The following is a 43,118-nucleotide window of genomic DNA, read 5'->3' as shown; positions in this document are numbered from 1 at the left end:
ATGCGGGACTCGGAAACGGGCGCGAGCCGCCTTGATCGCCGAAGGTTGGTTTACGCCGGGTTTACCAACCGCCCATGGCGCGGGAATTTCAGACTGGCCGCCCGATCCGCTTGATCTCCCAGTCCAACTGGACGCCGGTCTTGTTCAGGACGTCGGCGCGCACCGCCTCACCCAGACCCTCGATGTCGGCGGCGGTCGCTTCACCGGGGTTAATCATGAAGTTGGCGTGCAGGTCGCTGAACATGGCGCCGCCGCCGGTTACGGCGTGCAGCCTGCCGCGCCAGCCAGCCTCATCGACCAGCTTCCAGGACGAATGGCCGGGCGGGTTCTTGAAGGTGGAGCCGCCGGTCTTGTCGCGGATCGGCTGGGTCTGTTCGCGGCGGCTGGTGATTTCGTCGATGCGGGCCTGGACCGCCTCGGGCGCGTCCGACGTTCCGCGATAGACGGCCTCGACCCACAGGATGTCGGCGGGCGCCTGGGAATGGCGGTAGGTGTAGCCGAAGTCGGCCAGCGCATAGTCCACGCGCTCGCCCGCCCGGTTCAGGCCCCAGGCCGAGACCAGCACGTCCTTCGTCTCGGCGCCGTAGCAACCCGCGTTCATGGTCAGGGCGCCGCCGATGGTTCCGGGAATGCCCGCATAGAACTCCAGACCCGCCAGACCGGCCTTGGCCGAGGCCTTGGCCACCATGGAGTCGAGCGCGCCCGCGCCCGCCGTGATCGTGTCGCCGTCCGCCGTCACCTGCGCCCACGGCCGTCCGGCCAGGCGGATGACCACCCCCTCGACCCCGCCGTCGCGCACGATGACATTGGAGCCGACGCCCAGCACCGTCACCGAGACGCGGGAATCCAACGCTTTCAGAAAATCGCTCAGATCGCCGGCGTCGGCCGGAATGAACAGGGCGTCCGCCGCCCCGCCGACACGGAACCAGGTGTAGGGACCCAGCGGTTCGTCACGCAGCAGCTTGCCGCGGACGGGGGGCAGATGGTCACGCCAGCTCACGCCAGCGCCTCCAACTGGGCCGGAAGCGCATAGGCCCAGGCGGTGATGTCGCCCGCGCCCAACAGGACGACCAGATCGCCCGACTTGGCCTCGGCCGCGATCACCTCGGCCAGCACGGCCGAACTTTCCAGCGCCTGGACGTGGCGATGGCCGTAACGGCGGACGCCCTCGACCAGGGCGTGTTTGTCGACGCCCTCGATCGGCGCCTCGCCCGCCGGATAGACGTCGGCGACGATGACGCTGTCGGCGTCCGAGAAACAGGTCGAGAAGTCGTCCATCAGGTCGCGCAGACGGGTGTAGCGGTGCGGCTGGACCACGGCGATGACGCGGCCGGCGCCCTCGCCCTCTCCGTCCGGCGACTGGGCCACCTGACGGGCGGCCTTCAGCACGGCGGCGATCTCGACCGGGTGGTGGCCGTAGTCGTCGACCACGCGGACGCCATTGACGACCCCGGTGGTGGTGAAGCGCCGCTTGACCCCGCCGAAACCGGCCAGGCCCTGGCGGATGGCGCTTTCGTCCACGTTCAGCTCGCGGGCCACGGCGATGGCGGCCAAAGCGTTGGAGACATTGTGCCAACCGGCCATGGGCAGGTGCAGGTCCTCGATGCGGATCGGCTCGTCCGACGCGGTCGAACCCCGCCCCTGGATCACCACGTCGAAGCGGCAGCCGTCGGGACCCATGCGGCAGTTGTCGGCGCGGACCATGGCCTGGGGGTTCAGGCCGTAGGTGACCATGCGACGGTTGTCGATCGAGGCGACCAGCCGCTGGACCTCCGGGTGATCCAGACAGACGGCGGCGAAGCCATAGAACGGAATATTCTCGACAAAGTCGACGAAGGCCTTACGCACCCCGTCGAAATCGCCCCAGTGATCCAGATGCTCCGGGTCGATGTTGGTGACGATGGCGACGGTGGATTTCAGGCGCAGGAAGCTGCCGTCCGACTCATCGGCCTCGACCACGATCCAGTCACCGTCGCCGACCTTGGCGTTGGTGCCGTAGGCGTTGATGATGCCGCCGTTGACCACCGTCGGGTCCAGGGCCGCCGCGTCCAGCAGGGCCGCGACCATGGAGGTCGTCGTGGTCTTGCCGTGGGTGCCGCCCACCGCGATCGAGAATTGCAGCCGCATCAGTTCGGCCAACATCTCGGCCCGGCGGACCAGGGGGATGCGGCGTTCGCGGGCGGCGGCCATCTCGGGATTGTCGGCCTTGACGGCGGTCGAATAGACCACGGCCGAGACGCCCTCGCCCACATGGGCGGCGTCATGACCGATGAAGATCTTGGCGCCCAGCTTCTCCAGCCGCTCGGTGTTGGCGCCGGACTTGGCGTCAGAGCCTTGGACCGAATAGCCGATCTTCAGCATGATCTCGGCGATGCCGCTCATGCCGATGCCGCCTATGCCGACGAAATGAACGGGACCGAGGTCGAACGGAACGGGGCGAAGGCGACGGATCATTCGGGCGTCATAGCCGCCTCTCCCCCCGGCTGGAAAGGGCGCACCGTCACGCCGATCAGGCGCCGTGCCATTCGCTCATGACGGCGCCGTCGGCCTGGGTGACGGCCACGCGATCGAGCTGCACCGCGATCACGCAGACCGGACGCTGATCGGGTCCAGACGCCCGGCACCGGAAGGCGCGCCCGCTGGTGGGAAAGCCGACCACGCGGCCTTCCAGCAGAAGGCGATATCCCTGGGCCGGACGCTGGACCGGCTGATCGCCCTCGCCGCGCACCGTATGGGCGTAGGCGCGGCCGTTGCGACGACCGATGCGCGAGGCGTCTTCCTCGAACACGGCGGCGATGCCCAGGGTCTGGACCGTGGCGGCCGGGGGCGCGCCCTGAAGGGGATCGGCGGTCAGCGCGGGGCAGTTTTCGCCCGTCAACCATGGACGCGGCGCCCAAAAGCCCTCGACCTGCTCCCACCGGGCGGCGGCGTTGGGTTCGGCCATCAAGGCAGACTGGGTCCAGTCGCCGGGCGTCAGGCTGAGCTGGATGGTGCGTCGATCCGGTCCCCATCCGGCGCGCGGCAGGCCGTCGGGACGATCCCCCGCGCCGCCTTCAGACAACGGCCCGCAGGCGAAGGGAATGCGGATGGAGAAGGTCCGGCCGACCAGGGGATCGGTCCCTTCGACCCGCGCGCCAGACGCATAGTGATCGGCCGCCGCGTTCGCGGCGGCGATCAACTCGGCGCGAGCCAGGGTCGGAGCCGGCGCTGGCGCGGCGGGGGTCGTCGTCGTCGGTTCGGGCGGCCTGGGTTCCGACGCCGGCTCCGCGCCGGGCTTGCACTGGACCAGCATGAGAGCGGCCAGGGCCATGGTCGCCACGGCGGCGCGCTTGGGACGGGTGGCGTCGGTGCGTTCCCCAATCATGCGTTCAGACATAACACGACGGCGACTCGCAAGGCCAGCGAAGGTCCCCGCGCTTGACCCAAGGCGGCCGAACGGCTCACGAAGGCGGACATGACTTTTGACCAGATAGCCGCCCTGGTTGTCCTGGTGGTCGTGGTGGGCGTTCTGATCCACGGCCGCATGCGGGCCGACGTCGTCGCCCTGAGCGGGGCCGCCGTGCTGATGATGCTGGGCGTGGTGCGGCCGGTGGAGGTCCAGGGCGCCTTCGCCAGCCCGGCGCTGATCGCCCTGGGCGGCCTGTTCGTCATCGCCTACGCCATCGAGCTGTCGGGCCTGTTGGGCCTGTTGATCCGCGAGGCGACCAAGCTGGCGGCTCGGTTCGGGTCCAGCGGCATCTGGGCGGTGCTGGGGGTTTGCGGCGGGCTGGGCGGGTTCCTGAACAATACGCCGGTCGTCGTTCTGGCCGCGCCCCTGGTGCGCGACGTGGCCAAGTCGCTGAAGCTGTCGCCCAAGCGGTTCCTGATGCCGCTCAGCCATCTGACGGTGCTGGGCGGATTGCTGACGCTGATCGGCACTTCGACCAACCTTCTGGTCAACGACATGGCGCGCAACGCCGGCCAGCCGGTGTTCAGCCTGTTCGAGATCACCCCGGTGGGCCTGTGCCTGGCGATCACGGGAGGATTGTGGCTGTTTTTGGTGTCGTCGCGTCAGCTCGGCGCCGGCGTCGCGGCCGATGAAGCCGAACAACGCCGCCTGGCCGAGGAACAGGAACGCGCCGAGGCCCGCGCACGCGAAAACCGCCGCCGCAAATTCTGGTTCCGCCTGCCGCGGCTGGGCGAGACCCGCAATCAGGAAGACGGCTCGGGCGACGCCCAGCTCGGGCATGTGGAGCTGTTCCAGGCGGCGGACCGCCCCTTCGACCCGCGCCGCTCAGCCATCGCCTTGACGGTGTTCGTCCTGGTCATCGCCGTGGCCGGGCTGGGCTGGGCGCCCATCGCCTCCAGCGCCTTTGCCGGGGCGGTGGCCCTGATCCTGCTGCGGGTCCTGACGCCGGAAGAGGCCTATGCCGGTCTGCGCCCCGAGATATTGCTGCTGATCGCGGGCATGGTGGTGATCGGCATCGCCTTCGAGGTCACCGGCCTGGCCCAGGCGGGCGCGGACGTGCTGATCACCGTCATGCGCCCCTTTGGTCCGTTGACGGCGCTGATCGTGCTGTACGGCGTGACCCTGTTCGCGACCGAACTGTTGTCCAACGCCACCGTCGCGGTGCTGGTGACGCCGATCGCGGTGGCCCTGGCCGGGTCCCTGGGCGTCGATCCCCGGCCCTTCCTGGTGGCGGTGATGATGGCCGCCTCGGCCGCCTTCGCCACGCCGTTCGGCTATCAGACCAATGTGCTGGTCTATCAGATGGCGGGCTATTCCTACATGGACTTCGTCAAGGTGGGCCTGCCGCTGAACCTGATCACCTGGGCCGCGGCCATGGTCGCCATTCCGATCTTCTTCCCCTTCTGAGGTCATTCGACGATGCGATCGCCCGACCGGCTCCAAAGCCATCCGCCGATGCTGCTGGCCGGCCTGCGGCGGACCTATGGCTTCGGCGACGCGCCGGTGGGCATTCCCGCCGCTTGGGCCGAGTTCGTCCGGTCCCTGCCCCTGCCGGGCCAGGTCGGCGACGTCACCTATGGCGCGGTCTGCGCCGCCGACATGGCCGCCCAGACGTTTGAATACATGTGCGCCGCCCAGGTCGACGGCTTCGACGCCCTGGACCCGGACCAGGGCCGAATGCGCGTGCCCCAGGCCCACTATGCGGTGTTCGTCCACGCCGGGCCGATCCACGACATCCGCACGACCATCGCCGCCGCCCACGACTGGCTGGCGAACAACGGGCGATGGGCGGACGGCCAGACCCCGGAGTTCGAACGCTATGGTCCCGATTTCGATCCGGCGGGCGGCGGCGTCGAAATGTGGGTTCCGATCCAGCCCGCATAACCCGGCCTTAACCACAAGGATTCACCGTGTCGGCTCTGTAGAGCTTGCGGGGCCGCGCCATGTCCGATCTGAAGACCGACGTCATCCATCGCGGCGACTGCATCGAGGTGCTGCGCGCGCTGCCCGACGCCTCGGTGGACATGGTCTTCGCCGACCCGCCCTATAATCTGCAACTGGGCGGCGACCTGTTGCGGCCCGACAATTCCAAGGTCGACGCCGTCGACGACGACTGGGACAAGTTCGGCAGCTTCGCCGAATACGACGCCTTCACCCGCGCCTGGCTGAGCGAATGCCGCCGCGTGCTGAAGCCGGAAGGTTCGATCTGGGTGATCGGCAGCTATCACAACGTCTTCCGCCTGGGTTCGGCGATCCAGGACCTGGGGTTCTGGGTGCTGAACGACATCATCTGGCGCAAGTCGAACCCGATGCCGAACTTCAAGGGCACGCGCTTCACCAACGCCCACGAGACCCTGATCTGGGCCGCGCGCAGCCGCGAGCAGAAGCGCTACACCTTCAACTACGACGCCCTGAAGGCCTTCAACGAAGACACACAGATGCGGTCCGACTGGACCCTGGCCCTGTGCACCGGCGAAGAGCGGATCAAGGACGCCGACGGCAAGAAGGCCCATCCGACCCAGAAGCCTGAGGCCTTGCTGCACCGGGTGCTGCTGGCGGCCACGCGGCCCGGCGACGTGGTGCTGGACCCCTTCTTCGGCACCGGCACGACGGGGGCGGCGGCCAAGCGGCTGGGCCGTCACTTCATCGGCATCGAGCGCGACGAAGGCTACGCCAAGGTCGCCGAAAAGCGGATCAAGGCCGTGGTTCCCGCCGCGCCCGAGGATCTGACGGTCATGGGGTCCAAGCGGGCCGAACCCAAGGTGCCGTTCGGAGCGCTGGTCGAGGCCGGGCTGTTGCGGCCCGGCGACCGGCTGTACTGCCCCAAGGGCGAGCGCGAGGCGCGCGTACGGGCCGACGGCTCGCTGGTGCACGGGGCCATGACCGGCTCGATCCACAAACTGGGCGCCCTGCTGGAGAACGCCCCGGCCTGCAACGGCTGGACCTATTGGCGCTTCAAGTCGGACCAGGGGTTCAAGTCGATCGACGCCCTGCGCGAACAGATCCGCGCCGGGATGCAGTAGGCCGGTTCAGCCCAGGCCCCGATCCAGCGCCTTTCTGAACACCGTCGGCAGGGCGCGGCGGGCGTCATCCACATCGGTCCAGATCAGGTCGGGCGCATGCACGTGCGCGGTATGGACGCGCAGGCTCAGCGCGAAATGGGTGAAGACGTGCTCCACCGACCCGGCGTCGCGCCAGTCGGCGGCCACGGGCGGCGCGGCGTCGGCGGCCGCGACCGACCAGTCCGAGGTCGGCAGGCCCAACATCCCGCCCAACAGACCTTTGTCCGGGCGGCGGACCAGGCCGATGCGGCCCTGGGCGTCGCTCATGACCCAGGCGACGCCGTGGCGGCGGGGGCGGTCGGCCGTCTTAACCTTCAACGGATAGCGGGCGGGATCGCCGGTCCTGAAGGCCGCGCAGAAGGCCGAGACCGGACAACGCCCGCACGACGGCGACTTGGGACGGCAGATCACGGCGCCCAGGTCCATCAGGGCCTGCGCCCAGTCGCCCGGCCGATCATCGGCGACCAGCGACGCGGCCAGGCGGCGCAGTTCGGGCCGGGCGGCGGGCAGCGGCGTCTCGACCGCGAACAGCCGCGCCATGACCCGTTCGACATTGCCGTCCACCACATTGGACGCCCGGCCGAAGGCGATGGCGGCGACAGCGGCGGCGGTATAGGCGCCCACCCCCGGCAGGGCCAGCAGACCCGCCTCGGTGTCGGGAAAGACCCCGCCGTTATCGGCCGCCACGGCGCGGGCGGCCTTCAGCATGTTGCGGGCGCGGGCGTAGTAGCCCAGGCCCGCCCAGGCGGCCATGACATCCGCGTCCGGCGCGGCGGCCAGGTCGGCGACCGTCGGCCAGCGGCCGGTGAAGGCGTGAAAATAGGGCGCGGCGTGCGCCGTGGTGGTCTGTTGCAGCATCACCTCGGACAGCCAGACCCGATAGGGTTCCGTCCGGCGGCCGGACCCCGGCGGCGACCGCCACGGCAGGCCGCGCGCCTCGGCGTCGTACCAGGTCAACAATGCGGCGCGGAGGGCGGGAACGTCCATGCCCCCTCCCCCTACCCCGTCGTCGGGTCTAGAAGGAAGCCATGCGCCGCACCCTGCCCACCGAAGCCGAGGTCCGCGAGATCCTGTCGCGCCGCAAGACGCGCCCGGCGCCGCGCCCGGCGCCCAAGGCCGGGCGGCATCTGCAAGGGCTGGTGAAGGGGCTGGACGAAAAGTTCGGGCGCGGCGCCGGGGCGCTGGAGCCGCGCTGGCGCGAGATCGTCGGCGACCAGCTCGCCCGCGTCACCCGCCCGCAGAAGCTGATCAAGGGCCGCGGCGGAAGCGGCGGGGTGCTGGAGCTGCGCGTGGCGGGACCCGCGGCCCTGCTGGTCCAGCATCAGTCGGCGGAAATCCTGAGCCGGGTGAACCTGTTCCTGGGCGCCGGGTCGGTCGACAAGCTGAGGATCGCCCAGGGACCGGTGAAACCGTCGGCCGAGGCGGCGTCCAAGCCGCGCCGCCCGTCCAAGCCCCCGCCCCTGCCCGCCGAGACCGAGGCCGAGCTGGCCCGCGCCGTCGAACCGGCGCCCGAGGGGCTGAAGGCGGCGTTGCAGAAGCTGGGGCGGGCGGTGCTGGGTGAAAGCCGCGACCACTCGCGACGTTGACAAAAAGTCGCCGCACCTGTTCTCGACTGTTGAAACCTTGAGCGCGCGCGTCCGTGGGGGAATCGCGCGATGATCCACGAAACCCGAGGAAGACCCATGACCCGATACGCTTCGATGAGCCGCCGCGCGGCGATGACGGCCGCGGCCCTGGCGACGATGGCGGCTCTGGCCGGCTGCGGCGGCGGCAAGAACGCCGTGGCGGAAGGCGACATGGCCCTGGGCGCCGCCGAGGGCGCCAAGGTCACGGTGGTCGAATACGCCTCGGTCACCTGCCCGCACTGCGCCGCCTGGCAGGAGCAAGTCTGGCCGGCGTTCAAGACCCGCTATGTCGACACCAACAAGGTCCGCTACGTCTTCCGCGAACTGCCGACCCCGCCGGTCGAGGTGGCCACGGCCGGCTTCCTGCTGGCGCGCTGCGCGGGCGAGGACAAATATTTCGACGTGGTGCACCAGTTGATGGGCAGCCAGCAGGAGATGGCCGCCGGCGGTCCCCGCGCCTGGCTGCTGCGCACCGCCAACGCGGTGGGCATGAACGAGCAGCAGTTTGAACAGTGCGTCACCGATCCCAAGGCCATCGAAGCCTTTGAAGGCCGCATCCGCGCCGCCCAGAACGCGGGCGTGACCGGCACGCCGAAATTCTTCGTCAACGGCGTCGAGATCATCACGCCGGGCGGCGAAGGCGCCTCGATGGAAGACCTGTCGCGCGCCATTGAAGCCGAACTGGCGAAATAGTCGGATGAAGCGGCTGGCGCGGGTCCTGCTGGCGGCCGCGGTCCTGATCGGGACCGCCGCGGCCGTGCGCCAGGACGCCGCGCCCGTGCCGCCCGTCCACGCCAACGACCGGGTGCTGGGTCAACGCTCAGCCCCGGTGACGGTGATCGAATACGCCAGCTTCACCTGCCACGTCTGCGGCGACTGGCATGAGTTGGTCTGGCCCGAGTTCAAGCGCCGCTTCGTCGATACGGGGCGGGTGAAGTTCGTGTTCCGCAACATGCCGACGGCGCCGATCGAACTGTCCGGTCCGGCGGCGGCCCTGGCCCGGTGCGCGGCGCCCGAGAAATTCTTCGACACGGCCCACGCCCTGTTCGCCGGTCAGGCGGCCCTGCTGCGCGGCGGCGACCAGGGCGAATGGTACGCGGCCGGCGTGGCCGCCAGCGGACGCACCCGCGCCCAGATCGACGCCTGCGTCGCCCGCCCCGAGATCAAGACCTTCATCGAGGCCGAGGTGGCGGCGGGCGCCGCGACCGGCATCACCGGCACCCCGGCCTTCTTCGTCAACGGCCGCATGGTCCGCGACCGCTCGCTGGGCGGGCTGGAAATCGCCATCCGCACGGCGGAAGGCGGCTAGGCCGGAACGATGCAGTTCCAGCGCCTGAGGCTCGTCGGCTTCAAATCCTTCGTCGACCCGACCGAGGTGCAGATCGAGCCGGGCCTGACGGGCGTGGTCGGTCCCAACGGCTGCGGCAAGTCGAACGTGCTGGAGGGCCTGCGTTGGGTCATGGGCGCCAATTCAGCCAAGGCCATGCGCGGCCAGGGCATGGACGACGTGATCTTCGCCGGGGCCGCGGGCCGCCCGCAGCGCAGCCACGCCGAAGTCCAACTGACCATCGACAACGCCCAGAGGCGCGCGCCCCAGCCCTTCACCGACGCGGCGGTGCTGGAGGTGTCGCGGCGCATCGACCGAGGTCAAGGCTCGACCTATCGCATCAACGGCAAGGAGGTGCGGGCGCGCGACGTGCAACTGCTGTTCGCCGACGCCTCGACCGGCGCCAACTCTCCGGCCCTGGTGCGGCAGGGGCAGATTTCGGAGCTGATCGCCGCCAAGCCGCAGAACCGCCGCCGCATCCTGGAAGAAGCGGGCGGGGTCGCGGGCCTGCACACCCGGCGGCACGAGGCTGAATTGCGGCTGCGCGCGGCCGAGACCAACCTGGACCGGCTGGACGACATCGGGCGCGAGCTGGAGACCACCCTGACCCGGCTGAAGCGCGAGGCGCGCCAGGCCGAGAAATACAAGAAGATCTCGGCCGAGATCCGGGCCTTGCAGGCGGCCCTGCTCTATGTGCGCTGGAACGACGCGCGGGTGGCGGCCGAAACCGCGGCTGAGGAGCTGAAGGCGGCGGATCGCGCCGTGGCCGAGACGGCAGGGGCGTCCGCGGCGGCCCAGACGGCGGCGCTGAAGGCGCAGGAGGCCCTGAAACCGGCGCGGGAAGAGGATGCGGTGGCCGGCGCCCTGCTGCATCGGGCCAGTCTGGAGCGCGACCGGCTGGACATGGCCGAACAGGCGGCGCGGGCCGAGATCGAACGACTGGCCGCCGAGACCGCGCGCATCGCCGCCGACATCGAGCGCGAAACCGGCATGGCGACGGACGCCGAGGGGGAACTGGCGCGGGTCGCGACCGCCCTGGAGGCCCTGGCCGCCGAGATCGCCGCCGCACCCGAACGCGGGCCGGAACTGGAAGCCGCCCTGGCCGCCGCCGAGGACGCGCGCCGCGCCGCCGACGCCGAGGTCGAACGGGTGGCGGGCGCCGTGGCCGCCGTCGAGGCGCGGGTCTCGGCCGAGAACGCCCGCAAGCGCGACGCCGAGGCGCGTGTGACGCGGGCCGAACAGACCCAGACCGCCGCCCAACGCGAGCGCGAGGCCCTGGGACCGCTGGAGACGCCCGAGATCGCGGCGGCCCAAGAGGCGCTGACGACCGCCCAGGCCCAGCTCGCCGCCGCGCGCGCCGCCGTCGAGACCGCCGAGACCGACCGGGGCGACAAGGCGCGGGCCGAGGCCGAGGCGCGCCAGACCGCGCGGGCCGCCGAAGACCGGTTGGGCCGATTGCAGACCGAGGCGCGCGGCCTGGCCCAACTGCTGGTCACGGCGCGGCGCGAACACGCCCCGGCCCTGGACAGCGTCCGCGCCGACAAGGGCTATGAGGCCGCCCTGGCCGCCGCCCTGGGCGACGATCTGGACGCGGCGCTGGACGCCAAGGCCGCCGCCTATTGGGCCGGAGCCGCCGTGCCGACGCCGGACTGGCCCGCGGGCGTCGCCCCCCTGTCGACCCATGTAGCGGCGCCCGGCCAGTTGGCCGCGCGGTTGGCGCTGTGCGGGGTGGCGGCGCGGGACCAGGCGGCGCAACTGGCCGGGACCCTGCCGGTCGGGGCGCGGCTGGTGACGGTTCAGGGCGACCTCTATCGCTGGGACGGTTTCGTGCAGCGGGCCGAGGCGCCGCGCCCGGCCGCCGTGCGCCTGGCCCAGCGCACCCGGCTGTCGGAGCTGGAGTCCGAAATCGACGCGGGCAAGCCCGCGCTGGAGACAGCTCAGGCGGCGATGAAGGCGGCGGGCGAGGCCCTGCGCGCCGCCGACGAGATGGTGAAGACCGCCCGCGCCGCGCCCTTCCCGCTGGACAAGGCGGCCGCCGCCGCGCGTGACCGGCTGGAGGCCCTGACCCGCGACCAGGCGAGGAAGGAGGCCCGCGCCCAGGCCCTGGACGAGACCTTGACCCGCCTGACCGCCGAACTGGAGGCCGCCCAGACGGCCCTGGTCGAGGCGTCCGGGACCGAGGCGCCGTCCGAGACGCTGGACGCCCTGCGCGCCGAACTGGCCCAGGCGCGTCAGACCGCCGAGACCGCCCGCGCCGCCGCCGCCGCCGCCCGCGCCGAACGCGACGCCGAGGCGCGCGAAGGGGTCGCCCGCACCTCGCGGCTCGAAGGCCTGACGCGCGAACGCGACGGCTGGGCCAACCGGGCCAAGGACGCCCGCGCTCGCGTCACGACGCTGGACAAGGACGCGGAAAAGACCGCTCAGCAAAAGACCCTGGCCGAGACCGCGCCCGCCGGTTTCGCCGAGCAGCGCGGCAAGCTGCTGGATACGCTGACCGCCGCCGAGACCCGCCGCTCGGCCGCCGCCGACGCCTTGTCGGTGGTCGAAGCCGAGGCCGCCGAGGCTGACCGCACCGGCCGCGCCGCCGAGACCGCCGCCAGCCAGGCGCGTGAGGCCCGCGCCGGTCTGTCCGCCCGCGCCGAGGCCGCCGCCGACCGCCTGTTGGACTCCTCGAACCAGGTGCGCGAGACGGCGCAGATGTCGCCCGAGGAACTGGGCCAGAAGCTGAACGACGACGCCATCGCCCGCCCGCCGGACGCCGCCGGGGCCGAGAGCCTGCTGTATGGGCTGGAGCGCGAGCGCGACGCCCTGGGCGCCGTCAACCTGCGCGCCGAGGAGGAGGCCGTCGAATACGGCGACCGCCTGAACGCCATGCGCGAGGAGCGCAGCGACCTGACATCGGCCATCGCCAAGCTGCGCGACGGCATCGACGAGTTGAACGCCGAAGGCCGCGAACGGCTGATCGCCGCCTTCGACATCATCAACGACAACTTCAAGGCCCTGTTCGAGGCCCTGTTCGGCGGCGGCCAGGCCGAGCTGAAACTGGTCGAATCCGACGATCCGCTGGAGGCCGGGCTGGAGATCTACGCCTGCCCGCCGGGCAAGCGGCTGTCGGTCATGAGCCTGATGTCGGGCGGCGAGCAGGCCCTGACGGCGGCGGCCCTGATCTTCGCCGTCTTCCTGGCCAACCCTGCGCCCGTCTGCGTGCTGGACGAGGTGGACGCCCCGTTGGACGACGCCAACGTCGACCGCTTCTGCCGAATGCTGGACGAGATGCGCAAACGCACCGACACTCGCTTCATCGTCATCACCCACAATCCGGTGACCATGAGCCGGATGGATCGTCTGTATGGCGTGACCATGCCCGAGCGCGGCGTGTCGCAACTGGTCAGCGTCGATCTGAGCCAGGCCGAGCGGATGGTGGCGGCGTGATCGCCGTCGTCCTGGCCGCCGCCGCCCTGCTGCAGGCCCCGCCGCACCTGGTCCTGACCGGCGTCGGACGCTGGGCCATGTTCGCCGACGCCGCCTCGATCACGCGCGAGGGCGACGGGGCGCGGATGCGGGCCTTTCAGGTCGCCGAGACGGACTTTACGGCGGGCGGCCAGGCCTATTGGGGCGGCTGGTCGTGGTGGCGGTTCGATTGCGCGGCCGGAACCGCCGACCGCCTGGACTTCGCCTCGGTCGCCGTCGGCGGACAGGAAGGCCCGGCCATGCCGATAGACAACCGGCCCCAGCCCCTCGCGCGCGGCGGCGACGCGGCCGAGCTGGCCGCCGTGGCCTGTGCGACAGAGCCGCCGCGGGCGGCCGATGCGGTCACCGTGGAGGCGGCCGTGACCCTGGGCCGGGCGCACCTGGCGGACTAGGCGGCCGTCGCCTCGACCAGATCGGCCAGGCGGCGCGCGGCGTCAGGAATAGCGGCGGTGCGGGCGGCGGCGGACATGGCGGCCAGGCGCGACGGATCGGCCAGCAGGGGCTGGACGACATCGGCCAGGCGTTCCGGCGTCAGGGCGTCCTCGGCGATGACCACGGCGGCGCCCGCCCCGCTCAGGGCGGCGGCGTTCAGCGTCTGATGATCGTCGGTGGCGATCTTCAGCGGGATCAGCACCGACGGCAGGGCCGCCACCGCCAGTTCGGAACAGGTCGAGGCGCCCGCCCGGCCGATGACCAGATGCGCGCTCGACAACAGGGCCGCCATGTCACGGAAGAAGGGCGCGGTCTCGGCCTCGATCCCGGCCTCCAGATAGGTCTGGCGCGCGGCCTCCAGCACATCGGGCCGGGTCTGCTGGCGCACCTTCAGGCGCCCGCGCAGATCGGCGGGCAGGCGGGCCAGGGCGGCCGGGACGCCTTCGGACAACAGGCGCGCGCCCTGGCTGCCGCCAGTGACCAGGATCTCGATCGGCCCATTCGGCGTCGGCGGCGCATAGGCCCGGTTCATCAGGGCGGCGATCTCGGCGCGAACCGGACTGCCGACGAGTTGGGCGCGGGCGGCCACGGCCGGGCTGGCGCGGCCCAGGGTCGGAAAGGACGAGGCGACCGCCTTGACCCGCGGCGCCAGCATCCGGTTGGTGCGGCCCAGCACCGCATTCTGCTCATGAATCACGGTGGGCAGGCCGTCGATCAGGGCGGCGGTCAGGGCCGGCGCCGACGGATAGCCGCCAAAGCCGACGACCACCGCCGCGTCCAGACGACGAAAGGCGCGGCGCGCCTGGATCACGCCCTTGCCGATGGCCACGCCCGCCTTCAACAGGCCGAGAGGACCCGAGCCGGTGGCGGCGTCCAGAGCCAGTCGTTCCTCGGCCGGGAAGCTCTGGGCGTAGCGTTCGCCGCGATGATCGGTCGCCAGCACGATGCGCCAGCCGCGCGCGGCCATTTCCCGCGCCAGGGCCTCGGCCGGAAACATATGGCCGCCGGTGCCCCCGGCGGCGACGACGCAGACTTTGGCGGTCATTCAGGCTCCCGTGAATTCTTCTGCTCCGTCATCCTCGGGCTTGACCCGAGGATCAAGCGAAGAAGCGGGCTGTCGGACGAACATCGCGCGCAACCGTCGGCCCGACAGGTCGTCGCGGTCTCTGATCCCCGGGTCAGGCCCGGGGACGACGGCAGAGTCACGGCAACAGGCGCCGACGCGGGATCAGGCTGGCGCCCGGCTCATAGGCACCCGGACGACGGCGCGTCAGGGCCAGGGCGAAGCCCATGGTCAGACCCATGGCCGCCATGGACGATCCGCCATAGCTGATGAAGGGCAGGGTCATGCCCTTGGTCGGGATCAGGTTCAGGTTGACCGCCACATTGATGCAGGCCTGAAGCCCGATCAGCATGAACAGGCCCGCCGCCGCCGTCTGCTCGAACGGATCGTTCAGCCGCATGGCCTTCTTCATCCCCCGGATGACGATGAAGGCGTAAAGACCGATCATGGCCAGCGACAGCACCAGGCCGAACTCCTCGGCGCCGACCGAATAGATGAAGTCGGTGTGCAGATCGGGAACCGAGCGCTTCATCACCCCCTCGCCCACGCCGCGCCCGACCAGGCCTCCGGCGCGAATGGCCTCGGACGCCCGGTCGATCTGGAAGGTGGCGTCGGCGTCGGCCGAGCCGTGGGCGGCCAGGCGGTCGCGAAAGTGGCTGAAGCTCATGAAGATGGCGATCAGGCCCGCCGCACCGACGCCCGCCAGGGCCATGACCCACTTCAACGGCACCCCGGCCATGAAGAAGACGGCCATGAAGGTGGTGGTGATCAACAGGGTCTGGCCGATGTCCGGCTGGATCAACAGCAGGGCGACGGTCAGGCCCCAGGCCAGAAAGGCGATGGAGACGCCGGGCACGCCCTGCCCCTTCTGCGATTCCGCGAACATCCAGGCGGCGAAGACGATCAGGCAGGGCTTGGCGAACTCGGACGGTTGCAGGCTGAACGGTCCCAGGTTCACCCAGCGCGCGGCGCCCTTCACCGTGTCGCCGATGAAGGGCAGCAGCATCATCACGAAAACGGCCCCCAGCAGGCCCAGCACGGCGATGCGCCGAACCCCGCGCGGCGACAGCAGGGAGGTCAGCAACATGATCGTCACCCCGCCCGTGGCGAAGACGATCATCCGCCAGGAATAGTGGAAGGGATCGCTGATCGATTCATCGGCCAGGATGGCGGCCGGGCTGGAGGCGAAGCTGAGCGCCACGCCCAGGCCGACCAGGGTCAGGGCGGCGGCCAACAGGCCGCGATCGACCGTCCAGAACCATTTGGCGATCAGGCTCTGATCGTTGCGCGAAAAGGGATGGGACCAGCCGGGCGCGCTCATGCGGCGGTCTCCGGCTCGGCGCCGAGCGCCAGGACGGCGGCGCGGAAGGCTTCGCCCCGCGCCTCGAAATCCGGGTACTGGTCGAAACTGGCGGCGGCGGGGCTGAGCAGGACCACCTGGTCGCGGCCCGTCGCGGCGGCGGCCTGGGCGGCGGCCTGGGCGGCGTCGCGCACGGCGGCCGCCATGTCGCCGCTGATGCGGTGCGGCGTGTCGCCCCCGGACGCGGCTTGCAGGGCGGCGGCGAAGGGTCCGGCCGCCTCGCCGATCAAAAAGGCCTCGGTCACGCGTGGGAACAGGTCGGCCAGATCGTCGATGCCGCCCGCCTTGGCCCGCCCCCCCGCGATCCAGAAGACCCGGTCATAACTGGACAGGGCCTGACGCGCGGCGTCGGCGTTGGTGGCCTTGGAGTCATTGACGAACCGCACCCGGCCCAGCCGCCCGACCGGCTCCATGCGATGGGCCAGGCCTGGGAAGGAAAGCAGGCCGGTGACGGTTCGTTCGTGAGGGACACCAAGGGCGCGGGCCGCCGCATAGGCGAAGGCGGCGTTCTGAGCGTTGTGATTGCCGGGCAGGGAGCGAGCTTTCGTCAGGTCGGCAAGGAAAAGCCCATCCGCCGTCAGTTCCCCGTCGCACGCCTCCATTGAGATGAAGTGTCCGTCGTGGAATGCCTGTTCCCATGCGGCTCCGCGACGACCAACCTGGTCAACGGGAGTACCTCCACGTTTGCCCCCGCCAACAACAAGGACCCTTGTAGTGACGGTTGTGGTCCAACCAGTTCGCGGCAAGCCATAGGCGATTGGCTTGATCCACTGGTCATCGGTTCCCACGAGTGCGGTCTTACCTGCTCCGTGCGCCTTAAATATTCGAGCCTTGGCCGCGACATAGCCGTCCATGCCGCCGTGCCGGTCCAGATGGTCCGGGGTGATGTTGGTCAGGATGGCGACGTCCGGCGCGAAACGGGTCGTCAGGTCCAACTGATAGCTGGACACCTCGACCACATAGACGGCGCCGGGCGTCGGTGCGGGCAGGGCCAGGACGCCGATGCCGATATTGCCGCCGACGTGGACCGTCAGGCCCGCCTGTTTCAGCACCCAGCCGATCAGGGCCGTGGTGGTGGACTTGCCGTTGGTGCCGGTGATGGCGATCACGCGCGGCCGTTCGCCGTCGGGCAGGGCCGCGATGGCCCGCGCGAACAGTTCGATGTCGCCGATCACCTCGACGCCCGCAGCCTTAGCCTTGCCGACGGTCCAGTGCGGCTTGGGATGGGTCAGGGGCGCACCGGGCGACAGGACCAGGGCGGCGAAGCTGGACCAGTCGGCGACGGTCAGGTCCTCGACGGCGAAACCCTCGGCCTCGGCCTGCATCCGCGACGAGACGCTGTCGTCCCACAGGATGGGCTGGGCGCCTCCGGCCTTCAGCGCGCGCGCGGCCGTGATCCCCGACCGGCCCAGGCCGAAGACCGCGACGCGGCGCCCCTCGAAGCCGGATACCGGGATCATCTGAGTTTCAGCGTCGACAGGCCGATCAAGGCCAGCATGGCGGCCACGATCCAGAAGCGGATGACCACGGTCGATTCCGGCCAGCCCAGCTTCTCGAAATGGTGGTGGATCGGCGCCATCAGGAAGATGCGTTTGCCGGTGGCCTTGAAGTAGGCGACCTGGATCATGACCGAGGCGGCCTCGATCACGAACAGGCCGCCGATGATGCCCAGCACCAGTTCATGCTTGGTCGCCACGGCGACGGCGCCCAGCGCCCCGCCCAAAGCCAGCGAGCCGGTGTCGCCCATGAAGATCTTGGCCGGCGGGGCGTTGTACCAGAGAAAGCCCGTCCCCCCGCCGATGATCGCCGCCAGGAAGATCGCCAACTCGCCCGCGCCGGGCACATGGTGGACGCCCAGATAGTCCGCGAAGATGAAGTTGCCGACCAGATAGGCGATGATGCCGAAGGCCGCCGAGGCCATCATCACCGGCACGATGGCCAGGCCGTCCAGTCCGTCGGTCAGGTTCACCGCGTTCGAGAAGCCGACGATGGTGAAGGCCGCGAAGGCCACATAGAACCAGCCGACGTTCAACAGCACGTTCTTGAAGAACGGGAAGGCGATCGAGGTCTCCAGGTTCGGCGAGGTCGGCGAAATGGTCATCCAGACCACAGTCATGATCCCGGCGATGACGGCGATGACGGTCTGGGCGGCCAGTTTCTGTTTCGAGGTCAGGCCGGCCGAGGTCTGTTTCGTCACCTTGGCGTAGTCGTCGACGAAACCCAGCACGCCGAAGGCCGCCGTCACGAAGCTGACGATCCAGATGTAGGGATTGGTCAGGTCGCCCCACAGCAGCACCGCCACCGCTATGCCCGCCAGGATCATCAGCCCGCCCATGGTCGGGGTGCCGACCTTGGACAGGTGCGACACCGGCCCGTCGTCGCGGATCGGCTGGCCCTTGCCCTGTTTGACCCGCATCCAGGCGATGAAACGGCTGCCCATGGCGACCGCCACGATCATGGCCGTCAGCATGGCCAGGGCGACCCGCACCGTCTGGTACTGGACCAGGTTCAGCAGGGGATAATCCTGCGCGACGTCGGCGTAATAGAGATAGAGCAGATAGAACATTCAGACGCTCCCCATCGCGTCGTTCAGGCCATGACGGCGTTCGAGATCGGCCAGGGCGGCGGCGATCAGCGAGGCCTTGGACCCGTTCGATCCCTTGACCATGACGATGTCGTTCGGCTGGACCAGATCATCGGCGATCTCGGCCAGGTCGGCGGCCGCCTCGCGCCATTCGCCGCGCCGTTCGGGCGCCAGGGCGTCGTACAGCCAGCGCATCTGCGGCCCGGCGGCGTGTACGGTGTCGATGCCCGCCGCCTCGATGATCTCGGCCAGACCCGCGTGCAGCGTCCGGGCTTGGTCGCCCAGCTCCAGCATGTCGGTCAGGACCACGACGCGACGGCCGCCCGACGGCGGCGTCTTGGCGCCCAGGCTCTGGAAACCGGCGCGCATCGACAGCGGATTGGCGTTGTAGCTCTCGTCGATCAGGGTGAAGCCGCCGCCGGGAACGGCCACCCGGCGCGTCTGGCCCCGACCGGCCAGGGGCTGGAAATCCGACAGGGCGGCCAGGGCCGTCTCCACCGACACGTCCAGCGCCTCCAGCATCAGGATCACCGCCAGACTGTTCAGACCCCAGTGGAAGCCCGACTGCCGCAGGGTGAAGACATGGGTCCGGCCCCGGATCTCGGCGGTGACGCGCGCACCTTCGGGTCCCGGCGCGAAGTCGATCAAACGGGCGTCGTGACCGATCTCCGATCCGAAGGTCGAGATGCGCCCCCCCGCCTTCAGCGCGGCGGAACGCAGCACGTCGCGCCAGGGGTTGTCGCCGTTGACCACGGCCACGCCGCCGGGTCCCAGTCCCTCGAAGATCGCCGCCTTCTCACGCGCGATGCCGGTTTCGCCGTCCGAGAAGCCCTCGATATGCACCGGGCCGACGGTGGTGACGCAGGCGGCGTGCGGCTGGACCATCCGCGACAAGGGCGCGATCTCGCCGGGCGCGTTCATGCCGATCTCGAACACCGCACGCTCGACCGACGGATGCATCCGAGCCAGGGTCAGGGGCACGCCGATGTGGTTGTTGTAGCTCTTGATCGAGGCGTGGGCGGGACCGGCCAGGTCGAGACCCGCCTTGATCGCCTGGGTCACGCTGGTCTTGCCGACGCTGCCGGTGACGGCGCCGCGACGGACCTGGGGCGCACGGTCGCGAGCGGCGGCGCCCAGGGCTTCCAGCGCCGTCTGGGTGTCGTCCACGACGATGCACGGTCCGCCGTCGACCGGACGTTCGACCAGCGCCCCGACCGCGCCCGCCGCGAAGGCTCCGGCGGCGAAGTCATGGCCGTCGCGCGCACCTTTCAGGGCGATGAACAGGTCGCCGGGACCGATCTCGCGGCTGTTGTAGGTGACGCCGTTCGCCTCGAACGAAGCCCCTTCGATCCGTCCGCCGACGGCCATGGCGATTTCGGGGGCCGTCCACAGCGGGCGATGACGGTCAGGCATAGGCGTTCAGGGTCTCTGCGGCGACGGCGGCGTCGTCGAAGGGATGAGTCGTTCCGCCGACGATCTGGCCCTGTTCATGCCCTTTTCCGGCGATCACGACCACATCCCCGTCACGCATCATCGCGATGGCCGCTTCGATGGCCGCGCGTCGGTCGCCGATCTCCAGGGCGTCGGGGCAGCCCGCCCTGACCTCGGCGCGGATGGCGGCTGCGTCTTCCGAGCGGGGATTGTCGTCGGTGACGATGGCCACGTCGGCCAGACGCCCCGCCGCCGCGCCCATCAGCGGACGTTTGGCCCGGTCGCGGTCACCGCCCGCGCCGAAGACGACGATCAGCCGTCCCGTCGCGTGGGGGCGCAGGGCGGCCAGCACCGTCTCCAGCCCGTCAGGCGTATGGGCGTAGTCGACATAGACCTCGCCGCGTCCTCCGCCGGGAATGCGTTGCAGCCGCCCAGCCGCGCCCTCGATCTTCTCCATGGCGCCCAGCACCGAGGCGGCGTCGGCGCCCGCCGCGATGCACAGCCCCGCCGCGACCAGGGCGTTGGAGGCCTGGAAGGCCCCGGCCAGCGGCAACAGCACCTCGTGCAACTCGCCCCGGCAATCCAGGATCAGACGCTGGCCCTCGGGCACGGCGCGGCGCTCGATCAGGGTCAGGTCCCGGCCCCGCTCGCCCACGCCCATGACCCCGACCCCGGCCATGATCGAGGCCGAGGCGAAGGCGTTGAAGGCGTCGGAATCGGCGTTCAGCACCGCCGTCCGCCCACGCGGCAGCAGGGTGTCGAACAGCCTCAGCTTGGCCGCGCGATAGGCGGTCATATCGCCGTGATAGTCGAGGTGGTCCTGGGTCAGGTTGGTGAAGCCCGCGGCCTTCAGCGCCACCCCGTCCAGCCGCCGCTGGTCCACCCCGTGCGACGAGGCCTCCAGCGCCAGGTGGGTCACCCCCTGCCCCGCCAGTTCGGCCAGCAGGCGCGCGGCGTCGGCGGCGTCGGGGCTGGTCAGGCCGGGACCGGTCAGGGCCTGGGCCGCGCCCCTGCCCTGATAGACCACGCCCAGCGTGCCCATGCTGGCCGCCTTCAGGCCCATGGCGGCCCAGATCTGGCGGCAGAAGGCGGCGACCGAGGTCTTGCCGTTGGTGCCCGTCACGGCGACGCAGGTGGCGGGCTGGGCGCCGTAGAAGCTGCGCGCGGCGATGGCGTAGGCGCGGCGCACATCGTTGGAGGTGACCAGCACCGGCGCCGCTCCCGACGGGGTATCGGCGGGCGCCAGAACGGCGGCGGCGCCCTGGGCCAGGGCCTGGGGGATGAAGGCGCGGCCGTCGGACTGAGTTCCTGGCAGGGCCACGAACAGGGCGCCCGGCACCACCTTGCGGCTGTCCGAGGTCAGGCCGGTGATCACCGGATCGGCGCTGACGTCGCGACGCAGGAGGTCGGACAGTTTGAGAGCGCTCCCATGCTTCGCGCTCACAGGGCGCCCTCCGCCCGTTCGTCGGCCTGAGGCACGGCCTCGCCGGTGACGGTGCGCCAGCGGTCGGCGCGGCGCTGGACGCCCAGGAAGGGGGCGATGCGGTCGGCGATGCGGCCCACGGCGGGCGCCGCCACGAAACCGCCGGTGCGCGGATAGGTGGCCGGCTCGTCGACCAGGATGAAGATGGCATAGCGGCGCGCCGTCACCGGCCCGTCCGACGGGAAGACGGCGGCGAAGGAGCCGACCGCGTGGCTGGCGTCATAACGGCCGCCGACCAGTTTGTTGGCCGAGCCGGTCTTGCCGCCGACGCGCAGGCCCGGCGCCTCGGCCCGGCCGCCCGATCCGCGCACCACATTGCGGCGCATCAGGTCCAGCATGGTCAGTGACGTCTCCTGCGACACCACCTGGCGGATCTCGGGGTGACGCGCGCCGCCCTTGCGCAGGCTCAGCGGCACATAGCGCCCGCCGTTGGTCAGGGCGCCGTAGGCGGCGACCAGTTGGGCCGGGGTGATCATGATGCCGTAGCCGAACGACAGCGACGCCAGGGTCGAATCGTCCCACCGGCCCGGACGGCGCGGACGGGCGCTTTCCTTCAGCTCGATCGGCGCGGCGTCCAGCAGGCCCAGCCGCTGGAAATAGTTGCGCATCACGTCCGGTCCCATCTCGATGGCCAGGCGCGAGGTGCCGATGTTGGACGAATGGAGATAGACCTCCTCCAGCGTCATCACCTTGTTCTGGGCGTGGAAGTCGGTGATGCGGCGATTGCCGACCATCAGGGCGGCCGAGGCGTCGAACAGGGTGTCCATGTCGGCCCGACCGGTGTCCAGGCCCGCCGCCACGGTGAAGGATTTGAACACCGAGCCCATTTCGTAGTGGGCCGAGGTGAAGCGGTTCAGGGTCGCGCCCTCGACCGCCGCGCCGCGCTGGTCGCGGTCGAAGGTCGGCCAGGAGGCCATGCCCAGGACCTCGCCGGTGTGCACGTCGGTGACCACGCCGACCGCGCCCTTGGCCCCGGTCTCCAGGGCGGCGGCGGCCAGTTCGTTCTCCAGCACACCCTGCACGCGGATGTCGATGGACAGGGGATAGTCCACGCCCGCCTGACCGGCGGCGCGGATGTCGGCGTTGAAGGCCAGTTCGGCGCCCGAGACGCCCTGGCCGCCGGTGTCGGCGTCGCCGATCAGATGCTCGGCCGAGGCGCCCAGCGGATAGACGCGGCGATCCTCAGGCTCGAAGGTGATCCCGCCCAGGGCCAGGTCGTGCACGGCGGCCTTTTCGGCCGGAGTCAGGCCGGGCATGACGATCAGGCGGCGCTCGCCGTTCAGCACCTTGTTCAGCCGCGACCAGGACACGCGCGGCAGGACGCGCTTGATCTGGCGCGCGGCGGCGCCGCGGTCCCAGACCTCCGTCGGGTCGATATAGAGACCGTAGTGGGTGATGTTGGTCGCCAGCAGCGCCCCGTTGCGGTCCACCAGATCAGCGCGAACCAAGGCGCCCGGATTGGCGGCGTCGCCGAACCGGCCCCGATCAGCCAGAAGGGCCGCATAGGCCGCGCCCAGGGCCAGGCAGACGAACACCGCCACGAAGGCGCTCATGATCAGGAAGATGCGGACGCGGGTGTCTTCCTCGGGCCGGGCGTCGGCGCGGGCGCGCTCGAAGGCGTGCTCCAGCCGCCAGATCAGTTCGGCGATCCAGCGCCAGCCGGGCGCGATGCGGCGCGGCGCGGAATGGGACGCGGGCGGCCAGGCGTGGGGGTCGTGCACGCTCATTGCACGGCCTCTCGTTCGGCGGGCGCCGGGGCGGCTTCGGACGCGGCCGGAACCGTCGGCTCGACGATGACCGGCTTGGGATCAGGCTGGGGCGCCAGCTCGGTCAAGGCCGCCTCTCCGGCCTGACGGCGCGAATCCAGCGGGGCCAGACCGATGCCCCGCGACAAGGCCTCCAGACGGCCGGGCTGCTCCAGCCGCGTGACCTCGGCCCGCAGCAGACGCACACGCTGACGGTTCTCGGCGATCTGACGCTCCAGGTCGCCGATCTGGGCGCTCTCGCGGGCGGCCCCGGCCTTGGCGATATAGACCGACAGGATCATCAGGCCGACACAGGCCACGCCGATGATCTCGATCCAGCGGACGCCGCGGATCTTCCAGTCGAACAGGCGCTGAATCGGGTTCAGGGCGCTCATGCCGCCATCCCCCAGGCGGGCGCGTCGGTGCGCACCGCAGCGCGCAGACGGGCCGAACGGGCGCGGGGATTGGCGGCGCGTTCGATCTCGCCGGCCTCGCGCGCACCCTTGAACTGCAGGGTGAAGCTGGGCTTGCGGCTGTCGATGGCGACGGGCGCGTGACGCGAGCCGCCGGGCGTGTTGCCGGTCCGCTCGGTCAGGAACTGTTTGACGATGCGGTCTTCCAGCGAATGGAAGGTCACCACCGCCAGCCGCCCGCCGGGCGCCAGGGTCGCCTCGGCCGCCGCCAGTCCGGCGGTCAGTTCGCCCAGTTCGTCGTTCACGGCGATGCGCAGGGCCTGGAACACCCGCGTGGCCGGATGGATCGGCGCGCCGCGACGGCCGCCGACGGCCTTTTCGATGGTTTCAGCCAAATCCAGCGTGCGGGTGAAGGGCGCCTCGGCCCGGCGACGCAGGATGACGCTGGCGATGCGGCCGGACTGACGCTCCTCGCCATAGAGCTTGAAGATGTGGGCCAGCGGCCCATGGTCCCAACCGTTGACGATGTCAGCCGCGCTCTCGCCGTCCGACGACATCCGCATATCCAGCGGCCCGTCGCGCAGGAAGGAAAAGCCGCGCTCGGCCTGGTCCAACTGCATCGAGGAAACGCCGATGTCGAAGACCGCGCCGTCCAGCTTGGCCTCACCCGTACCGGCGAAGGCGGCCGACAGGCCCGAGAAGGGCGTGCGCACCAGTTGGAAGCGGCCGGGAAAGTCGGCGGCCACGGCCTCGGCGTGGGGCTGGACGCTGGGGTCGCGGTCCAGGGCGACGACCTTGGCGCCGGTCGCCAATATGGCGCGGGTGTAGCCGCCCGCGCCGAAGGTGGCGTCGATCATGACGTCGCCGGGCGCGGGGTTCAGGGCCTGGATGACTTCCGCCAGCAGGACGGGGGCGTGGGGCGCGCTCATTGCCCCTCCGTCTTCAATTGGGCCGCCAGACGCAGGGCGCCGAGCTGGGCCATGCCGGCCTTGGCCGCCTGACGCTGTTCGGCGCGGCGGGCGGCCCACTTGTCGCGGCTCCAGATCTGGAAGCGGTCGCCCAAGCCGACGATCATGACGGTGTCGGCCAGCCCCGCCTCGACGCACAGCGCCTCGGGCAGGGTGATGCGGCCGCCGCCGTCGAAGGCCAGCCGCGTCTGTTCACCCAGCACCTGCCACTCCAGCGCCGAGCGCTGCTCCGAGCCGAACGGCAGGGCGCGGATCATCTCCAGATAGGTGTTCAGCAGATGATCGCCGCCCGCCTCCAGGCAGTCGGCCTCGATCGAGGGAAAGCAGAAGATGCGGGCGTCGGCGCCGTTGTCGGCGGTGCGGAACTCCTGGGGGATCAGGAGCCGGCGCTTGCCGTCCAGTTGTTTCTCGAAGGTCGAGAAGAACACGCCCGCCCCAGTCGGACCCTGCGGCCCGCTCCCTCAATCCTCCGTCGCGAATGTGCGACGCCAACCCCAAATCATGATCTGGGATAGCATGGGATCAAATGGGTCTCAATGGGATTGGTTGACGCAATTTAACCATGACTGATCTGTGTCGCAGGGGTCACGGCGGCGCCAAAACAAGAACAGATGCGGAACATAGAAGTATTCACAGCCTGTGGATCGACCATGCGCCCCCGCATCGCCCAAGGGGTTAATGCGGCGCGCGGCTGTGGATGAGCGAGGGTAGAATGCCAGACGGCCTGTAAGCCGGGTTCTGTTCCGTCTCGAAAGACGGCGACGATCATTCCTCTGGGCCGACCCTTGCGGAGCGGCTCTCGCGACCAACCCGGGCGCCTCGGGCGGTGAACCCTGCGAACCGAAGCCCGCGCGACGCCCCTATTCGGTCTTGCTCCAGGCGGGGCTTGCCATGCCGGTCCCGTCGCCGGTCCCGCGGTAGGCTCTTACCCTACCCTTTCACCCTTACCCTGCTTCGCCAGAGGCTTCGCGGGGCGGTTTGCTTTCTGTGGCGCTATCCCTCGGGTCGCCCCGGGCGGAAGTTATCCGCCGCCTTTTCACCGTGGAGCCCGGACTTTCCTCGACGGGCGCGAAGCCCGCCGCGACCGCCCGGCCGTCTGGCGGGGCGACAGATGGGCCGGTCGCCGACCCGCGTCAAGCACGGCGTCAGGCGCTGTCAGTAGGCCCGCACCGCCGTTGGATTAGGATGACGGCATGATCATCCTGTTCGCCGCCCTGATGCTCATCGTCCAAAGTCCGCCCGACGAGGCGCGGATGCAACGGATCGGCCCGCACGTGCCCGCCTGCATCCGCGGCGAGGCCGCGCCGAACGAACTGATCGAGACCTGCGCCGAACGCCTGGCCGTGCGCGCCGAGGCCAAGGCCGTTCAAGACCGGATTCTGGAGGCCCGCCGCGCCACGGAGCGGGCCGAGGCCGTGCGCCTGTGGGGCGAACCGTGCGACGACATGGACGAGATGACGGGAAACTGCCCCGCCGACCGACGCATGGCCAGCCACGCCAAGGCCTGTATCGAGGCGCGCCCCGAGGGGCAGGGGCTTCGCGATTGCGTCGCCCACCGGGAGGCCAGCGGAACGCGCTACGACACCTGGGTTCAACGGGCCGAAGAGGCGAAGGCCAGGGCTGCGACGCCGGAACCGCAAGCTGAACCCGAACCCGCCCCGCCGCCCCGGCCGCGTTGTCGCCGCGAGACGACGCGCAGCCCGGACGGAGCCTCGGTCTCGACCACCCTGATCTGCGGCGACGGCGGCGAAACGGAACGGGCCGCACGTGAGGCCTTGGATCGGCTGATGCGGCCGCAGCGTTAAAGGACGCCCGTCACGCTCTCGGCGCTGGCCAGTTGCAACAGGCCGACCAGGCGGGCGCGGGTCTCGCCGTCGGCCACGCCGTCGATGGTCGAAGGCCGCCAGTGGCGCTGAAAGGCAACAACCGTCGCCTGCGTCTCTTCATCATAGGCGCCGCCGGGCTTCAGGCCGTAACCCAGGCGGTGCAGGCCCGAGCGCAGCACGATCACCCCCAGGCCCTCGTCGCCCGGCGACAGGGGCGCGCCCAGGGCCGCGATCCGCTCGGGAGCCGGGTCGAACCACAGGCCGTGCCCCGCCCCCGCCAGCCGTTTCCACGGGAACAGCTCGCCCGGGTCCTGCTTGCGGTCGGGCGCCAGGTCGGAATGGCCGATGATGCGGGCGTCGGGGATGGTCCAGCGGCCGCGGATGTCGGCGATCAGGTCGATGACGGCGCCGATCTGGACGTCCGGGAAGTCACAATAGCCGAATTCGTGGCCCGGATTGACGATCTCGATGCCGATGGAGGCGGCGTTGCAGTCGGTCTCGCCCTGCCAGGCGCCGCGACCCGCGTGCCAGGCGCGGCGCTCCTCGGCCACCAGGCGCAGGATCGAGCCGTCCTCGTTGACGACATAGTGGGCCGAGACCTTGGCCTCGGGATCGCGCAGGCGGGCGACGGCCTCATGGCCGGTCTTCATGCCGGTGTAGTGCAGCACCAACATGTCCGGCGGCGCGCGGCGTTGGTCGAAATTGGGCGACGGGGCGTCGAGGATGTTCAGAGCCATCGGCTCAGCGGGCCGAGCGGTCCCAGCCGTAGGCGACCCAGGTGCCGCCGACCTTGTGCGCCTCGATGATGTCGGGGTCGCCGGCGCGGCGGTTGGGCCGGCCGTTGCGACGCGCGCGCATGGCCAGGCCGGCGAAGAAGACGACCACGCCCGCGCACAGGGCGAACACGGCCACGGCGGCAGCCGTGAAGATCGCCAGCACGGCCCCGAAGACCAGGGCCGCGGCCGAGGCGATCAGTCCGGCCAGCCAGACGAACGGCGCCAGCAGGCCCGAAGGCCGACGGCGGGCGGCGATGCCGATCCGGGCGAAACCGTCAGACTGGGTCATCGAACATCCTCAAACGGGCGTCGGGGGAGAACGCCTCGCGGTCAATGTCGGTGCTTCCACCTGAACGGTCAATGGACGGCCCCTTCACAGGCGAGTGTGTCGCAGGGAATCGGCACGCCCCTCTCCCTCCCCCTGCGAGGGAGAGAGAATATGCGTCCTATCCCAACGGCTGGTCGGCCAGCACCGTGGCGCCGGATTGCCGGGCGCGGTCGGCCTGAATCCGGCGCATCGTCGCCTGGGCCGCCGGATCGTTCATGACGCCGCCCAGCATGACCAGGGCGTGCGCCGCCTCAGACTGGACGCCGAAGGCTTCCGACAGGGCCTCCCACGGCGACAGGGCCTTGGGATAGCGTTTGAAGCGAACCGACTCGTTTTCCGGGATGCGGGCCAGGGCGCGGGCGCGGTCGACGGCCTCGTTCAGGCCGCCCAGGTGATCGACCAGGCCCAGGGCCTTGGCCTGGGCGCCGGTCCAGACGCGGCCGCGCGCGATCTCGCGCACACGGGCGGCCGGGATGCGGCGGCCGGTCGAGACGCGCGTGACGAACTCGTCATAGGTGCGGTCCATCGAGGCGGCGTAGGCGCGACGTTGTTCCGGGGTCCAGGTTTCGCTGGGCGAGAAGGCGTCGGCGTATGGGCCGCCGATCGACAGGCCGCGCATGTCGACGCCGAACCGGCCGAGCGCATCGGCCAGCACGAACTTGCCGCCGAACACGCCGATCGAGCCGGTCAGGGTCGAAGGCTGGGCCACGATCTCATTGGCTTCGGAGCTGATCCAATAGCCGCCCGACGCCGCATAGGCGCCCATGGACACCACCACCGGCTTGCCCGCCGCCTTGGCCGCGCGCACGGCGGCCAGGATCTGTTCGGACGCCTCGGGCGAGCCGCCCGGCGAGGAGACGCGGAAGACGATGGCCTTCACGTCCTTGTCCTCGATCGCCTCATAGATGGCCGCCGCCGTGTCGTCGGAGCGGATGGATGAGCCGGAGCCGAACGGATCGGCGTCGATGCCCCGACCGGTCATGATGCCGCCCTCGCCGCCGACGATGGCGATGGCGCTGCGGCCCGAGCCGGCACGCTCGCCCTTGGCCGAAGCGTAGTCGCCGAACGTCACGATGTCGGCGTTGCGGCCGGCGCGCCGTTTGGCCTCGGCCTCGGCCTCCTCGACCTGGCCGACCTTGTCGATCAGCTTGTGTTGCAGGGCCTGGGCGGCGCTGTAGGGACCGGCTTCGATCACGGTCTTCAGAGCGGCCGGAGTCGTCCGGCGGTCCTGGGCGATATTGGCCAGGGCGCTGTTGTAGATGGAGGTCATCCAGGCCGTCATCGCCTCGCGGTGCGGCTCGGTGAAATCGCTGTGGGTGTAGACGTTGACGGCGTTCTTATACTCATAGCGCTGCTCGAACTCGGCGCGCACGCCGTAGCGGTCGAAGGCCCGGCCCAGGAAGACCTCGTCGGCGGCGAAGCCGGTGGCCTGGAAATTGGCCGTGTTCTGCATCCACAGTTCAGACGCCGAGGCGCCGACCATATAGCTGGACATCACCGCGCCCACGGGCTGGAAACCCTGCGAATGGGCGATGACCGGCTTGCCCGAGGCGCGGAAGCGGCGGATGGCCTGGCGCACCTCGTCGGCGGCGGCCGGGGTCATGCCGGCTTCCGGCAGGCGGACCAGCAGCACCTTGACGTGATTGTCCTGTTCCGCCTGGGCCAGCGTATCCACGACCTGGATCACCGACAGGCCCGAGCCGCCGAAACCGGCGAAGGGGTTTTGAACCGCCTGGTCGGTCAGGCCGCCGCGCAGGTCCAGCTCCAGCACCGCGTTGGAGGGCGTCGAAGGCTTCGACGAGGCTCCGGCGGCGGCCATGATCAGCACGAAGGGCACCACGATCACGAACAGCACCAGGCCGGCGAACACGCCCAGCAGCGTCAGGAAAAACTGTTTCATCTGAGGAGGATTAGGTCCAGGCGACGGCCGAAGGCGGCCATGTCCGACCCTATATGCGCAGGCGTAACCGTCAAATGAAGGTCGCGTCATGCGCGAACCCCCTGCGTCGTTGCAGCGCAGCATGACGATTGATGCGGCGCCCCGAAATCCCTATATCCCGGCGGCGAGCGGGGCGCGTTCCGGCCCCGCGTCATGGAAACGGATCGCACCGTTCATGCTGGTCACCCTGATGAAGGCCAAGCTGCACCGCGCGACGGTGACCCAGGCCGATCTCGATTACGAAGGCTCGATCGCCATCGATTCCGAGCTGTTGGACGCCGCCGGCATCTATCCGCACGAGCAGGTGGATGTGCTGAACATCACCACCGGCGCGCGCTTCACCACCTATGCCATCGAGGCCCCGCGCGGATCGCGTGTGATCGGCGTCAACGGAGCCGCCGCCCGTCTGGTGCAGAAGAACGACAAGGTGATCATCGTCACCTATGCCCAGATGGAGGACGAGACGGCGCGCCAGTGGTCGCCCTCGGTCGTGCTGCTGGACGACGACAACCGGATCAAGCGCGCGGCCTGACGCCCGCGACATCCCCACGCCTTTCGACGGCGGCGCCCGACCCGAGCGCCGCCGTTTTCAATTCCCCTTACGGAATCCAGACGTGCCCATCGCCCTGCCCCGGCGGAGGCGGCGGAGGCGGAGGCGGAGCCGGGGGCGCGGGCGGCGGGGGCGGCGGTCCCGGCGGCGGCGGAGGCGCAGGAGGCGCGGGCGGGGCCGGAGGCGCGGGCGGCGCCGGGCAGTCGCGAGCGGCGCCGGGCGAGCAGGTGTAGCGATAGACCGAAACCGTGCGGTCCTGCCGCGCGGCGGGCGGCGCCGTCTGAGCGGCGGATGCATCGACGTTCAGCAGAAGCGCGGCCGTCAGGAAAAAGGCGTTGAACATGAGTTCCGTCCGAAGGTTCGCGTCCGCGTCGGGTGCGGACCCGGCCATCTGCGGACCCCGAAATCCGGTGTTCAAGCGATGGACGCCGCCATCATGAAACGATCATCGAGGGCGGCGGAGGCGGCGCGGGGGGCGGTGGTGGAGGCGCGGGCGGCGGCGGCGGCGGCGGCGGAGCGGGCGGCGTCGGGGGCGCGGGCGGCGCGGCGGGACCGACGGGGCGATAGACATAGGCCGCCTCCCACGCCGTGGCGTCGGACGGCGTCTTCGTCGCGGATCGGGTTTCCAGGACCGACGGCTCGAACGTCGTCAGACGAGGCGCCGCGGACGTGTTCAGGATCGGGACCGCGACGACCTCGGGCGCGGCTTGGTTTGCGGCTTGCGTCGCGACGGCCTGGGGGACCTCCACCCTGATGAAACGGACGACCGGTTCGGCGCTGGGCGGATTGAGCGCCAGGATCAGCGCGACCGAGGCGGCCAGCGCCGTCCCGCTCCAGGCCAGGGCCGGATGGCTGACGACGCCGCGCCAGCGCCGGGCGGCGACGGTCGCGGCCGGTTCGGCGCGGACCAGCCGATAGCCGACCTGGCGGACGGTCTCCACGTCGGCGCCGCAGCCGTCGCATTCGGCCAGACGGCGGCGCAACTGATAGACGGCGCGGGCCATGACGCCATCGACGAGGTTCAGCCCGTCCCACACCTCGGCCAACAGGGTCTCGCGGGTCGTCACCGCGTCCGGCCGCCGCATCAGGCAGACCAGCAGGCGCATGACCTTCGGCTCCAGGGCCACGACCCGGCCGCCTTTGCGCAGTCGATTGCGCAACGGCTCGACCGTCCAGCCGCCCAGCCGCAAGGGCGCCGTGTCCGCATCACGCATCGGGTTGAGAGCCATGGCGTCCTCCCTGTCGAGACGTCAGGTGACCGCCGGATCAGGGCATTAAGGTGGCGTCAGCCCCCGGCGTCCAACAGGGCGCGGATCGGCGCCCAGGTGCGGCGATGGGCCGGGCACGGGCCAAGGGTCTGGAGCGCGTTGTGATGGATTGGGGCGTTATAGCCCTTGTGACCGGCGAAGCCGTAGCCGGGATAGACGGCGTCCAGTTCGATCATCAGCCGATCCCGCGCCGTCTTGGCCAGGATGGACGCCGCCGCGATCGACAGCGACAAGCCGTCGCCGCCGACCACTGGGCGCACCGCACACGGCAGTTTGAAACGGTAGTTGCCGTCGACCAGGGCCGTGACGGGCGTGACCGCCAGCGCCTCGACCGCCCGGCGCATGGCCAGGCCCGTGGCGTGCAGGATGTTCAGCTCGTCGATCTCTTCGACCGAGGCGAAGCCGACGCCCCAGGCGACGGCGCGGGCCTTGATCTCGATCTCCAGCGCCTCGCGCCGGACGGCGCTCAGGGCCTTGGAATCGTTCAGGCCCGCCGGAATGTCGTCGGGGTTCAGGATCACCGCCGCGGCCGAGACCGGCCCGGCCCAGGGTCCCCTGCCCGCCTCGTCCACGCCGCATACGGGACCACCGTCGGCGTCCAGCGCCGCCCGTTCCAGGGCGAAGGTCGGCGGGGTCTTGGGCGACTTGGCGCGTCCGGCCATCAGACGTCGCCCATGGCGCGAACGGGGTCGTGACGCAGACAGGTCGCGACATGGTCGTTGACCATGCCGGTGGCCTGCATGAAGGCATAGACGATCACCGGGCCGCAGAAGTTGAAGCCGCGCGCCTTCAGCGCCTTGGCCATGGCGACCGATTCCGGCGTCTGGGCCGGGACGTCGGCCAGGGTCGGCCGCGCGCCCTGAAGGGGCCTTCCATCGACGAACGACCACAGCCAGGCCGAGAAGTCCTCGCCGTTCTGCTGCATCTCCAGGAAGATTTTCGCGCCCCTGATGGCGCTGTCGATCTTGGCGCGCGAGCGGATGACGCCGGGGTCCGCCAGCAGCCGCGCGCGGTCGGCGTCGCCATAGGCCGCGACCTTGACCGGATCGAAGCCGTCGAAGGCGGCGCGCAGGCTGTCGCGTTTGCGCAATATGGTGATCCAGGCCAGGCCCGCCTGGAACCCGTCCAGCACCAGCTTCTCCCACAGGGCGCGCGGATCGTATTCGGGCACGCCCCACTCCTCGTCGTGATAGGCGACGTACAGCGGCTCGGTTCCGCACCAGGCGCAGCGGTGGATCGTGACGGATTCGCTCATGCCCGCAGCATCGCCTCGCGCCGCCGGGTCCCGCAAGCGCGGCGGCCGTCATGTCTGGAAAGTCGTGGCCGACCGGTGGTCTCTGGCATTAGGGTCGCGACCAAGACTGGAGAGAGAACGACGATGCGCCGCGTGATCTGGGTCCTGATCGCCCTTCTGGGCCTGGCCACGCCCGTCATGGCCCAGGCGCCGTCGCCGCGCCCCGTCTCGCTGGAAGCCGTCGCCGCAGCCGTCGACACGGGTGATCTGGAGGGTCTGCGCGCGGCCTCGGCTGACCAGACGCTGATCGATCGACTGCGCGCCAGCGATTCCGAAACCCTGATCGCCTTCCAACTGGCCCTGGCCCAGGCCTATGCCGAGGCGGGTCTGAGGGACGAGGCGGTCGCGGCCTATGAACAGGCGTTGATGTCGCTGATGATGTTCCGGGGCCAGGGGCACCTCTCGATGGCCGAGCCGCTGGAGGCCGTCGCCGCCTTGCAGACCGAACCGGCCAAGCGGGCGCAATGGCTGAAGGCGGCGTTCGACATCCGCGAACGGGTCTGGGGCCAGACCAATCCGAACCTGGCCGCCTATCGCCAGGCCCTGAACACGGCGCGCGCCGAGGTCGGCCTGGAGCCGATCGTTCCGACGCCCGGCACCCGCGCGGGGGATCCGAATTTCGATCTGATCGACGTCTATTACGCCACCCATCGCACGGCGACGGGCGCGGCCGCGCCTTCGGACGCCTATGGCGCGCAACGTGGGCCGATGACGTTCGGCGTCGCCGAGGTCAGCGTGCCGCGCGACCGGGCGCCGGGGTCCATCCCCCGCCCCTCGGTCTGGACCTTCGAGTTCCGGCCCGACCCGAACAAGCACATGATCCTGAACTCGGTGACGCCGATCACCGACCGCGACAGCTTCTTCCGGCGGGTCTCCGAGGTGGTGGATGCGAGCGAGCGCAAGGAGGCCTTCGTCTTCGTGCACGGCTACAACACCAGCTTCGAGGGGGCGGCCGTCCGCGCGGCGCAACTGGCCGTCGACATGCACCTGGACGGGGCGGCCATCCTCTATGCCTGGCCGTCACGGGCGTCCCTGTTGGGCTATGCCGCCGACACGCGGACGGTCGCGGACGAGGCGCTGTTGGAAGACGTCGCCGCCTTTCTGACCCAGGTCGCCAATGAGACGGGCGCCAATCGCGTGCACCTGGTGGCCCATTCGATGGGCAATCGCGTGCTGATGCGGGCCTTGGATCGGATCGCGGCGCGCAACACCGACGGCAAGCCCCTGTTCAACGAAGTGGTGCTGGCCGCCGCCGACGTGGGGGTGGACGAGTTCCAGGCCACCCTGCCCCGCATCCTGCCCACGGGCGAGCGGTTCACCCTGTACGCCTCCAGCCGCGACCGGGCGCTTCAGGTGTCGGAACAGGTCAACGCCATGCGCCGCGCCGGCGACGCGCGCAGCGTCATGATCCAGCCGGGCCTTCAGACCGTGGACACCACGGCGGCGTCGGGCGGCCTGTTGGGCCACGACGATTTCGCGGGCAGCGCCCTGGCCGACTTCCGCGCCGTGATGTGGCTGTCGCTGGCGCCCGAGCGGCGCTGCGTGCTGGAGACGGCCCAGACGGACGGCGGCCGCTACTGGGCCTTCGGCGGCGGCGACTGCCCGGAACAGGAGTTCGAGGAGGCGACCGAACTGGTGCGCTCCACCGGCGCCATCGACCGCGCCCTGGCCAAGCTGGACGACGACATCTCCAAGGCGGCCGTCGCGGCGCGCGCCTCGCTGATCCGCAAGCGTGAGCGGCTTCAGTCGATCTTCGGCGCGGTCACGCCGACCAGTTCGGGCGCCGCACGCTGATCGGGCGACCGTCAGCCGTCAGGGCGCCCTCCAGCCGATCCAGCCGCATCAAGGCGATGGCCGCGCCGTCCTGGCCGGTCAGCACCTCTCCGGCGCGCAGTTCGCCGTTCAGCACCTCGGTCCCCGGCGCGGGCGGGGGGCCGTCGAAGGCGATGGGCAGCATGCGGTTCTTGATGACGCCGCGCCGCTTCATGCGCGAGGTCGTCTCCTGGCCGACGAAACAGCCCTTGTGGAAGTCGATGCCGTTCAACAGGTCGAAGTCCGCCTCGATCGGATAGTGGCGATCATGGCCGCCGTCCGCCGCCGGATCGGGCGCGCCGACGGCCAGACGGTGGGTTTGATAGTCCGCCTCGACCGCATCCGTGACCGGACCCTCGCCCAGACGGCGGCCGCCCAGCGCGGCCAGACGCGGATCGGGCGCGAACCCGTCCGCGGCTCCCGGCCATGACGCCAGGACCGGCCGGTCGTCCTCAGTGATCTCGACCTGGGCGCGAAGCTTGTAGAGCGACAGCCGCCGCATCAGATCAGCGCGCCGGTCGGCGGCGACATCCAGCACGACCGCGTCCACCTCTCCCCACAGGAACAGGTCGAACAGCAGCCGCCCCGGCGGCGACAACAGGGCGGCAAACCGCGCCTGCCCCTGACCTAGGGTCTCTACGTCCTGAGTCAGCAGGGTGTGCAGGAAGCTGCGGGCGTCGGGTCCGGCGACGCGGACCAGGGCGCGCGAGGAAAGGCGGGCGACGGGCATGGCGGCAACATAGGGCGCTTCGCCCACGCCGCCAGTGCGAGTGCGACGCTCTCTAGGCGCCGAGATAGGCCCGCAACGGCGTCAGGTCGTAACCGGCGGCCGAGGCGGCGGCCACGATCTCGTCCGACGGGCGGCTGCCGGCGACGGCCAAGGCCCACAGATAGGTGGTGCGCGTGCCGGTTCGGCAAAAGCCGAGGATCGGTCCCGGCAGTTCGTCCAGGGCCGCGCGCATGGCGTCCGCCTCGACCTCGCTCAGGGCGCCCGGCCGCACCGGAATGTGACGGAAGGCCAGACCCGCCGCCTCGGCGGCCTGGCGCATCTGATCGGCCGAGGGTTGGCCCGACTCCTCGCCGTCGGGGCGGTTGGAGACGAGGGCGCCATAGCCGCGCGTCGCCGCCTCGGCGACTTCGGCCAAGGCGATCTGGGGCGTGGCGTGCAGGCGGTCGTCGAGAATGCGGATGTCCATGCGGGATCTCCTTGTGCCGATCTGGGCTTAGTCGCGTGCGCTCCCCACCTCAAGACGCAGCGCATCCAGGCCCAGGGCCACGGCGCCCAGCGGCCCGGCGCGGTCGCCCAGGGCCGGTTGAACCAGATAGGCGTCGATGTCGCGGCCGATCCGGTCGGCAACGGCGTATCCGCCCAGGCTGTCCATCACCGCGCGGCGCAGTCGGGGCAGCAAATGCGGCTGGCCCAGCCCCACGCCGCCGCCGACCAGGATGCGCTGGGGCGACACGGTGAAGATCAGGTTGTGACACAGGCCGGCCAGGGCCTGGACCGCCCCGTCCCAGGCCGGATGATCGGGCGCCAGGGTCTGGGCGGGCGCACCGGCGCGCGCGGCGATAGCGGGACCGGACGCCAGCCCCTCGACGCAATCGCCGTGAAACGGACAGACGCCGGGAAAGGCATCGTCGGCGCGTCTGGACACGCGCAGATGGCCGGCCTCGCAATGGCCCAGGCCTCGGATCGGGCGCCCGGCCGTGATCGCGCCTACGCCGACCCCCGTGCCGACGGTGATGTAGGCGAAGTTCGACAGGCCGCGCGCCGCGCCCCAGCGCCCTTCGGCCAGGGCCGCGCCGTTGACGTCGGTGTCCAGGCCGACTGGGACATCGAACCCGCGCGCCATGGTCAGCAGATCCGCCCCCTGCCATCCCGGCTTGGGCGTAGCGACGACGCGGCCGTGGTCCGGCGAGGCGGGATCAAGCTCCAGCGGGCCGAAGCTTCCCAGGCCGATAGCCTCAAAGCCGTGACGGCGGCGCATCTCGGCCAGCCATCCGGCGACGGCGGCCAGGGTGGCGTCGACGGTCGTGGTGTCGATGCGCGTCTGCTCGACCCCGTCGCCGGGACCGCGCGCCAACAGGCAGACGACCTTGGTCCCGCCCAATTCGACGCCCGCGATCAGAGGTGATTCCGTCATGCCCGCCCTTGTCGACCGCCCGGCTCCGCCGTCCGCCCGACACCCTTAAACACGCCCGGCGTTCGGCCGAAGCGATGAAATTCCGCATGCCGCCTCATCCCCGCCCCAGTTGGGAATATACGAGCGAAATCAAGTACCGGCCGAGTGTTGGCCGATCAGTAAGCGTCAGTTGATTTGAGTATGAACGGCGGACAACCGGCCCGTCAGCTTGGGTTCGCCAGGCCCCTGCCATTTCCCCGCTCGACGCCGAATAGCGGCGTTCTTGAGGGGGCGTGGCCATGAAGGTCGCAATCATCGCGGGCACTCGGCCCGAAGTCATCAAACTGGCGCCCGTGCAGGCGGCGCTGAAGGCGCACAGCCGGTTCCAGCCGATCTGGATCTCGACCGAACAGCAGGGCGAGCTGAACCGCCAGGCCCTGGCCGACCTGGGCGTCATGCCCGACGTCCGCCTGGCCCCGCCGTCGCACGACCGGTCGGTCGGCGGACGTTTCGCCCAGATCATGGATCGGCTGGACGAGGCCTTCGCGCGCATCGAACCCGACATGGTGCTGGTCCAGGGCGACACCTCCAGCACCGGCGCGGGGGCCATGGCCGCCTTCGGTCGGCGCATCCCGGTCGGCCATGTCGAGGCGGGTCTGAGGACCTTCGACCTGGACCGCCCCTTCCCCGAGGAGGCCTGGCGCTGCGTCGTCGGCCAACTGGCCACGGTGCATTTCGCCCCCACCCTGGCGGCGGCCGACAATCTGCGGCGCGCGGGCGTGGCGTCCGACCGCATCCACGTCACCGGCAACACCGGCATCGACACCGTGCGGCTGATCGGCGACCGCACCGCGCCCGAGCCTCTGACCAACGGCCTGCGCCGCATCCTGGTCACCCTGCACCGTCGCGAAAACTGGGAGACCGGGCTGGAAGACGTGCTGCGCGCGCTGCTGACCTTGCGGGATCGGCTGCCGGATGTGGAGATCGTCTTCGTGGCCCACGCGAATCCCATGCTGCGCGAACGGGTTTTCGCCTACCTTGGCGATCAGCCCCGCATTCGGATCATCGGCCCGTTGGACTATCCCGCCTTCATCGCCCAGTTGAAAAGCGCCAGCCTGGTGTTGTCGGACTCCGGCGGCGTGCAGGAAGAGGCGCCCGTGTTCGGCGCTCCGGTCCTGGTGCTGCGCGAATCCACCGAGCGGATGGAGGCCGTCGAGGCCGGGGTGGCCAAACTGGTCGGGGTCGACCCCAGGGCGATTGTGAAAGAGACTATCCGCCTGATGACCGACGAAGCCCAACGGATGGAGATGGTGCGCGCCGTCAGCCCCTTCGGCGACGGTCAGGCCTCTGGCCGGATCGCGCACATTCTCGAAAGCGTTCTGATCCCCGAACGCGACGATCTGCTGATCCAAGCGGCGGTGTGACGCCATGATCGCGGGGGCGGCCATTCGGATGCAGGCGGCGGCGGTCGAGACTTCGGCATGGCTGGCCGCCCACCCCGTGACCGGCGACGAGGTCCACGCCTGGGTCCTGAGCTATTGGGGCTTCTTGCAGGTCGCGGTCATGGTGTCGGCGGTGCTGATCCTGATCTCGTCGATGGACGACATGATCATCGACCTGGCCTATTGGTACCGTCAGATCGTGGGCTTCTTCACCTTCTGGCGGCGGCCGCCGAAACAGGCCTGGCTGGAGAGATATCCTCAAAAGCGGATCGCCATCATGGTGCCCGCCTGGCAGGAATCCGACGTCATCGCCAACATGGTGGCGAACACCTTCAAGACCTTCGACTATGAACGCTTCCACCTGTTCGTCGGGGTGTACGCCAACGACCCGGACACCCGGCGCGAGGTCGAGAAGGTGCGCCGCCTGTTCCCCAACGTGCACCGCGCCGAGGTGCCGCACGACGGGCCGACCTCCAAGGCCGACTGTCTGAACTGGATCGTCCAGAACATCCTTCTGCATGAAAAGCGCACCGGCGAGACCTTCGACGTCTTCCTGATGCATGACGCCGAGGACGTGGTGCATCCGTTCGGCCTGAAGACCGTCAACTGGTTCATCGACGACGCGGCCATGATCCAGATGCCGGTGCTGTCGATGGACCGCAAATGGACCAAGCTGGTCGCCTGCCACTACATGGACGAGTTCGCCGAGTTCCACACCAAGGACCTGCCGGTGCGTTCGGCCCTGTCGCGCATGACGCCCTCGGCCGGGGTGGCCACGGCCTTCCACCGGCTGGCGATGCTGGCCTTGGTCGAAGAAAAGGACGGCCAGCCGTTCAACACCGACAGCCTGACCGAGGACTATGACGTCGCCCACCGCCTGAGCGCACTGGGCTATCCGTCGCAGTTCGTGCGTTATCACGCCCGCGTGCCGCGCCAGCGCAAGGCCTGGTTCCGCAAGGGCGAGGTCACCTATCGCCGCCGCGAACTGGTGGCCACCAAGGAGTTCTTCCCCGACAAATTCGCCACCAGCGTGCGCCAGAAGGCGCGCTGGATGCTGGGCATCTCGCTGATGGGCTGGCAGCAGTTGGGCTGGTTCGGCAGCGCTGTGAACCGCTATTATCTGTTCCGCGACAGGAAGGCCCTGTTCACCGCCCCCACCGGCATGTTCGGCTATGTCATCGTGGCCCAGGTGCTGGGGATGTGGGGCATATCGCTGATCTGGCCCCAGGCGCTGGAGCTGCCGCCGATCATCGAGAAACAGTGGGTCTGGGTCGTCGTCGGCATCAACTTCCTGTTCCTGGTCAACCGCATCCTGCACCGGGCCTGGTTCACCCTGATCAATCACGGGCTGAAGCACGTCTGGCTGACCCCGGTCAGGATCGTGACCTCGAACCTGATCTCGTTCGGCGCCTTCTGGCGGGCCATGCGGCAGTATCTGACCCATCTGATCACCCGGCGGCCGATCGCCTGGGACAAGACCCAGCACGCCTATCCGTCGCTGCAAGAGCTGCAACAGGGCGGCGGGCGGCTGGGCGACACCCTCAGGTTCTGGAACCATGTGTCCGAGACCGATCTGGCCCGCGCCCTGAGCGAACAGAAGAACCGCTATCGGCCGCTGGGCCTGATGCTGCTGGACCTGGACGCCATCGAGGACGAATTCCTAGCCGAGGCCTTCGCCGAACGCGGCGAGACCTACGCCTCGATGTTCGATCCCTTCCAGATCGACCGGTCGGTGCTGGCGCTGTTGACCCCGCAAGAGGCCGCGACCTTCGGCGCCGTGCCGTTGCGGCGGACCAACGGCTCGGTCGACGTGGCCCTGGCCGAACCCCTGCCGTCCGCCCGGCGCGGCGAGCTGGAGCGCATCCTGGGCCGCCAGGGCGTGAAGAACGTGCGCTTCCTGTTCGCTCCGCTCAGCGACATCGCCTTCGCCATCCGTTTCGCCTGGTCGCCGGAACCCTTCGCCGAGGTGCGTCAACAGGTGGCGCGGCTGCGCGCCTCGGGCGGGATGGACGCCTCACAGGAAGCCATGCTGTGGCGTTCGGTTCGGGCCGGATACGCGCGGCTGGGCGACCTGTTGGTGCGTCAGGGCGTGCTGAGCCACGCCGATCTGCAGTCGGCCCTGTCGGCGGCGCGCGCCAACGGCAAGCCCTTGGGCGAGGCGCTGATCACCTCGCAATGGGTCAGCCGCGACCAGGTCGAGGCGACCCTGGCGGAACAGAAGAACGCCCAGTGGGTCAACGACGCCCTGCTGGCCGCCCTGAAATCTCCCGTTGGCGATCGCGAACCGGCGGCGCACGATTGAGACCATGACCATGACCCCTCGCCCCACCCGCCTGATCCTCGCCGCCGTCGCGGCCCTGGCCCTGCCCGCGTTGACGCCCGCCGTCGCCGCGGCCCAGGACCCCGCCGCCGTCCAGGCCGCCCAGGACGGCTATGACCGGCTGGGGCGCGGCGACGCCGTCGGCGCCGCCCAGTCCGCCCAGCGCGCCGTAAGCCTGGCGCCCGCGCATCTCGACTACCGCCTGTTGTGGGCCGACGCCCTGTTGCGCGCCGACCGGCCCGCCGAGGCCCTGGCGGCCCTGGAGCCGGTGCAGACCCTGCGCGACTATCGCGTCCAGAGCCGGATCGCCGAGGCCGCGACCCGCGCCCAGCGGCCCGACGCGGCTGCGCAGGCCTTCGCCCTGTCGTCCGAACTGGCGCCGGACGCGGCCGCCCGCGCCTATGCCGCCCGCGCCCAGATCCAGGCCCTGATGAACGCCGGACGGCGCGAAGAGGCCGCCCACGCCCTGGACGCCGCCTGGACGTCGGGTCTTCTGCCGGGCGACGATCCGTTGAACGCGGCCATGGCGGCCGTGGCCGTCGGCGACGACGAACGCGCGCTGCAGGCCTTCGCCCTGGCCGAGGCGCGCACGCCCCTGACCGGCGCCGATGCGCTGAACGCCGGTTACGCCGCCAAGCGCGCGGGACGCGACGACGACGCCGTGCGCTGGTTCCGCCACGGCCTGGCCGGCCTGCCGACCGACGAAGACCTCAGCCCGCAACGCCGCCACGAGATCGGCCGTGAGATCGAGACCCTGGAGCGGCGCGGCGGGTTCAACGCCAGCGTCGAATACGGCCCGGCCTCGACCGTCACGGCCGCCAGCCCCGGCGGCGAAGAGGTGCTGCAAGCCGGGGCCGAGGCCTATTGGCGTCTGGGCGGCTACAACAACGGGCGTCCCGTGGACGCCTTCGTGCGCGCCTATGGCACCCTGGACGCCCCGGCGGGCCAGGCGACCGGAGGCGACAGCGTCCAGGGCTGGGCGGGCCTGCGCTGGAAACCGTTCGGCGAGACCAATCTGGTGCTCGAAGCCAGTCGGATGTTCGCCATCGGCGACGCCGCGCGCGACGACACCATGCTGCGCGCCGCCTGGTCGGACGAGGCGGGCGGCGATCTGCGCTTTGATCGGGACAGTTGGACGTCGTGGCGGTTGTACGCCGACGTGGCGCGCCTGCTGGAGGCCGAACAGACCCTGGCCGTGGCCGAGGCCCAGGCCGGGCGGACCTGGCGGGTCGGACAACGCGACCTGGCTACCCTGGGCGTCGGCGTCGCGGCCTGGCATGACAGCACGCTGAATCACGACACGGCCGCCGGGGCCGGGCCGCGCATCGGCTGGCGCCGCTGGTTCAACGCCCGCGAAGGCGCCGCGCCCGGCTCCTATGTCGATTTCAACCTCGGCTACGATTTCGACCTGTCCGGCGACCGGGGCGGACTGAGGGCGCGGCTGGCGGTCGTTTACTGATCGTCGGGCCAAGGATGCGGACTTGAACCCGGACGCACATTCGGGAAAGTCGCGACATGCGCAAACGCATCTTGCATGTCGTCACCAACGTCGCCCACTACGCCGACCCGTCCGAGCCGACAGGTCTGTGGCTGTCGGAGTTGACGCACGCGCACGACCTGTTCGCCGCCAGGGGATTCGCGCAACGCATCGTCAGCCCCAAGGGCGGCCTGTCGCCGTTGGAGCCACGCGCCCTGAAATGGCCGCTTCTGGACGCCTCGGCCCGGGCCTGGCTGGACGATCCGCATCGCATGGCCCTGCTGGCCGCCACCGCTCGACCCGATGAGATCGATCCGGCCGACTATGACGCGATCTATTTCACCGGCGGCCATGCGGTGATGTGGGACTTTCCCGACGACGAGGATTTGCAACGGATCACGCGCGTCGTCTGGGAACGGGGCGGCATCGTCTCGGCCGTCTGCCACGGCTATTGCGGCCTGTTGAACACCCGGCTTTCGGATGGAGCGTCGCTGGTCGCCGGCAAGCGGATCACCGGTTTTTCCTGGACGGAAGAGGTGTTGGCGGGCGTCGCTTCGCGGATGCCCTACAACGCCGAGGCGCAGATGAAGTCACGCGGCGCGCTCTACCGAAAGGCGCCCCTGCCGTTCGTCTCTCACGTCGTCGTCGATGGTCGTCTGGTGACCGGTCAGAACCCCGGATCAGCCAAGGCGACGGCCGCCGCGGTGGCGGCGCGGCTCTGAACCCGGCCGTGACCGCTAAGGCGACGGGAACGCACGGCCCGTCCCGGCCGCCGCCCAGGCCTCGGCCCGCGCGAAGTCGTCGGGCGTATTGATGTTGAAGAAGGGGTCGGGGACCGCATCGGCCCAGACGACGTCGGCCGCGCCGACCGCGTCGGCCAGGCCGTGCAGCGAAAGCCGGCCCTCGGCGGCCCGACGACGAAGGGTCTCCAGCGCCGAAGGCCGCCATAGGGCGCAGATCGGATGACGGCGCCCGCCGCTGGACGCCATCGCCGCCGAAATGCCCGGGACCAGGGCCGCACCCAGCCGCCGCGGCACGTCCTGCGGCAGGAACGGCATGTCGCACGGCAGGGTCAGGATCGCCTCAGCCCCCATTTCCCGCCCCCAGGCCAGGGCCGCCGCCAAACCGCCCAACGGGCCGGGAACGGCGGGATCGTCATGGATCACGGTCATGCCCGCCGAGGCGGCCTGATCCGGCGAACGGAGCACCAGAACGGTCGGCGCACCCCACGACCGCGCCCTGGCCGCCGCATGATCCAGCAGGGTCGCCCCCGCGAAGTCTCGCATCGGCTTGCCGCCGCCCAGACGCACGCCCTGGCCCCCGGCCAGAACGGCGGTCGCGAACGGGATCATGATCGACGGCCGCCGCCCCGACGCGGCGGCGCGGGCGGAGACGAGAAGAACAGCCGCCTGGCGTCCGCGCGCGACTCGACCGTGGTTTCCAGGTTCCGCAGCAGACCGTCGCGATTGACGTGAATCCAGCCGTGCAGGGCCAGCGGCTGACGCCGTCTCCAGACATCCAGCACCAGGGGGTTGTCCGCCAGGGCGCGCA

General features: G+C 70.4%; 41 protein-coding genes and 1 other RNA gene (1 of these 42 cut by a window edge). 15 read left to right on the top strand and 27 right to left on the bottom strand.

What is annotated here, in order from left to right; all coding sequences use genetic code 11:
* Nucleotides 1-88: 88 nt before the first annotated feature.
* The 3 genes from murB to V7D63_RS03435 are packed head-to-tail and all read right to left on the bottom strand — an operon-like array spanning nucleotide 89 to nucleotide 3,364.
* Nucleotides 89-1,000 (bottom strand): UDP-N-acetylmuramate dehydrogenase, encoded by a 912-nt coding sequence (gene murB, locus V7D63_RS03445; RefSeq protein ID WP_333590855.1) that lies wholly within the window; start codon nucleotides 998-1,000, stop codon nucleotides 89-91.
* Complete coding sequence (gene murC / locus V7D63_RS03440) at nucleotides 997-2,454, bottom strand: UDP-N-acetylmuramate--L-alanine ligase (protein WP_333590854.1); 1,458 nt, start codon at nucleotides 2,452-2,454, stop codon at nucleotides 997-999. The genes murB and murC overlap by 4 nt, the downstream gene beginning before the upstream one ends.
* A 55-nt stretch (nucleotides 2,455-2,509) precedes the next feature.
* A complete protein-coding gene (locus V7D63_RS03435) occupies nucleotides 2,510-3,364 on the bottom strand; it encodes a hypothetical protein (protein ID WP_333590853.1) in 855 nt (284 codons plus the stop codon).
* Nucleotides 3,365-3,454: 90 nt separating this feature from the next.
* Between V7D63_RS03435 and V7D63_RS03430 the strand changes: the two genes are divergently transcribed.
* Genes V7D63_RS03430 through V7D63_RS03420 form a run of 3 tightly spaced genes read left to right on the top strand, consistent with a single transcriptional unit; the run spans nucleotide 3,455 to nucleotide 6,471 of the window.
* Nucleotides 3,455-4,855, top strand: a complete 1,401-nt coding sequence (locus tag V7D63_RS03430) for an SLC13 family permease (protein ID WP_333590852.1) — start codon at nucleotides 3,455-3,457, stop codon at nucleotides 4,853-4,855.
* Nucleotides 4,856-4,867: 12 nt separating this feature from the next.
* Nucleotides 4,868-5,332 (top strand): GyrI-like domain-containing protein, encoded by a 465-nt coding sequence (locus tag V7D63_RS03425; RefSeq protein ID WP_333590851.1) that lies wholly within the window; start codon nucleotides 4,868-4,870, stop codon nucleotides 5,330-5,332.
* A 59-nt stretch (nucleotides 5,333-5,391) separates the two neighbouring features.
* Nucleotides 5,392-6,471, top strand: a complete 1,080-nt coding sequence (locus tag V7D63_RS03420) for a site-specific DNA-methyltransferase (RefSeq protein ID WP_333590850.1) — start codon at nucleotides 5,392-5,394, stop codon at nucleotides 6,469-6,471.
* A 6-nt stretch (nucleotides 6,472-6,477) separates the two neighbouring features.
* Here V7D63_RS03420 and mutY read toward each other — a convergent pair whose 3' ends face one another.
* Nucleotides 6,478-7,497 (bottom strand): A/G-specific adenine glycosylase, encoded by a 1,020-nt coding sequence (gene mutY, locus V7D63_RS03415; protein ID WP_333590849.1) that lies wholly within the window; start codon nucleotides 7,495-7,497, stop codon nucleotides 6,478-6,480.
* A 41-nt stretch (nucleotides 7,498-7,538) separates the two neighbouring features.
* On the opposite strand from mutY, the gene V7D63_RS03410 reads away from it, so the two are divergent.
* From V7D63_RS03410 to V7D63_RS03390, 5 genes are all read left to right on the top strand, one after another.
* Nucleotides 7,539-8,096, top strand: a complete 558-nt coding sequence (locus V7D63_RS03410) for a DUF721 domain-containing protein (RefSeq protein WP_333590848.1) — start codon at nucleotides 7,539-7,541, stop codon at nucleotides 8,094-8,096.
* A 96-nt stretch (nucleotides 8,097-8,192) separates the two neighbouring features.
* The gene (locus V7D63_RS03405; protein WP_333590847.1) at nucleotides 8,193-8,828 is read left to right on the top strand and encodes a DsbA family protein; all 636 of its coding nucleotides are present in this window, start codon (nucleotides 8,193-8,195) and stop codon (nucleotides 8,826-8,828) included.
* A 4-nt stretch (nucleotides 8,829-8,832) separates the two neighbouring features.
* Nucleotides 8,833-9,444 (top strand): thioredoxin domain-containing protein, encoded by a 612-nt coding sequence (locus tag V7D63_RS03400; protein WP_333590846.1) that lies wholly within the window; start codon nucleotides 8,833-8,835, stop codon nucleotides 9,442-9,444.
* Nucleotides 9,445-9,453: 9 nt separating this feature from the next.
* Nucleotides 9,454-12,894: a chromosome segregation protein SMC gene (gene smc / locus V7D63_RS03395; protein WP_333590845.1), complete on the top strand. Its 3,441-nt coding sequence runs from the start codon at nucleotides 9,454-9,456 to the stop codon at nucleotides 12,892-12,894.
* Nucleotides 12,891-13,325 carry a hypothetical protein gene (locus V7D63_RS03390; RefSeq protein ID WP_333590844.1) on the top strand — a complete coding sequence of 145 codons (435 nt, stop codon included), beginning with the start codon at nucleotides 12,891-12,893 and terminating at the stop codon, nucleotides 13,323-13,325. Before smc ends, V7D63_RS03390 begins: the two co-directional genes overlap by 4 nt.
* Here the strand turns inward: V7D63_RS03390 and murG are convergent.
* The 11 genes from murG to rnpB form a co-directional block, all read right to left on the bottom strand.
* Entirely contained in the window at nucleotides 13,322-14,410 is a 1,089-nt protein-coding gene (gene murG / locus V7D63_RS03385; RefSeq protein WP_333590843.1) for an undecaprenyldiphospho-muramoylpentapeptide beta-N-acetylglucosaminyltransferase, read from the bottom strand. The genes V7D63_RS03390 and murG overlap by 4 nt on opposite strands.
* A 157-nt stretch (nucleotides 14,411-14,567) precedes the next feature.
* On the bottom strand, nucleotides 14,568-15,749 hold the full coding sequence (locus tag V7D63_RS03380; RefSeq protein ID WP_333590842.1) for an FtsW/RodA/SpoVE family cell cycle protein: 1,182 nt from the start codon (nucleotides 15,747-15,749) through the stop codon (nucleotides 14,568-14,570).
* Nucleotides 15,746-17,248: a UDP-N-acetylmuramoyl-L-alanine--D-glutamate ligase gene (gene murD, locus V7D63_RS03375; protein ID WP_333590841.1), complete on the bottom strand. Its 1,503-nt coding sequence runs from the start codon at nucleotides 17,246-17,248 to the stop codon at nucleotides 15,746-15,748. Before murD ends, V7D63_RS03380 begins: the two co-directional genes overlap by 4 nt.
* On the bottom strand, nucleotides 17,245-18,354 hold the full coding sequence (gene mraY / locus V7D63_RS03370) for a phospho-N-acetylmuramoyl-pentapeptide-transferase (RefSeq protein ID WP_333590840.1): 1,110 nt from the start codon (nucleotides 18,352-18,354) through the stop codon (nucleotides 17,245-17,247). Before mraY ends, murD begins: the two co-directional genes overlap by 4 nt.
* Complete coding sequence (locus V7D63_RS03365; RefSeq protein ID WP_333590839.1) at nucleotides 18,355-19,785, bottom strand: UDP-N-acetylmuramoyl-tripeptide--D-alanyl-D-alanine ligase; 1,431 nt, start codon at nucleotides 19,783-19,785, stop codon at nucleotides 18,355-18,357.
* Nucleotides 19,778-21,247 carry a UDP-N-acetylmuramoyl-L-alanyl-D-glutamate--2,6-diaminopimelate ligase gene (locus V7D63_RS03360; RefSeq protein ID WP_333590838.1) on the bottom strand — a complete coding sequence of 490 codons (1,470 nt, stop codon included), beginning with the start codon at nucleotides 21,245-21,247 and terminating at the stop codon, nucleotides 19,778-19,780. The genes V7D63_RS03365 and V7D63_RS03360 overlap by 8 nt, the downstream gene beginning before the upstream one ends.
* On the bottom strand, nucleotides 21,244-23,013 hold the full coding sequence (locus V7D63_RS03355; RefSeq protein WP_333590837.1) for a peptidoglycan D,D-transpeptidase FtsI family protein: 1,770 nt from the start codon (nucleotides 23,011-23,013) through the stop codon (nucleotides 21,244-21,246). Before V7D63_RS03355 ends, V7D63_RS03360 begins: the two co-directional genes overlap by 4 nt.
* Entirely contained in the window at nucleotides 23,010-23,426 is a 417-nt protein-coding gene (ftsL, locus tag V7D63_RS03350) for a cell division protein FtsL (protein WP_333590836.1), read from the bottom strand. The genes V7D63_RS03355 and ftsL overlap by 4 nt, the downstream gene beginning before the upstream one ends.
* Nucleotides 23,423-24,373, bottom strand: coding sequence for a 16S rRNA (cytosine(1402)-N(4))-methyltransferase RsmH (gene rsmH, locus V7D63_RS03345; protein ID WP_333590835.1), 951 nt, complete (start codon nucleotides 24,371-24,373; stop codon nucleotides 23,423-23,425). The genes ftsL and rsmH overlap by 4 nt, the downstream gene beginning before the upstream one ends.
* Nucleotides 24,370-24,840, bottom strand: a complete 471-nt coding sequence (locus V7D63_RS03340; protein WP_333590834.1) for a division/cell wall cluster transcriptional repressor MraZ — start codon at nucleotides 24,838-24,840, stop codon at nucleotides 24,370-24,372. The genes rsmH and V7D63_RS03340 overlap by 4 nt, the downstream gene beginning before the upstream one ends.
* Nucleotides 24,841-25,123: 283 nt before the next feature.
* Nucleotides 25,124-25,512: RNase P RNA component class A (gene rnpB / locus V7D63_RS03335), an RNA gene on the bottom strand.
* A gap of 93 nt (nucleotides 25,513-25,605) precedes the next feature.
* On the opposite strand from rnpB, the gene V7D63_RS03330 reads away from it, so the two are divergent.
* A complete protein-coding gene (locus tag V7D63_RS03330; protein WP_333590833.1) occupies nucleotides 25,606-26,217 on the top strand; it encodes a hypothetical protein in 612 nt (203 codons plus the stop codon).
* Here the strand turns inward: V7D63_RS03330 and V7D63_RS03325 are convergent.
* The 3 genes from V7D63_RS03325 to sppA all read right to left on the bottom strand — a co-directional run bounded on the left by V7D63_RS03325 (nucleotide 26,214) and on the right by sppA (nucleotide 29,242).
* Nucleotides 26,214-26,975 (bottom strand): N-acetylmuramoyl-L-alanine amidase, encoded by a 762-nt coding sequence (locus V7D63_RS03325; RefSeq protein ID WP_333590832.1) that lies wholly within the window; start codon nucleotides 26,973-26,975, stop codon nucleotides 26,214-26,216. The two genes, V7D63_RS03330 and V7D63_RS03325, sit on opposite strands and share 4 nt — an antisense overlap.
* Before the next feature lie 4 nt (nucleotides 26,976-26,979).
* Nucleotides 26,980-27,303 carry a hypothetical protein gene (locus V7D63_RS03320; protein WP_333590831.1) on the bottom strand — a complete coding sequence of 108 codons (324 nt, stop codon included), beginning with the start codon at nucleotides 27,301-27,303 and terminating at the stop codon, nucleotides 26,980-26,982.
* Between the two features lie 157 nt (nucleotides 27,304-27,460).
* Nucleotides 27,461-29,242, bottom strand: a complete 1,782-nt coding sequence (gene sppA / locus V7D63_RS03315; protein WP_333590830.1) for a signal peptide peptidase SppA — start codon at nucleotides 29,240-29,242, stop codon at nucleotides 27,461-27,463.
* 214 nt (nucleotides 29,243-29,456) lie between these two features.
* On the opposite strand from sppA, the gene panD reads away from it, so the two are divergent.
* Nucleotides 29,457-29,813: an aspartate 1-decarboxylase gene (gene panD, locus V7D63_RS03310; RefSeq protein ID WP_333590858.1), complete on the top strand. Its 357-nt coding sequence runs from the start codon at nucleotides 29,457-29,459 to the stop codon at nucleotides 29,811-29,813.
* Between the two features lie 67 nt (nucleotides 29,814-29,880).
* On the opposite strand, the gene V7D63_RS03305 is transcribed toward panD, so the two are convergent.
* The 4 genes from V7D63_RS03305 to V7D63_RS03290 form a co-directional block, all read right to left on the bottom strand.
* On the bottom strand, nucleotides 29,881-30,174 hold the full coding sequence (locus tag V7D63_RS03305) for a hypothetical protein (RefSeq protein WP_333590829.1): 294 nt from the start codon (nucleotides 30,172-30,174) through the stop codon (nucleotides 29,881-29,883).
* A gap of 91 nt (nucleotides 30,175-30,265) precedes the next feature.
* Nucleotides 30,266-31,060 (bottom strand): winged helix-turn-helix domain-containing protein, encoded by a 795-nt coding sequence (locus V7D63_RS03300; RefSeq protein WP_333590828.1) that lies wholly within the window; start codon nucleotides 31,058-31,060, stop codon nucleotides 30,266-30,268.
* A gap of 56 nt (nucleotides 31,061-31,116) precedes the next feature.
* Nucleotides 31,117-31,761 carry a ribonuclease HII gene (locus tag V7D63_RS03295; RefSeq protein WP_333590827.1) on the bottom strand — a complete coding sequence of 215 codons (645 nt, stop codon included), beginning with the start codon at nucleotides 31,759-31,761 and terminating at the stop codon, nucleotides 31,117-31,119.
* The gene (locus tag V7D63_RS03290) at nucleotides 31,761-32,354 is read right to left on the bottom strand and encodes a DNA-3-methyladenine glycosylase I (protein WP_333590826.1); all 594 of its coding nucleotides are present in this window, start codon (nucleotides 32,352-32,354) and stop codon (nucleotides 31,761-31,763) included. Before V7D63_RS03290 ends, V7D63_RS03295 begins: the two co-directional genes overlap by 1 nt.
* A gap of 123 nt (nucleotides 32,355-32,477) precedes the next feature.
* Between V7D63_RS03290 and V7D63_RS03285 the strand changes: the two genes are divergently transcribed.
* Nucleotides 32,478-34,187 (top strand): alpha/beta hydrolase, encoded by a 1,710-nt coding sequence (locus V7D63_RS03285; protein WP_333590825.1) that lies wholly within the window; start codon nucleotides 32,478-32,480, stop codon nucleotides 34,185-34,187.
* Here V7D63_RS03285 and ygfZ read toward each other — a convergent pair.
* Genes ygfZ through V7D63_RS03270 form a run of 3 tightly spaced genes read right to left on the bottom strand, consistent with a single transcriptional unit; the run spans nucleotide 34,156 to nucleotide 36,349 of the window.
* Nucleotides 34,156-34,935 (bottom strand): CAF17-like 4Fe-4S cluster assembly/insertion protein YgfZ, encoded by a 780-nt coding sequence (gene ygfZ, locus V7D63_RS03280; RefSeq protein ID WP_333590824.1) that lies wholly within the window; start codon nucleotides 34,933-34,935, stop codon nucleotides 34,156-34,158. The genes V7D63_RS03285 and ygfZ overlap by 32 nt on opposite strands.
* A gap of 52 nt (nucleotides 34,936-34,987) precedes the next feature.
* Entirely contained in the window at nucleotides 34,988-35,401 is a 414-nt protein-coding gene (locus V7D63_RS03275; protein ID WP_333590823.1) for a TIGR01244 family sulfur transferase, read from the bottom strand.
* Nucleotides 35,402-35,428: 27 nt separating this feature from the next.
* Nucleotides 35,429-36,349: an ROK family protein gene (locus V7D63_RS03270; protein ID WP_333590822.1), complete on the bottom strand. Its 921-nt coding sequence runs from the start codon at nucleotides 36,347-36,349 to the stop codon at nucleotides 35,429-35,431.
* Nucleotides 36,350-36,627: 278 nt separating this feature from the next.
* Between V7D63_RS03270 and wecB the strand changes: the two genes are divergently transcribed.
* The 4 genes from wecB to V7D63_RS03250 are packed head-to-tail and all read left to right on the top strand — an operon-like array spanning nucleotide 36,628 to nucleotide 42,289.
* The gene (wecB, locus tag V7D63_RS03265; protein ID WP_333590821.1) at nucleotides 36,628-37,752 is read left to right on the top strand and encodes a non-hydrolyzing UDP-N-acetylglucosamine 2-epimerase; all 1,125 of its coding nucleotides are present in this window, start codon (nucleotides 36,628-36,630) and stop codon (nucleotides 37,750-37,752) included.
* Between the two features lie 4 nt (nucleotides 37,753-37,756).
* The gene (locus V7D63_RS03260; protein WP_333590820.1) at nucleotides 37,757-40,072 is read left to right on the top strand and encodes a glycosyl transferase family protein; all 2,316 of its coding nucleotides are present in this window, start codon (nucleotides 37,757-37,759) and stop codon (nucleotides 40,070-40,072) included.
* Nucleotides 40,073-40,082: 10 nt separating this feature from the next.
* Complete coding sequence (locus V7D63_RS03255; RefSeq protein ID WP_333590819.1) at nucleotides 40,083-41,549, top strand: NfrA family protein; 1,467 nt, start codon at nucleotides 40,083-40,085, stop codon at nucleotides 41,547-41,549.
* Between the two features lie 56 nt (nucleotides 41,550-41,605).
* The gene (locus V7D63_RS03250) at nucleotides 41,606-42,289 is read left to right on the top strand and encodes a type 1 glutamine amidotransferase domain-containing protein (protein ID WP_333590818.1); all 684 of its coding nucleotides are present in this window, start codon (nucleotides 41,606-41,608) and stop codon (nucleotides 42,287-42,289) included.
* A gap of 15 nt (nucleotides 42,290-42,304) precedes the next feature.
* Here the strand turns inward: V7D63_RS03250 and mobA are convergent, their stop codons facing one another.
* Together mobA and V7D63_RS03240 are read right to left on the bottom strand one after the other, a co-directional pair.
* Nucleotides 42,305-42,919, bottom strand: a complete 615-nt coding sequence (gene mobA, locus V7D63_RS03245; protein ID WP_333590817.1) for a molybdenum cofactor guanylyltransferase — start codon at nucleotides 42,917-42,919, stop codon at nucleotides 42,305-42,307.
* Nucleotides 42,916-43,118 carry the 3' portion of a carbonic anhydrase gene (locus V7D63_RS03240; RefSeq protein ID WP_333590816.1) on the bottom strand. 460 nt of this gene lie beyond the right edge of the window, so 203 of the gene's 663 nt are visible here — the last part of the coding sequence; the start codon falls outside the window, past its right edge — the gene reads right to left on this strand; its stop codon occupies nucleotides 42,916-42,918. The genes mobA and V7D63_RS03240 overlap by 4 nt, the downstream gene beginning before the upstream one ends.

The sequence above is a fragment of the Brevundimonas sp. genome, from assembly GCF_036732845.1.
GTDB lineage: Bacteria > Pseudomonadota > Alphaproteobacteria > Caulobacterales > Caulobacteraceae > Brevundimonas.
This window is presented reverse-complemented; position numbering and strand designations above follow the sequence as displayed.

Bases quoted from the DNA above. Each gene is read 5' to 3' on its own strand.
- murC (WP_333590854.1), bottom strand. From the start codon at position 2,454: ATGATCCGTCGCCTTCGCCCCGTTCCGTTCGACCTCGGTCCCGTTCAT.
- V7D63_RS03435 (WP_333590853.1), bottom strand. From the start codon at position 3,364: ATGATTGGGGAACGCACCGACGCCACCCGTCCCAAGCGCGCCGCCGTG.
- V7D63_RS03430 (WP_333590852.1), top strand. From the start codon at position 3,455: ATGACTTTTGACCAGATAGCCGCCCTGGTTGTCCTGGTGGTCGTGGTG.
- V7D63_RS03425 (WP_333590851.1), top strand. From the start codon at position 4,868: ATGCGATCGCCCGACCGGCTCCAAAGCCATCCGCCGATGCTGCTGGCC.
- V7D63_RS03420 (WP_333590850.1), top strand. From the start codon at position 5,392: ATGTCCGATCTGAAGACCGACGTCATCCATCGCGGCGACTGCATCGAG.
- mutY (WP_333590849.1), bottom strand. From the start codon at position 7,497: ATGGACGTTCCCGCCCTCCGCGCCGCATTGTTGACCTGGTACGACGCC.
- V7D63_RS03410 (WP_333590848.1), top strand. From the start codon at position 7,539: ATGCGCCGCACCCTGCCCACCGAAGCCGAGGTCCGCGAGATCCTGTCG.
- V7D63_RS03405 (WP_333590847.1), top strand. From the start codon at position 8,193: ATGACCCGATACGCTTCGATGAGCCGCCGCGCGGCGATGACGGCCGCG.
- V7D63_RS03400 (WP_333590846.1), top strand. From the start codon at position 8,833: ATGAAGCGGCTGGCGCGGGTCCTGCTGGCGGCCGCGGTCCTGATCGGG.
- smc (WP_333590845.1), top strand. From the start codon at position 9,454: ATGCAGTTCCAGCGCCTGAGGCTCGTCGGCTTCAAATCCTTCGTCGAC.
- murG (WP_333590843.1), bottom strand. From the start codon at position 14,410: ATGACCGCCAAAGTCTGCGTCGTCGCCGCCGGGGGCACCGGCGGCCAT.
- V7D63_RS03380 (WP_333590842.1), bottom strand. From the start codon at position 15,749: ATGAGCGCGCCCGGCTGGTCCCATCCCTTTTCGCGCAACGATCAGAGC.
- murD (WP_333590841.1), bottom strand. From the start codon at position 17,248: ATGATCCCGGTATCCGGCTTCGAGGGGCGCCGCGTCGCGGTCTTCGGC.
- mraY (WP_333590840.1), bottom strand. From the start codon at position 18,354: ATGTTCTATCTGCTCTATCTCTATTACGCCGACGTCGCGCAGGATTAT.
- V7D63_RS03365 (WP_333590839.1), bottom strand. From the start codon at position 19,785: ATGCCTGACCGTCATCGCCCGCTGTGGACGGCCCCCGAAATCGCCATG.
- V7D63_RS03355 (WP_333590837.1), bottom strand. From the start codon at position 23,013: ATGAGCGTGCACGACCCCCACGCCTGGCCGCCCGCGTCCCATTCCGCG.
- ftsL (WP_333590836.1), bottom strand. From the start codon at position 23,426: ATGAGCGCCCTGAACCCGATTCAGCGCCTGTTCGACTGGAAGATCCGC.
- rsmH (WP_333590835.1), bottom strand. From the start codon at position 24,373: ATGAGCGCGCCCCACGCCCCCGTCCTGCTGGCGGAAGTCATCCAGGCC.
- V7D63_RS03330 (WP_333590833.1), top strand. From the start codon at position 25,606: ATGATCATCCTGTTCGCCGCCCTGATGCTCATCGTCCAAAGTCCGCCC.
- V7D63_RS03325 (WP_333590832.1), bottom strand. From the start codon at position 26,975: ATGGCTCTGAACATCCTCGACGCCCCGTCGCCCAATTTCGACCAACGC.
- V7D63_RS03320 (WP_333590831.1), bottom strand. From the start codon at position 27,303: ATGACCCAGTCTGACGGTTTCGCCCGGATCGGCATCGCCGCCCGCCGT.
- sppA (WP_333590830.1), bottom strand. From the start codon at position 29,242: ATGAAACAGTTTTTCCTGACGCTGCTGGGCGTGTTCGCCGGCCTGGTG.
- panD (WP_333590858.1), top strand. From the start codon at position 29,457: ATGCTGGTCACCCTGATGAAGGCCAAGCTGCACCGCGCGACGGTGACC.
- V7D63_RS03305 (WP_333590829.1), bottom strand. From the start codon at position 30,174: ATGTTCAACGCCTTTTTCCTGACGGCCGCGCTTCTGCTGAACGTCGAT.
- V7D63_RS03300 (WP_333590828.1), bottom strand. From the start codon at position 31,060: ATGGCTCTCAACCCGATGCGTGATGCGGACACGGCGCCCTTGCGGCTG.
- V7D63_RS03295 (WP_333590827.1), bottom strand. From the start codon at position 31,761: ATGGCCGGACGCGCCAAGTCGCCCAAGACCCCGCCGACCTTCGCCCTG.
- V7D63_RS03290 (WP_333590826.1), bottom strand. From the start codon at position 32,354: ATGAGCGAATCCGTCACGATCCACCGCTGCGCCTGGTGCGGAACCGAG.
- V7D63_RS03285 (WP_333590825.1), top strand. From the start codon at position 32,478: ATGCGCCGCGTGATCTGGGTCCTGATCGCCCTTCTGGGCCTGGCCACG.
- ygfZ (WP_333590824.1), bottom strand. From the start codon at position 34,935: ATGCCCGTCGCCCGCCTTTCCTCGCGCGCCCTGGTCCGCGTCGCCGGA.
- V7D63_RS03275 (WP_333590823.1), bottom strand. From the start codon at position 35,401: ATGGACATCCGCATTCTCGACGACCGCCTGCACGCCACGCCCCAGATC.
- V7D63_RS03270 (WP_333590822.1), bottom strand. From the start codon at position 36,349: ATGACGGAATCACCTCTGATCGCGGGCGTCGAATTGGGCGGGACCAAG.
- wecB (WP_333590821.1), top strand. From the start codon at position 36,628: ATGAAGGTCGCAATCATCGCGGGCACTCGGCCCGAAGTCATCAAACTG.
- V7D63_RS03260 (WP_333590820.1), top strand. From the start codon at position 37,757: ATGATCGCGGGGGCGGCCATTCGGATGCAGGCGGCGGCGGTCGAGACT.
- V7D63_RS03255 (WP_333590819.1), top strand. From the start codon at position 40,083: ATGACCCCTCGCCCCACCCGCCTGATCCTCGCCGCCGTCGCGGCCCTG.
- V7D63_RS03250 (WP_333590818.1), top strand. From the start codon at position 41,606: ATGCGCAAACGCATCTTGCATGTCGTCACCAACGTCGCCCACTACGCC.
- mobA (WP_333590817.1), bottom strand. From the start codon at position 42,919: ATGATCCCGTTCGCGACCGCCGTTCTGGCCGGGGGCCAGGGCGTGCGT.